This window comes from Tenacibaculum sp. M1.3A, from assembly GCF_057732375.1.
Genome location: NZ_JBYJEF010000003.1, coordinates 346,029 through 403,699, shown reverse-complemented (window position 1 = coordinate 403,699; position 57,671 = coordinate 346,029). Strand labels below are relative to the sequence as shown.

Annotated in this window: 58 protein-coding genes and 2 tRNA genes (2 of these 60 cut by a window edge); 31 read left to right on the top strand and 29 right to left on the bottom strand. The window is 29.7% G+C overall.

The features are described from left to right. The 3 genes from AC28QF_RS07285 to AC28QF_RS07275 form a co-directional block, all read right to left on the bottom strand. Positions 1-86 carry the 5' end (the start) of a DUF547 domain-containing protein gene (locus tag AC28QF_RS07285; RefSeq protein WP_488200946.1) on the bottom strand. The gene continues 622 nt to the left of window position 1, outside the view, so 86 of the gene's 708 nt are visible here — the first part of the coding sequence; it begins with the start codon at positions 84-86; its stop codon lies beyond the left edge, outside the window. Between the two features lie 241 nt (positions 87-327). Then, positions 328-411, bottom strand: a tRNA-Leu gene (locus AC28QF_RS07280). A 52-nt stretch (positions 412-463) separates the two neighbouring features. Further along, a tRNA-Gly gene (locus AC28QF_RS07275) sits at positions 464-535 on the bottom strand. A 216-nt stretch (positions 536-751) separates the two neighbouring features. Here AC28QF_RS07275 and cyoE point away from each other — a divergent pair. The 10 genes from cyoE to tsaB all read left to right on the top strand — a co-directional run bounded on the left by cyoE (position 752) and on the right by tsaB (position 8,053). Then, complete coding sequence (cyoE, locus tag AC28QF_RS07270) at positions 752-1,609, top strand: heme o synthase (protein WP_488201233.1); 858 nt, start codon at positions 752-754, stop codon at positions 1,607-1,609. After that, positions 1,609-2,193, top strand: coding sequence for a cytochrome c oxidase subunit 3 (locus tag AC28QF_RS07265; RefSeq protein WP_488200947.1), 585 nt, complete (start codon positions 1,609-1,611; stop codon positions 2,191-2,193). Before cyoE ends, AC28QF_RS07265 begins: the two co-directional genes overlap by 1 nt. A 56-nt stretch (positions 2,194-2,249) precedes the next feature. Continuing rightward, positions 2,250-3,233 carry a cytochrome c oxidase subunit 3 gene (locus tag AC28QF_RS07260; protein WP_488200948.1) on the top strand — a complete coding sequence of 328 codons (984 nt, stop codon included), beginning with the start codon at positions 2,250-2,252 and terminating at the stop codon, positions 3,231-3,233. Between the two features lie 19 nt (positions 3,234-3,252). Beyond that, positions 3,253-3,591: a cytochrome C oxidase subunit IV family protein gene (locus AC28QF_RS07255; protein WP_488200949.1), complete on the top strand. Its 339-nt coding sequence runs from the start codon at positions 3,253-3,255 to the stop codon at positions 3,589-3,591. A gap of 66 nt (positions 3,592-3,657) precedes the next feature. Further along, on the top strand, positions 3,658-4,338 hold the full coding sequence (locus tag AC28QF_RS07250; RefSeq protein WP_488200950.1) for a hypothetical protein: 681 nt from the start codon (positions 3,658-3,660) through the stop codon (positions 4,336-4,338). Further along, positions 4,325-4,972 (top strand): SCO family protein, encoded by a 648-nt coding sequence (locus AC28QF_RS07245; RefSeq protein ID WP_488200951.1) that lies wholly within the window; start codon positions 4,325-4,327, stop codon positions 4,970-4,972. Before AC28QF_RS07250 ends, AC28QF_RS07245 begins: the two co-directional genes overlap by 14 nt. Before the next feature lies 1 nt (position 4,973). Continuing rightward, a complete protein-coding gene (locus AC28QF_RS07240; RefSeq protein WP_488200952.1) occupies positions 4,974-5,495 on the top strand; it encodes a DUF420 domain-containing protein in 522 nt (173 codons plus the stop codon). Further along, positions 5,488-5,712, top strand: coding sequence for a hypothetical protein (locus AC28QF_RS07235; RefSeq protein WP_488200953.1), 225 nt, complete (start codon positions 5,488-5,490; stop codon positions 5,710-5,712). Before AC28QF_RS07240 ends, AC28QF_RS07235 begins: the two co-directional genes overlap by 8 nt. A 204-nt stretch (positions 5,713-5,916) precedes the next feature. After that, entirely contained in the window at positions 5,917-7,284 is a 1,368-nt protein-coding gene (locus tag AC28QF_RS07230) for a TolC family protein (RefSeq protein WP_488200954.1), read from the top strand. Positions 7,285-7,375: 91 nt separating this feature from the next. Continuing rightward, positions 7,376-8,053: a tRNA (adenosine(37)-N6)-threonylcarbamoyltransferase complex dimerization subunit type 1 TsaB gene (gene tsaB, locus AC28QF_RS07225; RefSeq protein ID WP_488200955.1), complete on the top strand. Its 678-nt coding sequence runs from the start codon at positions 7,376-7,378 to the stop codon at positions 8,051-8,053. Here tsaB and AC28QF_RS07220 read toward each other — a convergent pair. From AC28QF_RS07220 to AC28QF_RS07210, 3 genes are all read right to left on the bottom strand, one after another. After that, positions 8,050-8,856, bottom strand: coding sequence for a mechanosensitive ion channel family protein (locus AC28QF_RS07220; RefSeq protein WP_488200956.1), 807 nt, complete (start codon positions 8,854-8,856; stop codon positions 8,050-8,052). The two genes, tsaB and AC28QF_RS07220, sit on opposite strands and share 4 nt — an antisense overlap. 63 nt (positions 8,857-8,919) lie before the next feature. Continuing rightward, positions 8,920-9,273, bottom strand: coding sequence for a DUF1304 domain-containing protein (locus AC28QF_RS07215; RefSeq protein WP_488200957.1), 354 nt, complete (start codon positions 9,271-9,273; stop codon positions 8,920-8,922). 123 nt (positions 9,274-9,396) lie between these two features. Continuing rightward, positions 9,397-9,597 carry a dodecin family protein gene (locus tag AC28QF_RS07210; RefSeq protein ID WP_028887387.1) on the bottom strand — a complete coding sequence of 67 codons (201 nt, stop codon included), beginning with the start codon at positions 9,595-9,597 and terminating at the stop codon, positions 9,397-9,399. Between the two features lie 167 nt (positions 9,598-9,764). On the opposite strand from AC28QF_RS07210, the gene AC28QF_RS07205 reads away from it, so the two are divergent. Continuing rightward, positions 9,765-10,112: a toxin-antitoxin system YwqK family antitoxin gene (locus tag AC28QF_RS07205; protein WP_488200958.1), complete on the top strand. Its 348-nt coding sequence runs from the start codon at positions 9,765-9,767 to the stop codon at positions 10,110-10,112. Positions 10,113-10,165: 53 nt separating this feature from the next. Here AC28QF_RS07205 and AC28QF_RS07200 read toward each other — a convergent pair whose 3' ends face one another. Both AC28QF_RS07200 and purN read right to left on the bottom strand, forming a co-directional pair. After that, on the bottom strand, positions 10,166-10,804 hold the full coding sequence (locus AC28QF_RS07200; protein ID WP_488200959.1) for a ribonuclease H1 domain-containing protein: 639 nt from the start codon (positions 10,802-10,804) through the stop codon (positions 10,166-10,168). Further along, entirely contained in the window at positions 10,797-11,366 is a 570-nt protein-coding gene (gene purN / locus AC28QF_RS07195; RefSeq protein ID WP_488200960.1) for a phosphoribosylglycinamide formyltransferase, read from the bottom strand. The genes AC28QF_RS07200 and purN overlap by 8 nt, the downstream gene beginning before the upstream one ends. A 178-nt stretch (positions 11,367-11,544) precedes the next feature. On the opposite strand from purN, the gene AC28QF_RS07190 reads away from it, so the two are divergent. The 5 genes from AC28QF_RS07190 to pyk all read left to right on the top strand — a co-directional run bounded on the left by AC28QF_RS07190 (position 11,545) and on the right by pyk (position 15,769). Next, positions 11,545-11,781, top strand: coding sequence for an acyl carrier protein (locus AC28QF_RS07190; RefSeq protein ID WP_068702406.1), 237 nt, complete (start codon positions 11,545-11,547; stop codon positions 11,779-11,781). A 7-nt stretch (positions 11,782-11,788) separates the two neighbouring features. Then, complete coding sequence (gene fabF, locus AC28QF_RS07185; RefSeq protein ID WP_488200961.1) at positions 11,789-13,039, top strand: beta-ketoacyl-ACP synthase II; 1,251 nt, start codon at positions 11,789-11,791, stop codon at positions 13,037-13,039. Between the two features lie 6 nt (positions 13,040-13,045). Further along, positions 13,046-13,783: a ribonuclease III gene (gene rnc / locus AC28QF_RS07180; RefSeq protein ID WP_488200962.1), complete on the top strand. Its 738-nt coding sequence runs from the start codon at positions 13,046-13,048 to the stop codon at positions 13,781-13,783. 84 nt (positions 13,784-13,867) lie between these two features. Then, complete coding sequence (locus tag AC28QF_RS07175) at positions 13,868-14,338, top strand: IPExxxVDY family protein (RefSeq protein ID WP_488200963.1); 471 nt, start codon at positions 13,868-13,870, stop codon at positions 14,336-14,338. A 3-nt stretch (positions 14,339-14,341) separates the two neighbouring features. Then, positions 14,342-15,769, top strand: a complete 1,428-nt coding sequence (gene pyk / locus AC28QF_RS07170) for a pyruvate kinase (protein WP_488200964.1) — start codon at positions 14,342-14,344, stop codon at positions 15,767-15,769. Between the two features lie 57 nt (positions 15,770-15,826). Here pyk and AC28QF_RS07165 read toward each other — a convergent pair whose 3' ends face one another. Continuing rightward, positions 15,827-18,127 (bottom strand): M20/M25/M40 family metallo-hydrolase, encoded by a 2,301-nt coding sequence (locus AC28QF_RS07165; RefSeq protein ID WP_488200965.1) that lies wholly within the window; start codon positions 18,125-18,127, stop codon positions 15,827-15,829. Between the two features lie 248 nt (positions 18,128-18,375). Here AC28QF_RS07165 and AC28QF_RS07160 point away from each other — a divergent pair, with 248 nt between their 5' ends. The 7 genes from AC28QF_RS07160 to AC28QF_RS07130 are packed head-to-tail and all read left to right on the top strand — an operon-like array spanning position 18,376 to position 25,615. Further along, positions 18,376-19,470 carry a DegT/DnrJ/EryC1/StrS family aminotransferase gene (locus AC28QF_RS07160; RefSeq protein WP_488201234.1) on the top strand — a complete coding sequence of 365 codons (1,095 nt, stop codon included), beginning with the start codon at positions 18,376-18,378 and terminating at the stop codon, positions 19,468-19,470. Between the two features lie 3 nt (positions 19,471-19,473). After that, positions 19,474-20,910: a lipopolysaccharide biosynthesis protein gene (locus AC28QF_RS07155; protein ID WP_488200966.1), complete on the top strand. Its 1,437-nt coding sequence runs from the start codon at positions 19,474-19,476 to the stop codon at positions 20,908-20,910. A gap of 16 nt (positions 20,911-20,926) precedes the next feature. Then, on the top strand, positions 20,927-21,667 hold the full coding sequence (locus tag AC28QF_RS07150) for a WbqC family protein (RefSeq protein ID WP_488200967.1): 741 nt from the start codon (positions 20,927-20,929) through the stop codon (positions 21,665-21,667). A 6-nt stretch (positions 21,668-21,673) separates the two neighbouring features. Next, positions 21,674-22,888, top strand: coding sequence for a hypothetical protein (locus AC28QF_RS07145; protein ID WP_488200968.1), 1,215 nt, complete (start codon positions 21,674-21,676; stop codon positions 22,886-22,888). Positions 22,889-22,893: 5 nt separating this feature from the next. Then, positions 22,894-23,787 carry a phytanoyl-CoA dioxygenase family protein gene (locus AC28QF_RS07140; protein ID WP_488200969.1) on the top strand — a complete coding sequence of 298 codons (894 nt, stop codon included), beginning with the start codon at positions 22,894-22,896 and terminating at the stop codon, positions 23,785-23,787. 2 nt (positions 23,788-23,789) lie between these two features. Then, positions 23,790-24,845 carry a glycosyltransferase gene (locus AC28QF_RS07135; protein ID WP_488200970.1) on the top strand — a complete coding sequence of 352 codons (1,056 nt, stop codon included), beginning with the start codon at positions 23,790-23,792 and terminating at the stop codon, positions 24,843-24,845. Further along, positions 24,809-25,615, top strand: coding sequence for a TauD/TfdA family dioxygenase (locus tag AC28QF_RS07130; RefSeq protein WP_488200971.1), 807 nt, complete (start codon positions 24,809-24,811; stop codon positions 25,613-25,615). Before AC28QF_RS07135 ends, AC28QF_RS07130 begins: the two co-directional genes overlap by 37 nt. Here AC28QF_RS07130 and AC28QF_RS07125 read toward each other — a convergent pair. Then, positions 25,612-25,962: a hypothetical protein gene (locus AC28QF_RS07125; RefSeq protein ID WP_488200972.1), complete on the bottom strand. Its 351-nt coding sequence runs from the start codon at positions 25,960-25,962 to the stop codon at positions 25,612-25,614. The two genes, AC28QF_RS07130 and AC28QF_RS07125, sit on opposite strands and share 4 nt — an antisense overlap. Further along, entirely contained in the window at positions 25,952-26,494 is a 543-nt protein-coding gene (locus AC28QF_RS07120) for a GNAT family N-acetyltransferase (protein WP_488200973.1), read from the bottom strand. The genes AC28QF_RS07125 and AC28QF_RS07120 overlap by 11 nt, the downstream gene beginning before the upstream one ends. A gap of 161 nt (positions 26,495-26,655) precedes the next feature. Between AC28QF_RS07120 and AC28QF_RS07115 the strand changes: the two genes are divergently transcribed. The 3 genes from AC28QF_RS07115 (at position 26,656) to AC28QF_RS07105 (ending at position 30,786) form a co-directional block, all read left to right on the top strand. After that, positions 26,656-26,991 (top strand): single-stranded DNA-binding protein, encoded by a 336-nt coding sequence (locus AC28QF_RS07115; RefSeq protein ID WP_488200974.1) that lies wholly within the window; start codon positions 26,656-26,658, stop codon positions 26,989-26,991. Positions 26,992-27,115: 124 nt separating this feature from the next. Then, positions 27,116-27,913, top strand: a complete 798-nt coding sequence (locus AC28QF_RS07110; RefSeq protein ID WP_488200975.1) for an energy transducer TonB — start codon at positions 27,116-27,118, stop codon at positions 27,911-27,913. 29 nt (positions 27,914-27,942) lie between these two features. After that, the gene (locus AC28QF_RS07105; RefSeq protein WP_488200976.1) at positions 27,943-30,786 is read left to right on the top strand and encodes a TonB-dependent receptor; all 2,844 of its coding nucleotides are present in this window, start codon (positions 27,943-27,945) and stop codon (positions 30,784-30,786) included. 115 nt (positions 30,787-30,901) lie between these two features. On the opposite strand, the gene AC28QF_RS07100 is transcribed toward AC28QF_RS07105, so the two are convergent. From AC28QF_RS07100 to metG, 3 genes are all read right to left on the bottom strand, one after another. Beyond that, complete coding sequence (locus AC28QF_RS07100; RefSeq protein ID WP_488200977.1) at positions 30,902-33,034, bottom strand: Tex family protein; 2,133 nt, start codon at positions 33,032-33,034, stop codon at positions 30,902-30,904. Between the two features lie 4 nt (positions 33,035-33,038). Further along, the gene (locus AC28QF_RS07095) at positions 33,039-34,619 is read right to left on the bottom strand and encodes a hypothetical protein (protein WP_488200978.1); all 1,581 of its coding nucleotides are present in this window, start codon (positions 34,617-34,619) and stop codon (positions 33,039-33,041) included. Positions 34,620-34,687: 68 nt separating this feature from the next. Continuing rightward, entirely contained in the window at positions 34,688-36,823 is a 2,136-nt protein-coding gene (metG, locus tag AC28QF_RS07090) for a methionine--tRNA ligase (protein WP_488200979.1), read from the bottom strand. A 191-nt stretch (positions 36,824-37,014) separates the two neighbouring features. Here metG and AC28QF_RS07085 point away from each other — a divergent pair, with 191 nt between their 5' ends. Further along, the gene (locus AC28QF_RS07085) at positions 37,015-37,929 is read left to right on the top strand and encodes a S66 peptidase family protein (RefSeq protein ID WP_488200980.1); all 915 of its coding nucleotides are present in this window, start codon (positions 37,015-37,017) and stop codon (positions 37,927-37,929) included. Continuing rightward, a complete protein-coding gene (locus tag AC28QF_RS07080; RefSeq protein WP_488200981.1) occupies positions 37,929-38,288 on the top strand; it encodes a YraN family protein in 360 nt (119 codons plus the stop codon). Before AC28QF_RS07085 ends, AC28QF_RS07080 begins: the two co-directional genes overlap by 1 nt. A gap of 56 nt (positions 38,289-38,344) precedes the next feature. On the opposite strand, the gene AC28QF_RS07075 is transcribed toward AC28QF_RS07080, so the two are convergent. After that, positions 38,345-39,718: a redoxin family protein gene (locus AC28QF_RS07075; RefSeq protein WP_488200982.1), complete on the bottom strand. Its 1,374-nt coding sequence runs from the start codon at positions 39,716-39,718 to the stop codon at positions 38,345-38,347. 125 nt (positions 39,719-39,843) lie between these two features. Here AC28QF_RS07075 and AC28QF_RS07070 point away from each other — a divergent pair, with 125 nt between their 5' ends. Then, complete coding sequence (locus tag AC28QF_RS07070; protein ID WP_488200983.1) at positions 39,844-40,638, top strand: SDR family oxidoreductase; 795 nt, start codon at positions 39,844-39,846, stop codon at positions 40,636-40,638. A 93-nt stretch (positions 40,639-40,731) separates the two neighbouring features. Here AC28QF_RS07070 and AC28QF_RS07065 read toward each other — a convergent pair whose 3' ends face one another. After that, positions 40,732-41,088 carry a hypothetical protein gene (locus AC28QF_RS07065; RefSeq protein WP_488200984.1) on the bottom strand — a complete coding sequence of 119 codons (357 nt, stop codon included), beginning with the start codon at positions 41,086-41,088 and terminating at the stop codon, positions 40,732-40,734. A 114-nt stretch (positions 41,089-41,202) separates the two neighbouring features. Here AC28QF_RS07065 and AC28QF_RS07060 point away from each other — a divergent pair, with 114 nt between their 5' ends. Further along, on the top strand, positions 41,203-41,736 hold the full coding sequence (locus AC28QF_RS07060; protein WP_488201235.1) for a CvpA family protein: 534 nt from the start codon (positions 41,203-41,205) through the stop codon (positions 41,734-41,736). A 53-nt stretch (positions 41,737-41,789) separates the two neighbouring features. On the opposite strand, the gene AC28QF_RS07055 is transcribed toward AC28QF_RS07060, so the two are convergent. The 13 genes from AC28QF_RS07055 to AC28QF_RS06995 all read right to left on the bottom strand — a co-directional run bounded on the left by AC28QF_RS07055 (position 41,790) and on the right by AC28QF_RS06995 (position 56,187). Then, positions 41,790-42,419 carry a carbonic anhydrase family protein gene (locus tag AC28QF_RS07055; protein ID WP_488200985.1) on the bottom strand — a complete coding sequence of 210 codons (630 nt, stop codon included), beginning with the start codon at positions 42,417-42,419 and terminating at the stop codon, positions 41,790-41,792. A 4-nt stretch (positions 42,420-42,423) separates the two neighbouring features. After that, positions 42,424-44,292 carry a SulP family inorganic anion transporter gene (locus tag AC28QF_RS07050; RefSeq protein WP_488200986.1) on the bottom strand — a complete coding sequence of 623 codons (1,869 nt, stop codon included), beginning with the start codon at positions 44,290-44,292 and terminating at the stop codon, positions 42,424-42,426. A 73-nt stretch (positions 44,293-44,365) separates the two neighbouring features. Beyond that, the gene (locus AC28QF_RS07045) at positions 44,366-45,133 is read right to left on the bottom strand and encodes a universal stress protein (RefSeq protein ID WP_488200987.1); all 768 of its coding nucleotides are present in this window, start codon (positions 45,131-45,133) and stop codon (positions 44,366-44,368) included. Between the two features lie 10 nt (positions 45,134-45,143). Further along, positions 45,144-46,727 carry a SulP family inorganic anion transporter gene (locus tag AC28QF_RS07040; protein ID WP_488200988.1) on the bottom strand — a complete coding sequence of 528 codons (1,584 nt, stop codon included), beginning with the start codon at positions 46,725-46,727 and terminating at the stop codon, positions 45,144-45,146. 72 nt (positions 46,728-46,799) lie between these two features. Beyond that, on the bottom strand, positions 46,800-47,096 hold the full coding sequence (locus tag AC28QF_RS07035; protein ID WP_488200989.1) for a hypothetical protein: 297 nt from the start codon (positions 47,094-47,096) through the stop codon (positions 46,800-46,802). A gap of 66 nt (positions 47,097-47,162) precedes the next feature. Beyond that, positions 47,163-47,924 (bottom strand): tetratricopeptide repeat protein, encoded by a 762-nt coding sequence (locus AC28QF_RS07030; RefSeq protein WP_488200990.1) that lies wholly within the window; start codon positions 47,922-47,924, stop codon positions 47,163-47,165. After that, complete coding sequence (locus tag AC28QF_RS07025) at positions 47,924-49,684, bottom strand: BatD family protein (protein WP_488200991.1); 1,761 nt, start codon at positions 49,682-49,684, stop codon at positions 47,924-47,926. Before AC28QF_RS07025 ends, AC28QF_RS07030 begins: the two co-directional genes overlap by 1 nt. A 49-nt stretch (positions 49,685-49,733) precedes the next feature. Further along, entirely contained in the window at positions 49,734-50,546 is an 813-nt protein-coding gene (locus AC28QF_RS07020) for a tetratricopeptide repeat protein (protein WP_488200992.1), read from the bottom strand. Between the two features lie 17 nt (positions 50,547-50,563). Continuing rightward, a complete protein-coding gene (locus AC28QF_RS07015) occupies positions 50,564-51,604 on the bottom strand; it encodes a vWA domain-containing protein (RefSeq protein ID WP_488200993.1) in 1,041 nt (346 codons plus the stop codon). A 3-nt stretch (positions 51,605-51,607) separates the two neighbouring features. Then, the gene (locus AC28QF_RS07010) at positions 51,608-52,612 is read right to left on the bottom strand and encodes a vWA domain-containing protein (protein ID WP_488200994.1); all 1,005 of its coding nucleotides are present in this window, start codon (positions 52,610-52,612) and stop codon (positions 51,608-51,610) included. After that, positions 52,602-54,227 (bottom strand): hypothetical protein, encoded by a 1,626-nt coding sequence (locus AC28QF_RS07005; protein ID WP_488200995.1) that lies wholly within the window; start codon positions 54,225-54,227, stop codon positions 52,602-52,604. The genes AC28QF_RS07010 and AC28QF_RS07005 overlap by 11 nt, the downstream gene beginning before the upstream one ends. Before the next feature lie 30 nt (positions 54,228-54,257). Next, positions 54,258-55,121 (bottom strand): DUF58 domain-containing protein, encoded by an 864-nt coding sequence (locus AC28QF_RS07000; RefSeq protein WP_488200996.1) that lies wholly within the window; start codon positions 55,119-55,121, stop codon positions 54,258-54,260. A gap of 76 nt (positions 55,122-55,197) precedes the next feature. Next, on the bottom strand, positions 55,198-56,187 hold the full coding sequence (locus AC28QF_RS06995; protein WP_483704436.1) for an AAA family ATPase: 990 nt from the start codon (positions 56,185-56,187) through the stop codon (positions 55,198-55,200). Between the two features lie 208 nt (positions 56,188-56,395). Between AC28QF_RS06995 and AC28QF_RS06990 the strand changes: the two genes are divergently transcribed. Beyond that, positions 56,396-57,671, top strand: the 5' portion of a protein-coding gene (locus AC28QF_RS06990) for a TonB-dependent receptor (RefSeq protein WP_488200997.1). The gene runs 1,322 nt beyond the window's last position; only the first 1,276 of its 2,598 coding nucleotides appear in the window; its start codon is at positions 56,396-56,398; its stop codon lies beyond the right edge, outside the window.

Sequence of the window (57,671 nt, the reverse complement as noted above, 5' to 3'; positions counted from 1 at the left end):
TTTTTTAGTAAAGTATTAAAAACACTTGTTTGACCAAATGAGTTTATAAAAAAAGTTAAGCTTAGTAATAAAAATATTTTACGCATAATTTTTTGTTTTAATCTAATAATATAGACGTTGAGATGCCTAATTAATTACAAATTATATGCCGTTTTAAATAAAAACAATTTGCATATATGTAATCGGTTAGTTTTAAGAGTTTTAATGTAAGGATAATACTCGAGTTAATCTTTAAAACGGTACAAAAATTAGAGGAATGTTATGTGAAGAGATAGGAGGGAAGTTTGTAAAATAAAAAAACCTTAACAAATAAATGTTAAGGTTTAGTACTGAAGGCGGGACTTGAACCCGCACGACCCAAGGGTCATTGGATTTTAAGTCCAACGTGTCTACCAATTCCACCACTTCAGCGTGATTTGATTGTAATACAATCAAACTTGGTATATTTTTAAGAAAGTCTCAGAGCGAAAGACGGGATTTGAACCCGCGACCCCCACCTTGGCAAGGTGATGCTCTACCCCTGAGCTACTTTCGCGTAGTCAAAAATTATTTTAAAGAACGTTGCATTGCTTTCAATGCGGGTGCAAATATAACACCTTTTTTTAAATAGCAAAATATTTTTTTATTTTTTTTATATTTCGATTACTATTTTTTTTTATGGTCATTAAGGAAGAAAGAAATATCTTTGCAAAAAATAAAACTAGAAGTGGATTCTATCTCACCAGTACATATTAAACCCTCTTTAAAATCAATGTTTAACGATTTTAAACAATTAACCAAGGTTGGTTTATCTATAAGCGTTGTTTTTACATCAGTTACAGGTTATTTGTTGGGAGCAGAAACAATTGATTATACCATAGTTTTATTATTATCATTAGGAGGATACTTAATGGTAGGTGCATCTAATGCATTTAACCAAGTTATAGAGAAAGATATTGATTCGTTAATGCAGCGTACTAAAAACCGCCCTTTGCCGGCAGGTAGAATGAGCGTAACGGTAGCGTTAACAATTGCAATTGTTTTTACGATTGCAGGTATTGGTATATTATATGTAATAGATCCTAAATGTGCTTTGTTTGGTGCAATTTCTATTTTTTTATACACAAGTGCTTATACGCCTTTAAAGGCTGTAACACCTTTAGCTGTTTTTGTAGGTGCCATTCCAGGAGCCATACCTTTTATGTTAGGATGGGTTGCTGCAACAGGCGAGTTTGGTGTTGAAGCTGGTTTTTTATTCTTGATTCAGTTTTTTTGGCAATTCCCACATTTTTGGGCAATAGGTTGGTTACAGTTTGAAGAATATAATAAAGCAGGCCTTCATATGCTTCCTATGAATAAAAAAGACAAAGGAGCTATTGTGCAAATAATTTTTTATACCTGTATTATGATTTTAATGTCGGTTGCTCCGGTTTTAAAAGTAACAGGTAGTTTTTATATTTATCCATTAACCGCTGTAATCGTATTATTGCTAGGTGTGTTAATGTTGTATTACGCTTTTAAATTATACAAATCAGAAGAAAATACAGATGCTAGAAAATTAATGCTAGCCAGTGTTTTTTATATTACAATCGTACCCATAATTTATGTGGTAGATAAATTTTTACACTAATGAGTAAACAAACGTTACAAGAAGAATTAAAAGCAGGTAAGAGAAAATCAGCAAAACCAATGTTATGGGTTTCGATGATTAGTATGGTAATGTTTTTTGCAGGATTAACAAGTGCTTATGTTATAAGTATGAAGCGTGATGATTGGGTTAGTTTCGATCTACCCCAAGCATTTTACATTAGTACTGTTTTGATTGTTTTAAGCAGTATTACCTTAATTTTCTCTCAAAAATTTTTAAAGAAAGATAATTTAAAAGCTTCATTAGGGCTTTTATTAAGCACTTTAATATTGGGTTTAGGGTTTGTATGGTATCAATATATAGGTTTTAATGAATTAAAATCTGTAGGGTTATATTTTACCGGACCAGAGAGTACTGTGTCTACATCTTTTATATTAGGAATAACATTTATGCATGTTTTACACTTGTTAGCAGGTGTAATTGTGTTGTTGGTGGTTATTTATAATCATTTTAAAAAGAAATATTCAGCATCGGATATGCTTGGGTTTGAGCTAGGTGGAATCTTTTGGCATTTCGTAGATGTTTTATGGATTTATCTATTTTTCTTTTTCTATTTCATAAGATGATGAAAAATGCGTAATTTTGACGCACTGTTTTAACAAAAATTAACAAAAAGAGATTTATGGAAGCAAATAATGCTGTAAATTCTGATAACAAAGAAACTTGGAGCGGAGGTGGTGAAAAACCATTTGGCGCTAGTTATGGTAAAATGATGATGTGGTTTTTCATCGTTTCTGATGCATTAACTTTTTCAGGTTTTTTAGCAGCGTATGGTTTAACACGTTTTAAATTTATTGATTCATGGCCAATTGCCGATGAAGTGTTCACTCACTTTCCGGGGTTACATGGTGTGCATGCGCCAATGTATTATGTTGCGCTAATGACATTTATTTTAATTATATCATCGGTAACAATGGTATTAGCTGTTGATGCTGGTCATCAAATGAAAAAGAAGAAAGTAGCTTGGTATATGTTTGCTACCATTATTTTCGGAATTATTTTCGTTGGATCTCAGGCATGGGAATGGAAAAATTTTATTAACGGTTCTTATGGAGCGGTTAAAACTTCTAATAATCATATTTTACAGTTTGTAAAAGATGGTCATCAAATCGCTTTAGCTGATTTTGTTCATGCTGAAAGAAAAGATGATAGAGTAGAGCACACTCGTAAAAACGGATTGTGGTTTGAAAAAGAAGAAACAATTTCTCAGTATTCAGTAGCACAGGTTCAAGAAGCTTTTAAAGCAGATCCATCTTTGCTAATTAGAACAGAACAATTAAATCCTGAAACCAAGCAAAAGATAATTTTATCTAGAGCAGAAAGTTTAGCGAAATTAGCTTTAGCAAATCAAGTTGTTGAAGGAGCAAACTTAGAGGTAAATGAATATGGTAATCCAATCTTTGCAGATTTCTTTTTCTTTATTACAGGTTTTCATGGTTTTCACGTATTATCAGGAATCATCATTAATATCATTATCTTCTTTAACGTAGTACTAGGTACTTATGAGCGTAGAGGGCATTATGAAATGGTAGAAAAAGTAGGTTTATATTGGCACTTTGTAGATTTAGTTTGGGTATTTGTATTTACCTTTTTCTACTTAGTATAATTTAAAAGCGATATTAAAAATGGGTCACGCACACGAATCAAATAAAAAAAGAATTTGGATTGTTTTAGCAATCTTAACAATTATAACGACTGTAGAAGTAGCTTTTGGTATTATTAAACCAGATGCAATGCATTTACACGGATGGGGAACGAGTTGGTTAAACTGGTTTTTTATCATCTTAACACTAGTAAAAGCATACTATATTGCTTGGGCATTTATGCACTTAGAGGGTGAGAAGAAATGGTTTAGAAGAGCAATTGTTTGGGTATTAGTCTTTTTAGTTTCTTATCTATTATTTATAGTTTTAATAGAAGGAGGTTATTTGCATAAAACATTGGCACCATTAGTAAAATGGTAATCAAATAATATTTTTAAAAAAAGGTGGTTTTAACCACCTTTTTTTGACTTTAATTAGAACTGATATATGGGTAAAACTAAAAAATTTATTGTCTTGTTTGCACTATTTATAGTGCCATTGTTATTCTATGTATTACTACAATTAGGAACACATAATTTTGGGAAATTACCAATAGTATCTAAAGATGTTATCGATATTTCTTTAATTGATAAAAGCATTTCTTTTGATAAAAGGGTTACCGTAGTTACTTTTTTAGGAAACGATATCGACTTAGTAAAAGGGGAGGTTTATAATTTAAAGGAAAAAATTTATAATAAATTTTCTAATTACGTAAGTTTTCAAATGATTTCTTTAGTTGATGAAAGTCAAAAAGAAGCTGTAAAAGATTTAAAAAAAATGTTAAGTGTTAATGCCGATTTAACTCGATGGAACTTTGTATTTGCTTCTTCAGAAGAGATGCAAGCGTTGCATGAAAGTTTTAAAACTAAAAGTGCTTTAGATGAAAGTTTTCATTCACCAAAAGCTTATATTATAGATAAAGAGCTAAATCTAAGAAGAGGTAAATCGACAATTAATAGTTTAGAAGATAAAAATTTATTCGGATATACGATGAAATCTGTAGCTGAACTTAAAAACGATATGATTGACGATATCAGTGTTGTTTTAGTAGAATACAAATTAGCATTGAAGAAGAATAATAGTAGTGACGACCGAAGAAAAAATAGCATTTCAAATGAAAAAAAATAAGTACTCATACGTAGGTATTTCTTTTATTATTTTATTGTTTGGTATTTATGCCGTACCAAAGATTATAAAACATTTTCAAACGGCTGATTTACATAAATTCAATAAGGTTCCTGCTTTTGAATTTATAAATCAAGATGGTAAAACAATTACAAATAAGAATTTTGAAGATAAGGTTTTTGTTGTCGAGTTTTTCTTTGCTACTTGCCCAACAATTTGCCCTTTAATGAATGCTGAAATGGTTACCATTCAGAATGAATTTATGGGAAACCCTAATTTTGGAATTGCATCTTTTTCTATCACTCCAGAAATTGATACTTCAAATCAATTAAAAATCTACGCGCTTAAAAACGGAATTAACCATAAAAATTGGCATTTACTAACAGGAAAATCAGAAGATATTGTTTATGATTTATCTAATGAAGGCTTTAAGTTATTTGCAGGTAAAGGAGAGGTTTCTCATGGTGGATTTGAACATTCTGGATTATTTGCATTGGTTGATAAAAACGGATATATCCGTTCGCGTTACGACGAACACGGAAATCCGATTATGTATTACAGAGCATTAGATGAACACGGCTTTGGAAATCAAATTACAGAATTGAAACAAGATATTAAATTATTATTGAAGGAATAAAATGAATACTGAAGAAAAAAAATATAAAAAATTAATAACTATTGTTTCAATTGTAATTCCGTTGGCTGTTGCAGCTTTATTCGGAATTAAAATTCCAAACGTTGAGCCGTTGTCATTTTTGCCTCCAATATATGCGAGTGTAAACGGATTAACAGCAGTATTATTAATAGCATCAGTTATAGCAATAAAAAAAGGAAATAAAAAGTTACACGAACAATTAAATACCACAGCAATTATTTGTTCAGCATTGTTTTTAGTGATGTATGTAGCGTATCATATGACTTCAGATTCTACGAATTTTGGAGGTGAAGGAGCAATAAAATATATTTACTTTTTTATTTTAATAACGCACATAGTATTATCTATCGTAGTAATTCCTTTTGTTTTAGTAACATTTATGAGAGCACGTTTAGGAAATTTCCCTGAGCATAAAAAAATAGCAAAAATTACATTTCCGTTATGGCTGTATGTTGCTGTAACAGGTGTAATTGTATATTTAATGATATCTCCATATTATGTATAAAAAACTGTTGTTATTTATTTTGTTAATTGTTTCTGCTAATATATCTGCGCAATGTGCCATGTGTAAAGCAGTTGTGGAAGGAGGTAGTAAAGATATTGCTGAAGGAGTTAATAACGGAATTACCTATTTAATGGTTTTTCCTTACATTTTAGTCGGCACTTTAGCGTACTTCATTTATAGGTATAATAAAAAAACAAAAAATAAACCTTTAAACTAAGAGTTTTTTGTAACAAATTATGTTTTTGGTCGTCATATAAAAAAAACAAAAAGTAATTGTTCGGTTTTGTGGCTTTTAATGTTCATAATCAAACAGTTAAAAAACACTTCAATTTGTGTAATCACCTGTTAAACAAGTGGTTATATTTTGTTTCTTTTTTGGAACATAAATTGACTAACTTTAATGAACAAAAAAATATTCGTCTTGAAAACAAAATTTGTATTAGTAGCAGCTTTATTTACAACGTTAGCTGGTTTTTCTCAAAAACAATGGACACTTAAAGAGTGTGTTACTCACGCACTAGAAAACAATATTACCATAAAGCAGAATAAGCTTAATATTGATATTGCAGAAACAGATGTTGAAATTACAAAAGGAAATTTTTTACCAAACTTAAACTTTAGCAATTCTAATGGTAGCACTTTTGGATTATCTTCAGGTGCTAATGGAGTTAATACAAGTCAAGATAGGTTTTCAACAAGTTTTAATTTAAATGCTGGAGGAAACATATTTAATGGTTTTAGAAATTTGAATAGTAAAAAACAGGCATTGTTTAGTGTTGAAGGAAATAAGTTGGATTTAGCTAAAATCGAAAACGATATTTCATTAAATATTGTAAACACTTATTTGAATGTATTATTTGCAAAAGAAAATCTATCAGTTGCTATAACTCAATCTGAAATAAGTAAAAAGCAAATTGACAGAGCGAAAGCTCAGTTTGAGGCAGGTGCAGTTCCAAAAGGTGACCTGTTAAATGTACAGTCTACTGCAGCTAATGATATTCAAAATGTTGTTGTACAGGAGAATACGTTAAATTTAGCGTTATTAAGTTTAGCGCAAACACTTCAAGTTTCAGTAGAAAATTTTGATGTAGCAACTATTGATATTGATTCTCCTTCATCAGTTTTGTTATATAACAATGCGAAAGAAGTATATAATAAAGCATTAACCAACAGGCCGGAAATAAACAGAGCTAAGTTAAATGTAGAGAATGCTGATCTAGGAATAAAATTAGCAAAAGGAGCATATTTACCTTCGTTATCATATTCTGTTGGAGCAAGCACTTCTTATTTTACTACATTTGGACAGCCAGATATAATTTCTCAAAGAGATGCTACAACAGGTAATATAATTTCTATTCCTAATGGTTTCGGGAAACAGTTAGATAGTAATTTAAGTTATAGCGTAGGCTTATCTTTAAACATCCCAATATTTAATCGTTTTCAAACTAGTAATAGAGTAGCGAAATCTGTGATTAATAAAGAGCAAACTGAGTTTGCATTAGAAAGTAGAAAATTACAATTACAACAAGAAATAGAAAAATCATTTTTAGATGCAAAAGCAGCAGCTAAAACATATGAAGCTGCTAACATTTCTTTAGAAGCGCAAAAAGAAGCTTTCAAAAACGCACAAGTAAGTTATGATTATGGTTCTATGACACAATTTGATTACGATCAGGTTCGTAATCGTTTAGTAAATGCAGAAGGAGCAATGATTAGATCTAAATACGATTATGTGTTTAAAACCAAAGTATTAAAGTTTTACTTCGGAGAAGATATTTTATTAGATTAAAAAAACAAGTTATATTTTAATAAAACTCATCGCTTTTTAGCTGATGAGTTTTTTGTTTTTTAAGACTATCTTTGCTTAAAATTTTTACAACGTGGCATTGATACTTAACATAGAAACTGCAACTAAAAACTGTTCGGTTAGTTTGGCTAAAAACGGAAAAGTTTTAGCTATTAGAGAATTAAATGATGGTAATTATTCTCATGCAGAAAAATTACACCCTTTTATTCAAGATCTTTTAAAAGAAGCTAACGTAACAACAAGTAATCTTGATGCAGTAGCAGTTAGTAAAGGTCCTGGGTCTTATACAGGGCTTCGCATTGGGGTTTCTGCAGCAAAAGGAATGTGCTTTGCTATTGATAAGCCATTAATATCTATAGAAACTTTAAAATCACTTGCGCATAGTATCGCTATTGAAGAAGGGTTGATAGTGTCAATGTTAGATGCTCGTCGAATGGAAGTATATTCTGCTGTTTATAATTCGGCATACGAACAGCAACGAGAAATTAAAGCAGAAATAATTAATGAAGATTCTTTTAAAGAAGAATTATCAAAAGGAAAAGTTTATTTTTTAGGTGATGGGGCAACTAAATGTAAAGATGTAATTATTCATGATAACGCTGTTTTTGTAGAATATAAATTTCCATCAGCAAAAGAAATGGCAGTATTGAGTTATAATAAGTACAAAAAAAACGACATCGAAGATGTCGCTTATTTTGAACCTTTTTACTTAAAAGATTTTATAGCTATTCCTGAAAAAAAGAAAGTTTAACCTTGCTTTTGAATTTCAACAGTATGTGGATAAGGAATCTCTATTCCAGCTTCGTCTAATGCAAGTTTTACACTTTCGATAGTTTCAAAGTGCACTTCCCAGTAATCTTCAGTTTTTACCCAAGGTCTAACCGCAAAGTTTACAGAGCTGTCTGCTAGCTCAGATACTTTTGCTGTTGGCGCAGGGTCTTTTAATACTTTTGGATTAGAAGTTAAAACTTTCAAGAAAACTTCTTTGGTTTTTTTAATATCTGCATCGTAAGAAACGCCAAAAGTTAAATCTACTCTTAAGTTTCCTTCCGCAGTGTAATTAATAATGTTTCCGTTAGATAATGATCCATTAGGAATAATTGCTAATTTATTACCAGGAGTATTTACATGAGTTTTAAATATTTGTATTTCTTTTACGACACCTGTTATTCCTTGAGCTTCTATTAAATCACCAATTTTAAACGGCTTAAACATCATAATTAAAGCACCACCAGCAAAATTAGCAAGTGATCCTTGTAATGCTAAACCAACGGCTAAACCAGCGGCTCCTAAAATAGCAGCAAATGATGTAGTTGCAACTCCTAATTGAGATATAACGGTAACAAACAATAATGCTTTAAGCGACCAGCTAACTAAATCACCTAGAAACTTCTGAAGCGTAAGGTCGACATTTTGTTTGGTCATCACTTTTTTAGAAAGCTTAACCATCATTTTAATCATAAACAAACCAATAACTAAAATAGCAATAGCCGTTATAAGTTTTGGAGTGTATTCTATTAATAAAACTTGAAGTTCATCTAAATATTCTTTCATGTATGTAAATTAAAAATTAATATAAAATTTATAATGAGACAATTTCTTTTATTTGACTGCAATTTACAGCATCAACAAGACAATACCAATTAAAGCAGGTACAGATTGAATAATAAAAATTTTAGGTTTTCTTGTAGAATAAGAACCATAAAGGCCTGCTATAAAAACACAAGTTAAAAAGAAAATGGCGACATCTGTTTTTTGTGAGCATATAGCCCAAATTAAACCAGCAGCTAAAAAACCATTATACAAACCCTGATTTGCTGCGAGTACTTTTGTTTCTTCAGCAAATTCTTTACTTTTTAAACCAAATGTTTTAATTCCTTTTGGCTTTGTCCATAGTACCATTTCTAATATTAGTATGTAAATGTGAATTAGTGCAACTAATCCAATGAAAAAAGGCAGTAGTATATTCATAAATGATTAAAGATTAAAATTGGTTTAATACTGGTTTTTAGCTATTTTATAATAGGAATTTAAAAATAAAAAAGCGGCTTTGTTTTTGCAAAACCGCTTTAATAGTAGTTAATTATGATGTAATTACTTTACCTCAAAAGTAATCTTTAAGTTTACTCTAAATTCGGTAACTTCATCTTCATTTACAACAGCACTCTGTGATTGTACAAATACAGATTTAATGTTTTTTACAGATTTAGAAGCTTGCTTTACTGCTTTTTTTGTAGCGTCTTCCCAACTTTTTTCAGAATTAGATAATACCTCAATAACTTTCATAATAGCCATAATATTTTTTTTAATGATTAATACATTGTAAATATAATAATATTTAAATCAATCTATTAACAATATTTAAACAGTTGCAATGTTAAATTAATGTTATCTAAATGTTTGGAATATGTAAATATTTTTTATATATTTGGATTATAAGTGTTAATTATAAAAATTTAGATATGAAAAAATTAATAATAGCAGCTTGTATTTTATCAGTATCATTATTACAAGCTCAAGATACAGAACCAAAATTTGAAAAGTCAGGTGACTTAGTAAAAGCAACTTATTTTTATAAAGATGGTAAGGTAAAAGAGCAAGGGTTTTTTAAAGATAAAAAATTATCAGGAACTTGGACGTCTTTTGATGCCAGTGGAAATAAAAAAACAATTGCACACTACAATGCCGGTAAAAAAGTAGGGAAGTGGTTTATGTGGAAAGAAGATGGTTTAAAAGAAATTGATTACTCAAATAATGTTATAGCGAGTGTTCAAACTTGGAGAGAAGAAACAAAAATGGCTGTTAAATAGTATTAAATAGTTTATTGATTTATATAAATAACCGAGTTTTTTACTCGGTTATTTTATTTTCTACCAAAATCAGCAGGAATCTCTCCCCAAGCCTTCGTTTCCCATTTTAATATTGGGTTTGTAAAGGTGTTTTCTTTAAGCCATTTTTCGGCACGTTTTATTAAATCTAAAATTTCTTTATTACTGGCGTCAAAAGTTACGTTAGTTCTACATTGTTTTTTTTTAACCCAACTCATTGCTGTTCTAGAATCTGAATAAATAGGATAGTTATCCATTTTTTTATTCTTTAAAAGCGCAATTCCGTGCACCAAAGCCAAAAACTCACCAATATTATTGGTTCCTTTTTTATAAGGTCCCATTTTAAATATTTCTTTTTTACTTTTTGTTAAAACTCCTCGATATTCCATTACTCCAGGATTCCCAGCACAAGCAGCATCTACAGAAATACTTTCTAAATTAGGAATTCCGCATTTTGCTTTTTCTTCCGCAGATAAAACTACTTTTTTAGTGTCTTTACCTATGTAGTCATTATAACTTTTTGTGAAAGCAGTTTCAGCAGCGTTTTTGTCTACGAAAGCTTTGTATTGAGCGTTTTCAAAACCTGTAATTTGTTTTTTACAAACATCCCAAGAGGTGAAAACGCCTGTTTTTTTACCTCTCCAAACAACGTAATATTTCTTCTTTTTAGACATTTTTTAAAATTATATTTTCTATAACTTTAGGAAAATGCTCTTGTTCTAATAGGTTAATTTTACTTGCAATATCAGCAGCAGTATCGGTATTTGTAAGTGCAGTTTTTGCTTGAGAAACAATAGCACCTTCGTCATAATTCTCGTTTACATAGTGAATTGTAATACCTGTTTCTGTTTCATTGTTTTCTTTTACAGCTTTATGAACATTCATGCCATACATTCCTTTTCCACCGTATTTTGGTAATAATGCAGGGTGAATATTAATTATTTTATTAGGAAAAGCAGCAACTATCTTAGCAGGTATGCGCCATAAAAAACCAGCAAGTATAATTATGTCAGCTTCAACATGTAAAAAATTTAAAACAGTATCTTCTTTTTCAAAATTTTCTTTATCAAATAAAGTGACATCTATATTTAAACGTTCACATCTTTCAAAAACCTTGGCATGTTCATTGTTAGACAACACGTGAGTAACAGTAGCAATATTAGAATTTTGAAAGTGTTTTATAATATTTTCGGCATTAGAACCAGAACCAGAAGCAAAAATTACGATACGTTTCATGATAAATAGAAGTATTTTGTTACTACAAAAAAAAGAATAATTATTAACAACGGTGGTGTTTGTAGCAAAATATTCAATATTTTTTTTATATTAGACCACACATTTTTGAGCAAAAGTTAGAATTAATAGTTAAGATTCGTACTTTTGCCTCGATTTTAAATTTTAAAACAAACAAATTATGTCAGACATAGCATCAAGAGTAAAAGCGATTATCGTAGATAAATTAGGAGTAGACGATAATGAAGTAACAAACGAAGCAAGCTTCACAAATGATTTAGGAGCAGATTCTTTAGATACTGTTGAATTAATCATGGAATTCGAAAAAGAATTTGATATCCAAATTCCAGACGATCAAGCAGAAAACATTGGTACAGTAGGTCAAGCAGTAAGCTATATCGAAGAAGCTAAAAAATAATATTTATATGCAATTAAAACGAGTTGTAGTAACTGGACTTGGCGCATTAACGCCAATAGGAAACAATATAGAAGAGTATTGGGAGAGCTTAGTTAACGGAGTTAGCGGAGCTGCGCCTATAACGTATTTCGATGCTGCCAAGTTCAAAACTCGTTTTGCATGTGAGTTAAAAAACTTTGACGCGACAAATTTCATCAATAGAAAAGATGCGCGTAAAATGGATAGGTTTACGCAATATGCTATGGTAGCTTCTGATGAAGCAATAGTAGATTCAAAACTAAACCTAGACGAAGTTAACAAGTTTAGAGTAGGTGTAATTTGGGGAGCTGGTATTGGAGGTTTAGAAACTTTTCAAAATGAAGCTATGGAGTTTGGTGCTGGAGACGGTACACCAAGATTTAACCCATTTTTTATTCCTAAAATGATTGCTGATATCGCACCGGGTCATATTTCTATTAAAAATGGATTTATGGGGCCTAATTATACAACGGTATCTGCATGTGCATCGTCAGCAAATGCAATGATTGATGCATTAAATTACATAAGACTCGGACACTGTGATGTTATTGTAACAGGTGGTAGTGAAGCTGCTATTACATACGCAGGTGTTGGAGGTTTTAATGCAATGCACGCACTTTCTACAAATAATGAAAACTATAAATCAGCCTCAAAACCTTTTGATGGCGAACGTGATGGTTTTGTTTTAGGAGAAGGAGCAGGAGCGCTTGTATTAGAAGAGTACGAACATGCTATGGCACGTGGAGCAAAAATTTATGCAGAAGTTATTGGTGGAGGAATGTCATCTGACGCTTACCATATGACAGCACCACATCCTGATGGAATTGGTGTAATCGCTGTAATGAAAAACTGTCTTGAAAATGCAGGTTTAAAACCAGAAGATGTAGACCATATTAATACACATGGTACTTCTACACCCTTAGGAGATGTTGCTGAATTAAAAGCGATATCTGAAGTTTTTGGTGAACACGCTAAAAACATTAACATTAACTCAACAAAATCTATGACAGGGCACTTACTTGGTGCTGCTGGAGCCGTAGAGTCGATTGCTTCTATATTAGCGATGGAACACGGAATTATTCCTCCAACAATTAATCATGTGAATGTTGATGAAAATATCAATCCAGATTTAAACTTAACGTTAAACAAGCCTCAAAAGAGAGAGGTTAAAGTAGCAATGAGTAACACGTTTGGTTTTGGTGGTCATAATGCTTGTGTAGTATTTAGAAAATTAGATTAATTTCTTATGAACTTTCTTCGTAGAATAGTTAAGCCACAAAATAAAGAGGATGAAAATTTTTACTACGAATTAAAAGAACTGCTCAATTTTAAGCCAATAACACTTTCTCATTACAAGAAAGCATTTACACATAGGTCATTAAAATTAGTAGACGAAAAAGGATATCCTATTAATTACGAACGATTAGAATTTTTAGGCGATGCTATTTTAGGATCGGTAATGGCTTCTTATCTTTATAAAAAAGTTCCGGAAGGAGATGAAGGGTATTTAACTCAAATGCGATCTAAAGTTGTAAGTAGAGCACATTTAAATACTTTAGGTAAAGATTTAGAATTACTTCGTTTTGTAAAAAGTAACATTCCGCCAGCTAATATTAGTAATAATATTTACGGTAATATATTTGAGGCACTAATTGGTGCTATTTATTTAGATAGAGGGTATAATTATTGTAATCAATTTATTTACGATCAAGTAGTATTGCCTTATGTAGATATTGAAAGGTTAGAAGGTAAAATATCTAGCTATAAAGGATTTGTTATTGAATGGTGCCAAAAGAATAAGAAAAAGTATAAATTCGAATCATACGAAGATTCTGGAAACCAAAGTAAAAGACATTTCAGTGTACGCGTTAGTATTGATGGAAACATTATAGGTAAAGGAAGAGCTACCTCTAAAAAGAAAGCCGAAGAAATTGCTGCAAAAAGAGTATATTTTGCAATGCAAAGTCAAATGGAAAATTCTTAACATTAGCGCGAAAACGTTTTCGTTAATTTCACACTATATTTTAGATACATTCAGTAATTTAGCCAAAAGCAAATAGTTGTTTTTATGGCTACTTATACATTGAATATTAACGAGTTTTGTACAAGTGATTATGCATTAATAGGCATTCATACGGTACTTAATGAGTATAAATTAGCGTATTTACTAAATAAATATTTACATACAAGTTTTAGTAAAGCGAATTATGATTTAGATTTCACTCAAAAAAATAGGCAATCTTTTTATTCGGTATATGAATATACAAATATAGAGTTTGATTACGATTGGTTTTTAATCGCCAATGTTTATAAGTCAACCCAAAAAACAACAGCAACAAGTCTTTTTTCTGAGAGCGACTCAATAACGCACCTTGTTCCTGAGAAAAAAAAAGTTGATTTCTTTTTAAAAATAGAAGGAGATTTTGATTTAGCATATATTGTGAAAACAATTGATATGATAAATAAAATACCACAAATTATTACTTCTTATAAAGTAGAAGTAGAATCCCTAAAGTCGAAAGATTTTTTAATATTTTAAACGATGCCACACAACAAAAAAACAAAAATTGTAGCAACCCTAGGACCTGCAACAAATACAAAAGAAATTTTAGCTGAAATGGCAGCCTCTGGAGTAAATGTTTTTAGAGTTAATTTTTCTCATGCCGATTACGATGATGTAAAAGAACGTATTCGACAAATACGAGAAATTAATGATGAGAGAGGTTATAATGTGGCTATTTTAGCAGACTTACAAGGGCCTAAGCTTAGAGTAGGAATAATGAATGATGGAATAGAATTAAAAGCAGGAGATACTTTTACTTTTACAACAGAAGAGTGTATAGGGACCAAAGAAAAAGCTTTTATGACCTATCAGCGTTTTCCGAAAGATGTAAAAGCAGGAGAGCAAATTTTAGTAGACGATGGTAAATTATTATTCGAAGTAGTTTCTACAGATAAAAATACAGAGGTAATTACCAAGGTTATTGTAGGTGGTGCTTTAAAATCTAAAAAAGGAGTTAATTTACCAAATACCAATATATCATTACCAGCATTAACAGAAAAAGATAAAAAAGATGCTGTTTTTGCTTTAGAGCAAGAAGTTGATTGGATTGCATTATCATTTGTTAGAAACCCTGAGGATTTAAGAATGTTACGCGATTTAATTAAGCAGAAATCAAGATACAGAGTTCCAGTAATTGCAAAAATTGAAAAACCAGAAGCTGTTGAAAACATAGATGCTTTAATTCCGTATTGTGATGGATTAATGGTAGCTCGTGGAGATTTAGGTGTAGAAGTGCCTATGCAAGATGTGCCGTTAATTCAAAAAATGTTGGTAAGAAGAGCTAAGCAAGCAAGAATTCCTGTAATTATTGCAACGCAAATGATGGAAACGATGATTGAAAACGCGGTGCCAACAAGAGCAGAGGTAAATGATGTTGCAAATTCAATTATGGATGGAGCAGATGCCGTAATGCTTTCTGGAGAAACATCTGTAGGAAAATACCCAATACGTGTTATTAAAAAGATGACAGAAATTATTGGAAGTGTTGAGTTTTCTGATTTAATTAAAGTGCCACAAGAAGCACCACATATTCGTACAAAAAGATTTATTACAAAATCGGTTTGTCATCATGCGGCTTTAATGGCTGATGATATTAATGCAGCAGCAATTACTACCTTAACAAATAGTGGATATACCGCTTTTCAGGTTTCTGCTTGGAGACCAAAATCACACGTATTAGCCTTTTCTTCAGAGAAAAGAATATTAGGTAAGTTAAACCTTTTGTGGGGTGTTAGAGCTTATTATTACGATCGTGAATTAAGTACTGACGATACTTTGGAAGATATTAATGAAATATGTAAAGAAAAAGGGTTTGTAAAAACTGGTGATTTTATGATTAACTTATCATCTATGCCTGTAAAAGCAAAAGGAATGGTAAACACTTTGCGCGTTTCTCATATAGATTAGTAGATTATTAAATCTATAAAAAAGCGCTTAACTAATTTTAGTTGAGCGCTTTTTGTTTTAAAACGTTAATTTTTTAGAAACAATAATAGCATCATTTATTATAAATGGCATTGGCATCATAATTTCGCTTCGCGGCTTTAAATTCATTTTTTTATTAGATAACAAATCGTATGATATTTCATTTAATGTTATGTTAGGTTTTACGTTTTTATCAATTGTAAAAGACATTGTAACATTTTTATCTGAATTTGCCATTTGATAAATTAAAAGAGTGCCTTGATCAGCAATAAACTCTTTTCCATTATCATAAAAAGCACCATTTACTTCCAAGTTTTTTATACCAATAGTCTCATTGTTGTTAAACTCGTATCTATTTATTTTTCTAGTAGGCGTTATCGTAAAACTTAATTTTCTTTCATTACCAACAACAACATCTTCGTTTATGGTAATAATAGAAGTGCTAAAGTTTTTGTTTGCTGTTTTTTTATGAAAACTAAAGTTGGTATTGTATTTGCTTTTACCTTTTATAGAAGGCAAGCTTCCTTCTGTAAAATCATCTTTAAAAACTTGTTTTGTAAATCCATCTAAGGTTTTGTTATAAGTAGCCCAATAAGAAGTATCGGTATCAGAGTTTTGTATAAAAACAATACTGTTGGGTTTTTTATTATCAATTGAAAACCCGCTGTTAAAAGTTGCTAGTCCGAAGAGAAAAATAGTTGCTAATCCTGTAATTTTTTGCCAGTTGTTTTTCTTTTTTTGTTGATGAAAAACAGGTAAAATAAATCCGAATATTAATACCAATAAAAAAGCAGATACAAATAGTATTTTTAAACCTAAAGCAACAGGAAATAACTGTAACATCGGTGCAATTATATATGTTGTAGGTATTGCTATAATGGCAAATAAGGTAGCACTTGTTCTGTTGCTAACATTTAAGAAAATTAAAATAGCTAACATTAATAAAGAAGTATAAATAGGAATGATAAAAAATCCTGCGCCTGGTAAATATTGTGTTATTAAATAATTTAAAACAAGCCCGATGAAAATCGGAGCGATAAATAAATCGGTAGTTTTAGCTTGTTTACAGGTGTTATATATTTTAAACAAAATCCAACTATTTAAACATACAAATGCCATTATATATTGATATCCGTTATAGGTAAAACCATGTAACATATCGACATATTCGGGATGTATCATTAAAATTAATAACCATAATCCGTGTGATAAACCAATACATAGAATTAATGCTATGGTATAGGGAATAAAACCTTTTAATAACCCGTTAATAGTTATTTTTTCTTTTTTTAATCCGAAGAAAATTAAAGCTATAAAAATTAATAAAGCGAATATAAACATTGGTAAAACCCAAGAAAACGGATACGTTAAAAGTTTTGTAAAAGGAAAATTTACATATATGTAATCTTCATCACTATTGGTATTTGTTAAATCAGAATTCGAAAAGTAATTTAAGGATGTTGTAAAGTATTCTGCTTGATGCTGTAATGTTTCTCTATCGAGTCTTTCGTATGAATCTTGTGCGGTATGATAATCGAAATGATCATCAATAAAGGCAAAATTAAAGCCGTTTATGTTTCCGTTTTCTCTAAAAACTGTTAAATCGGTATCGTTTGGTAATTTTTTATAGATGCTGTACATTAAAGAATTTGCAGCTGGATAATTGGGGTTAGAGTTTAAAAATTCGGTTAATATTTTTTTATTCTTACCGTTTGTTTCCATCAGCATATAACTAGCACCACCACTTCCTCTGGCTTCAAAATTTAAAACCAATCCAATATTTTTTGCAAGAGAATGGTTTTCTACAAAAGCCTGAGCACCGAGTAATCCTAATTCTTCAGCATCAGAAAAAAGAATAATAATATCATTTTTAGGTTGCTTGTTTTTAGCTAAAAAAGCCCGAAGCCCTTCTAAAATTGTTACAACTCCAGATCCAGCATCGCTGGCACCTATAGAAGAATGTGGATTTGAATCGTAATGTGTTAAAAGTAACAACGATTTTCCGTTTTCGGTACCTTTAATTTTGCTAATAATATTTTGGGGAGTTGTACTTGCTCTCCACTTTTTATTAATTACTGTTTTTTGCTGAATTTCAGTTTTTAACCCTAATTTATGAAGTTCGTTTACAATATAATCTTGTACTACTTTGTGTTCGGGAGAACCTGTGTGATGTGTTTTTTGAGATATGTTTTTTAAATGATAAAGAGCGTTGGTTGTCGAGAAATCGGTTGTTTTTAATTCTTCATCTGCAGTTGTAATTATAGGTGATATGTCACTATAACTCCAATAAACGGTTAGAAGTAAAATTATAACAGCAAGAAAATTATTTGATGATTTCATAGTGAGTTTTATGTTCAATAAAAATAAGCAATTTATTTGTTAAGTAAAGTATCGCGGATGAGTGGTGCATGAAATTTATGAAAATATATATAAGGGTGATTAATCAGTTACGAACTTAATTTTTTATTATGTTATTTTAAAATTAGTTAACAAATAAAAAGCAATAAGATTAAAATGATACATAAATGTAATGTGTTTTTTATTTAAGTAAATGCTATATTTGTATCAATTATAAAATATAAGATTTTCTGATCCCTATAAACAGCCCCTTTCTTCCGCCTGAAAATGAATATAACAGGATTGTATCACTGATTTGGAAAAAAAAGAGATTAACAAATAATGGACCTTTAGTTTTAAAATTGGAAAAGGATCTAAGTGATTTTTTAAAACTCAAAGATGTTTTATTTGTTAATAATGGAACAACAGCATTACAATTAGCAATAAAGTCTTTAAATTTAAAAGGCGAAGTAATAACTACACCATTTTCTTTTGTAGCAACAACATCTACAATTGTTTGGGGAAATTGTACTCCAATATTTGTGGATATAGATAAAGATACTTTAAATATAGATCCTCATAAAATTGAAGCATCAATTACGAATAAAACTACTGCTATTTTAGCTACTCATGTTTTTGGTTCGCCATGTGATGTATATGCTATCGCCGAAATAGCTAAAAAACACAATTTAAAAGTAATTTATGACGGTGCACATGCATTTGATGTGAATGTAAAAGGTAGTTCAATTTTTAATTTTGGAGATATAAGTATTTGTAGTACACATGCAACTAAAACTTTCCATACTATCGAAGGAGGTTTTTTGGTAACAAAAAATGACTTATTGTTTCAAAAACTTAAGTCAATGAGAAATTTTGGATTTAAAGATGAAACTACTTTTTCTAATTTAGGAATAAATGCTAAAAATTCTGAGTTCCATGCAGGTATGGGAGTTGTAAATTTAAAGTATCAAGAAAAAATCAGAAATAAAAGAAAGCTGTTGTCTGAACTGTATGATGAGTTACTAAAAGGAGAGGAATTTATAAAGCAAAAGAGAATTAAAAATACGAGTAAAAATTATTCATATTACCCAATTATTTTTAAGGATGAAATTACTTTATTAAATAGTATTAAGGAGTTAAATGTTAATGAAATTTATCCTAGAAGATATTTTTACCCATCTCTTTCTAAATCATTAAATTATGTAGGTAAAGAAAGGGATTTACCAGTAGTTAATAGTGTGGCAAAAAGGGTTCTTTGTCTTCCTCTTTTTTATGATTTAAAAACTGAAGATGTTATTGTTGTTTGTGATATTTTAAAAAAAGTGGTTTCAAAAATAACTAAGTAGAAAATGTACTTAAAAGAAATAAAAAAAAGTCTAATTTGGGCTTTTATAGATGTTGTTTTTTTAAGAGGTTTTTCTTTTTTTGTAATATTAGTATTAGCACGATTACTTACTCCTGAAGATTTTGGTTTAATAGGAGTTCTCTCTATTTTTATTAGCATTGGATCTGCAATTACTGAAGGAGGAATGGGGAATTCTATTATTAGGGATAATAAAGCAGATAAAACAGATTATACATCTGTTTTTTTTGGAAATTTACTACTTAGCTTTTTTATATACCCATTATTATATTTATTAGCACCGTATTTGGCTAATTATTTCGAGAATACATTACTTACAAGCTTAATAAGGGTTTATAGTTTAAGTTTAATATTATCTGCTTTTTTTAGTATTCAGCAAAGTGTACTAATAAAGCAAATGAATTTAAAAAAAATTACATTAAATAATCTTTTAGCAACAATATTAGGTTCTATTATTGGCTTATTTTTAGCATATTTAGGCTATGGAATTTGGAGTTTAGTTTGGATGCAATTAAGTACTTTATTAATTAAATCTATTGTTTATTGGAGTAATTCTGATTGGCAGATAGAGATGAAAATATCGTATAAAAAATTAAAGAAACATTTCCTGTTTGGGTATAAACTAATGATCTCATCTCTTTTAGATTCTATAATGAAAGAAGTATATTCATTTTTAATAGGAAAGAGGTTTTCAATAAATACTTTAGGTTTTTATAGCCAAGCTAAAATATTAAGAAATTACCCTGTTAATTTAATATCTTCTATGATATCGAAAGTAACATATCCATTGTTATCAAAAATGCAAGACGATAAAGAAAAAACAGCAAAAACTTATAAGTCAATACTAAGATGCGTTTTCTTTATTATTTGTCCAATTATGTTTTGTTTAATGGTAATTGCGAAACCATTATTTATAGTTTTACTTTCAGATAAGTGGTTACCTGCAGTTCCTTATTTTCAAATTTTAGTTCTTTCTGGAATGTTAATTCCTATACATTCATTTAATATAAATATTTTCAAGGTATATGATAGAACAGATTTATTTTTAAAATTAGAGATTGTGAAGATTTTCATGGTAATTATTTCAATATTTTGTGGAATTTTATTTGGAATTTATGGCTTATTAATAGCAATTGTAATTACATCTTTTTTAGGTCTTTTTGTTAACACATTTTATAGTGGTAGATTAATTAATTATAAAACATTTGATCAATTAAAAGACATGTTGCCAATAATTTTAATAGGTCTTGTTGTTAGTTTCTTAAGTTTTTTTTTAATGATTTTACTTAAAGATTTTCATAATTTGTTATTAATTATTATTATTATATTGTTTTTTAGTATAATGTATTTTGTTTTATCATTTTTTCTAAACAAAAAGTATTTTTTTGAAATAAGACAACTATTTTTAAATTTATTAAAATAATTAAAGAAAGTAAATAATGAAATTAGGTGTAATGCAATCCTACTTTTTCCCATACATAGGTTATTTTCAGTTAATACAAGCTGTAGATGTTTTTGTTTTATATGAAAATGTTTCGTTTAGAAAAAAGTCTTGGATAACGAGAAATAGAATTTTAGATAAAGGAAAAAAAACACCTTTTTATATAAATGTACCAGTAAAAGGAAAAAGTTCGAATAAATTAATTAATGAAATAGAAATTAATGAAGATGGTAAGTGGAAAAAAAAATTATTAAACCTTATTTATTTTAATTACAAAAAGGCATTATATTTTAATGAAACCTATCCTTTTTTAGAAGAAATAATAAATACTTTAGATAGTAATTTACATTCCTATAATTCAAAAATAATTGTAAATGTCTGTAATTTATTAAAAATTGAAACAAAAATTGAATTTGATAATATTAAGAATAAAGATGTTGAGATTGACTTATTAATACAAGATAAAATAAATAAAGAAAATGTAAAATCTGAAAGAATTATAAAACTTTGTAATAAATACAATTGTAATTCTTATATAAACCCAATAGGAGGAACAGAACTTTATGACAAAGCATATTTTGAGAATAAAGGGATAGAACTATTATTTGTAGAAACTCAAAAGCATTTTTTTAAACAGTTTGGAGAGTCTTTTTTTCAGGGATTGTCAATAATTGATGTTTTGATGCATAATGGAGTTGAAAAAACTAAAAAATTAATTAGAGAATACAAATTGCTGTAATTTAGAATGAATATACAAGAATCTGTAGAAACTTTTGTAAAGGAAAGAAAAGAGTATTACAAACAATGGGTATTTGAAGAACCTATTATTATAAGCAAAAGCCATAATGATAAGCTTATTAAGGTTCAAAAAATAATGTATAAACTTATAAACGAATTTGTAAGTTGTTATAAAAAATATAAACATTTAATGCCTGTAAGTGAAAAAACAGAGAAAATAATAGAAATATTTAATAGAAAAAAATATAATGTAGGTACTTATAGAACCGATTTTGTTTATGATAAAAATAACCAAGTAAAGTTGATAGAAATTACTTGTAGATTTGCTTTAAATGGAGTTTTTTTATCCGGATTAATGAATAGATTATCATTAGATTACCACCAAAGAGAAATGAAATTTCTGGAAATTCAAAATTTATATGAACCCATTAATAATCATTTAGAAAGGTATTTAAAAGACATAGAGTCTGTATATATCTTAAAAGGAAAAGACTTAAAAAATGAATCTAAAATTTATAAAGATATTTTTACACGAATGAATTATAAAGCTATAGATATTAGCTATAAAGAAGTGGGAAATTTTATAGATTCTATGCAAAATAGTTTAATAATTAGTGAGTTGTCTTTTGATGAAATAACATCATTTTCTATACAAACTTTAGAAAAATTAATGCCTCTTAATATTATTAATGATTTTAGAACTATTTTTTTAATTCACGATAAAAGATTTTTTTCTGTATTAGGAAAAAAAGAGCTTCAAGAAACTGTTTTAACAAAAGAAGAAATTATTTTATTTAAAGATTTTCACATACCGACTTATACCTCTTTAGAAAATATTGAAGTATGGGAAAAAGCAAAAAATGAAAAAGATAAATGGATTTTAAAGCATAGAGCATTAGGCAAAAGTCAAAAAATTTATGCAGGTATAGTTACAGAAGATAAAGAATGGAAAAATCTTTTCTCTGAAGCAGAAAAGAAAGATATGGTATTGCAAGAATGGATACCTCAAAAAAAAATTAAAGGCGAAATAAAAGGAGAGAAATTTGAAGATTTTGTAACAGGTACTCTTTTATATTTTGATGATAATTATTTTGGAATGGGAGATTTTAGAACCTCATCTCACCCAGTTACAAATAAAGTAGATCACAGAAAAGCTTGTTCTTTAATAAGAGCAAATAATACGGGATTAGATTTAGCAACAATAAAAAATTACATAAATTAATAATTATGAGCTTTAAATTTAATTTAAGTGACTTGTCTGAACATCAAAAAAGTATGTTACCAACACAAAATGATATTCTTTTTTATGAACAAAACGGTTGGTATATTAGTAATAAAATAATACCAGACATATTATTGGATAATGCTATAAAAGGAGCAAATGATTTCTATCAAGGAAAAATAGATTTTAATTTTAAAAGTAATAATGGAATTGCAAATGATCAAATAGATATTTGTTCTGCTATAAGAAATAATGAATTTGTTACACTTCAAAAAAAAGAGCTACAAACTTTAGGTTTTTATCCTATGATAGGTGCAATTGCCTCAGCTTTGGCAAGAACAACCGAAGTTCGTTTATTTGCAGATTCTTTAGTAAATAAATTACCCGAAAAACCTAATAGTAGAGGTGTTGTTGGTTGGCATTCAGATAAGGCTTATTGGCCAACCTGTACATCAAACAAAATGCTTACAGCATGGATACCTTTACAAGACTGCAATGAAAATATGGGGGCATTAACTTATATTTCAAAAAGTCACCTCTGGAAAGATGAAAAAGAACTTAAATCATTTTATTCTTTTCATGACCAAAATTTATTTAAGTTTGAGAATTATTTAAAAAATAAGAAACCTAATTATTTAAAAAAAATGATGACCTTAAAAAAAGGACATGTTAGTTTTCATAATAGTCATACAATACATTGTAGTTTTCCTAATACAAGTAATAAAAATAGAATGGCTTTAGCTATTCATTTACAAGATAAAGAAAATAGGTATCAAGAAGTTTATAATGACAAAGGTGAATTAATTGTTATTGGTTATGATAAAATATGTAGCAAAGACAAACTAGGGAAACCAAACTATAGAGATTCAGATTTATTTCCAATAATTTTTAGTGTATAAAAATGAATTTCAAAGAGTTTAAAAATAAATATTTAAAAGTAGCTGTAGAAGAGTATTCTAATAACAGAAAAGATAAAAAGCCTATTGTTACGGTAAAAGTAGTTACTTATAATCATGTAAACTTTATTGCTCAGTGTCTAGATTCTATTTTAATGCAGGTTACAAATTTTGATTTCGAAATTTTAATTGCAGAAGATGATTCTAATGATGGCACTAGAGAAATATGTAAAAAGTATGCAGATAAATACCCGAATAAAATAAAGCTATTATTAAACTCTAGAAAGAATAATATTTTAATAGATGGTAGAGCAACAGGTACATTTAATAATACATATGCTAACTATTGTATAAAATCTAAATACATATCTATTATTGAAGGAGATGATTATTGGACAGACAAGTTATCTTTACAAAAGAGGGTTAAATTTTTAGAAAATAATGAAGATTATGTGTTATGTTTTCATAATGCAAAGATTTATAACCAAAGACAGGATAAGTTTAAAAAAGAATATCTAGTGCGGTTTAAAGAGTCAGTAAGTATAGAGAAAGAAGAAATATTAAATACATATGTACCTACTTTAACTTTATTATATAGAAATAATAAAGTTAAACTTTTTGAAGAAAACATGATAAATATTATTACGGGAGATTTTATTTTAAGAGGTAAATTAGCAAATTTTGGTAAAGCCAGATATATTCATGAAATAAAACCGTCAATATATAGAGTTCATAAAGGAGGAATATTTAGTGGTAGTAATTTTAAAGACAACAAGAAAGCAATATTTGCGGCTAAATTTTACTTGTTAAAGTTTTATGAAGAAAGAAATTGGGATTTAGGTCCTATTAACCAAAGTTTAGCAGAAATGTTTATCTCTTATTTTTTTAAAGAAATAAGAAATAATAAAATAATAAAAAGTAACTATTTTTTTCAAAGCCTAGCTTATTCAAAAAAAAGTAATATTTCTTTTTTTAAAATATGTAAAAATGTTTTTTATAATAAAAAAAGTGTAAAAGCCTTAATATGGAAATTACGATACAACAAAACATGGAAACTTTAGATTATAAGGATTATAAAAAAAATGATAGTGAATTATTTAAAACTATTTTAGTAGCCTTAAATTCAACAGGTTTTGTTATCATTAAAAATTTTAATGATTCAGAGAATATAGAAATAATTAAAAAAAATTTTTTAGAAATTTCTAGACAAATAGGAACACCTATAGGTCATGATGTAAATAATAAATTAATTTGGGATATAAAATCGAATACAACATCAAAAAATTTCATAAAAACATATTCTGAACATTCTCATGAAGCCGAATTACATACAGATAGTCAGTATAGCGAATATCCTGAAGATTATTTTAGTTTATTGACTTTAAAAAAAGCAAATTGTGGTGGAGGTATTTCTAGTATTTTAAAATTGAAAGACATTTTAAATGATTTAAGAGTATTAAAAAGAGGTAAAGAACTTGAGAAAATATTAAGAGAGACAGAATTCCCTTTTGTTGTACCTAATGTGTTTAAGAAAAAAGAATCTAATAAGCATGAATTTAATTTTGGGCCAATTCTAAGAACTAATGAAATTAGGTTTAGAATTGATACTTTTGAAAAAGCAATACATTATGATAATAGTTTATGTACAAAAGAACAGATTATAGCCTATACCGAATTGAAAAAGATAATTTTAAATAATTCAAAAATAATTAATTTTTGCCTTGAAGAGGGAGATTTAATCTTTATAAATAATAAAACAGCATTGCATGGAAGAAGTTTATTTACAGATGAGAAAAGGCACCTTTTAAGAATTAGGTTAAATAAGAATTAATCTTGCCTAACTAATAAATAGATTTCATTTTCTAATTCTAAATAACCTTGGTCATACACATAAAAATAAGTATTATTTGTTTTAGTAATATATAATGATGTAATAAATTTAAAGTTGAAACCCTTATCAAACAGCTTGCGTCTGCTAATTTTTGTTTTACCTGAAATATTTAAATCTGTAAGAATTTTATAGTTTTTACGTAAGCGATTATTGGTGTTTCTAATAAGGTTTTTACTGTCTTTATTTACTTTGTTATTGTAGGAGTTTCGGCAATAATCTGAGCAGAACTTTTTATCAATTCTCCCAATTACTTTTTCGTTGCATTCTAAACATTTTTTACTTTCCATAGTTTGCTTTTTTAAGTTCGTACCAGTTTACTTTTACTTCTTTGTAATTAAATTGATTTACAAATTGCAATCCGATTTTGTTTAAAATTTTATTTGAACCAATATTATTAGTGTCTGCAGCACCGTAAATAATATCATAATTCATTTTTTTAAATCCGAATTCTAAAGAAGCAAAAGCAGTTTCAGAAGCATACCCTTTTCCCCAAAAACGCGGAATAAAACGATAACCGATATCCACAAAATCTTGATAACCGTTTAACGCTTCTTTTGTACCTGTATTCAATTTTAAGCCAGACCAACCAATAAACTCTCCAGTTTCTTTTTTAATACAAGCAAATCGCCCGATGCCTAATTCTTTATATTGTTGATGAATAAACTGAATATTCTCTTCGGCTTGTAAAATTGTATTTATGGGTTTTTTGCCTAAATATTCATGTACTTTTTCATCAGAATCTAATTCGAACATTCCGTTAATATCTGTTTTTCGAATTTCTCTTAAAATTAATCGATCAGTTTCTAAATGAAATCTCATGAGCTAAGTATTTGATATACAAAGGTATTAAATTTAATTAAACATTTACATTCATTTACAAACGAAAACAAATTATTACTAACCGTTTTTAATTAGCACGGTGTTTCATCTTTGCAATGTCAAAACGAATTGACAAATAATAATCATTTAAAACTTATCTTATGAATACGTTAAGAAACAAAGTGCAGTTAATAGGAAACTTAGGTAATGACCCAGAAATTATTACTTTAGAAAGCGGGAAAAAAGTAGCAAAACTATCAATAGCAACTAATGAAACTTATAAAAACGCTGCAGGAGAAAAAATCACTGATACACAATGGCACAACTTAGTTGCTTGGAATAAAACAGCAGAGATTGTAGAAAAGTATTTAACCAAAGGAAGAGAAATAATGGTTGAAGGTAAACTAACATCAAGATCTTATGAAACTTCAGCAGGCGAAAAACGTTATGTAACCGAAGTTGTGGTAATAGAACTTTTAATGTTAGGAGGTAAATAGGTTTTTTAAAACAGACTTACTTTTTAAGTAGTTAATTATCAGTAGTTTATTTTGTTTTTTATGAATTTATTTATATGTACATTTGCACCCCCTTAATAAATGAATTAACATTACATATAAAAAAATGAAAAAACAATTTTCCCTTATAGTGTTTATGTTCACTATTTTAAACTTCTATGGGCAAAAAGAGGTCTGTTTAACCCCAGATGAATCTTCTATAGATATGAATAGTATATCTGTAACAAAATGTTCTATTGAGCCTGTTAAAGATTCAAATAAAAAGAAAAATAGGCAGATAAAAGTTAAAATATCAGCAAACAGACGATTTTTAAAGAAAAGAAAGGTTGTAAAAGTAGCACAAATTGTAAAGCCAGTAAAATTACTAGAAAATGAAGCAATGGCTAATGTTCCTGTTGAGCCAACTGAAATAATAGAAACTGATAAAATAGCGGTAAATGTTTCAGAAAGTATCAATAAGAATAATGGTCAAAAAGATATTTATACTCTGAAAAAAAGTATTAATAGCTTAAAAGAGAAGTTATCGAAGGAAGAGGTTATGAAAGCGTCAAAACTTTATTACGTAGATAATATTCCTACATTTAAAGGATGCTTAAATGCTAAAAAAAGTGAGGAGTTAGATTGCTTTAATGCAGAGATGATTAAACATATTAACAAGTATTTTGTTTATCCTAGTGAAGCAATTAGAAGCCAAATACAAGGAGAGGTTTGGGTTCGTTTTATAATCGACAAAAACGGTTATGTAAGAAACGTAAAAGCTATTGGTCCTAATAACGGTGAGATATTAAACGAAGAAGCAAAAAGAGTTGTGTTTGAATTACCTAATTTCAAACCAGCAAAAAACAATGGAAAAACAGTATCTGTTAAATATGGTTTTCCTATAAACTTTTCATTAGAAGAATAATTTTTCAAAACTTTATAATAATTTAAAAAATGTTAAAAAAACAATTAATGATTATTGTTTTTACTTTATGCATTGCAACAATGTATTCACAAGTAAAAATAAAAGGAATAGTATATGATGAGTATTTAGAGCCATTTTACGGTGCCGAAATTGTAGTAGGTAATAAAGGTACAACATCAGATGAAGAGGGTGTGTTTACAATTTTATTAGATGGTAAGTTTCCTCAAACAATAAATGTTTCTGCCTTTGGTTATAGAACAGAGACTATTGTGGTTACATCAGAAAATAGTGTTAATGTAGTTCTTAAAGAAAATCTTTTATTAGATCAAGTAGTTATATCTGCGTCAAGAGTACCAGAGAGAATTATAGAATCTCCGGTTACAATTGAACGATTAGGTTTAACAGATATAAAAAAGAGCAGTTCAAATTCTTTTTATGATGGTTTAGCCAATTTAAAAGGAGTAGATGCTAGAGAAATTAGTTATGGATACAAATCTGTAAACACAAGAGGTTTCGCAGATTTTGGTAACTCAAGATTCGTGCAATTAGTTGATGGTATGGATACCGCAGCACCTGCTTTAAACTTTAGTGCAGGGAACTTATCAGGTATTTCAGAGCTAGATATTAAAAGTGTAGAGGTATTACCAGGAGCATCTTCAGCATTATATGGTGCAAATGCTTATAATGGTATTATGCTAATGAGTACGAAGAACCCTTTTGATTATTCAGGAATAAGTTTCTTATTAAAAAGTGGAACTACTAATCAGAAAGCAGCAGGAAACAATCCTTTTTATGACGCTACAGTGCGTATGGCTTACAAGTTTAGTGACGCCTTTGCTGCTAAGGTAAATTTCTCATACTACGAGGCTGAAGAATGGCATGCTACAGATTCTAGAAATAAGAAGATAGATAGTGGCGAACTATTTGATGGAAGTCCAGATGAGATTGGAAGTTTAGATTATGATGGTGTAAATACATACGGAGATGAAGATTTTGCAGATTTATCTCGTTCAACATTAATATTGGTAGATTTTGGTTATTTACCTTTTAACGCATTAGATCCAAATGCTGAAAACACAGGTAGATTTCCTGTAGGAACGCAGATAAGCAGAAAAGGGTATACCGAAAGAGAGTTACTAAGAGATTATAAATCTAAGAATTTGAAGTTCTCAACATCTTTACATTACCGTCCTTTTAAAGATGAATCATTAGAGGTTATTTTAGCAACAAGATTGGCTAAGGGAGATAATATGTTTCAAGGAGTATCATCAAGATTCGCACAACGTAATTATTATATAGGTCAATCTAAGTTAGAAGTAAAAGGAGATAACTTTTTTGTTAGAGGGTATTACACTCGTAATGATGCCGGAGATACTTATGATTTAACAAGAACAGCTCAAGCATTAAATAGATTTGCAGATTTTAATCTGCCTGTTTTACCTCCTTCATCTTTTTTCCCTTCTGGGTATAATTTCTCGTGGGGAGATTTTTATGCGATAAATTTATTTCAAGGAGGTTCATTAGCATCAGCTAGAGAATTTGCAGACCAATATAGATTAAATCCAGGTACACAAGAATTTAATGATAGTTTTGATTTAATTACTTCAACATTGGTAACAGAAGGAGGAAGTAAGATTTATGACAGAAGTTATTATTCTCACTTAGATGGTAATTACAACCTTAAAAGTTTATTAGATGACTGGGCTGACGTTCAAGTAGGAGGGTCTTATAGAAATTACAATCCAGATTCTAAAGGAACTATTTTTAATGATGCTGTAGAAGAAATTAGTATTGAAGAATATGGTTTTTACACGCAAATTCAAAAGAAATTTTTAGATGATAAATTAAAGTTTACAGGGTCTATTCGTTATGATAAATCTGAAAATTTTAAAGCCAATTATTCACCAAGAGTTGCGCTTAATTATGCATTAGGAGAAAGTAATGATCAAATTGTAAGAGCTTCTTTTCAGACGGGATTTAGAAATCCAACAATTCAAGAACAGTACATGTTTGCTCCTTCAGCAAGAAAAACTACTGTTGGTTCTGTTTCTGATAATTTAAGAAGAATAGATGGAACTACAACAGCTGTAACGGGAGATGATTTAATTAATAACGCGTTATTAACAAGATCTATTTATGACAGAGACTATATTAATGAGACAGGAAATTTTTTAGTTAAATCTGAGTATGAAGAAATAGTAGCAGAACAAGTTAAAACTTTTGAGTTAGGTTATAGAGGGCTTTTAAATGTTGCAGGATCAAATTTATATTTAGATTTTAATACTTATTATAGTTTTCATAACGATTTTGTGTTTTATCAGGATTTAACAGTTCCTAATGTAGGTAAAGTTATAGCAACAGCACAATTAGATGCTGATGCAACTACTGCAATATTTGATAATCCAAATGTAAGTGAGTTTAATTTAATTACAAATGCTAAATCAGAAGTACATTCATACGGTTTAGGTTTAGGCGTACAAACAAAAATGTTTAAAAATTATAGTTTAGGTTTCAACTATAATTTTGCACATTATGAAATGAAAGAAGATTTAGATTATGGGTTATTTGAGCCAAATTTTAATACACCTAAGCACACTGTAAAAGCTCAATTTGGAAATGAGAAGCTTTTTAAAAATTTTGGATTTAATGTAAATGCAAGATGGCAAGACGAATTTAGATGGGTTTCAACTTTTGTAAAAGGTCAAGTAGATGCTAGAACAGCTATAGATGCACAATTAAATTATAGAATACCATCAATAAAATCTAAATTTAAAATAGGTGGAACTAACTTGTTTGGTAAAGAATACTTTGTTGCTCCAGGAACAGGACAAATTGGTAAACTATATTATTTTTCATGGATAATTAATAACTAAGGCAACAAGAAAGTAATATTTTAGATGAATAAGCTCAGCGTTAATTTTAACGCTGAGCTTATTTTTTTATAATTAATTGAGTTGTTAATGTTATTTAGAGAGGTAAAATAGTTTTTTAAGAATGGTTATAACTCATAGAAAGCTGAATTCTTTTTCTTTGCACATCCACTTCTAGCACTTTTACTTCTACATGTTGTTGCAAGCTTACATGCTCACTAACATCTTTAACAAACGTATTAGAAAGGTTAGAAACATGTACTAAGCCACTTTCTTTAACGCCAATATCTACAAAACAACCAAAGTTTGTAATGTTGTTTACGATTCCCGGCAGTATCATTCCAGATCTTACATCATCGATGGTTTTAATATGTTCGTTAAAACTAAAAGCTTTTGCTTTTTCTCGCGGATCTAGTCCGGGTTTTTCCAATTCTTTTACAATATCTTGTAACGTAGGCAAACCAAAAGAATCAGTAATATAGTGTTGTAGCTTTAGTTGTTTTAAAGCGGTTGTGTTGCCTATTAAATCTGATAACTTACAACCAGCATCTTTTGCCATTTGTTTTATTAATGCATAGCTTTCTGGGTGTACGGCAGAATTATCTAAAGGATTATCGCTATTCTTAATACGTAAAAATCCGGCAGATTGCTCAAATGCTTTTCCGCCTAAGCGTGGCACTTTTTTAATAGCAATTCTATTTTTAAATGCGCCATTCTCGTTTCGATAATTCACAATGTTTTCTGCTAATTTCGGACCAATACCAGAAACATAACTTAGTAACGAAGCACTTGCTGTATTTATATTTACACCTACTTTATTAACGCAATGCTCAACAACGGTATCTAACGATTTATTTAATTTCGATTGCTCTACATCGTGTTGATATTGCCCAACTCCGATAGATTTTGCATCAATTTTAACCAATTCAGCTAAAGGATCTGCTAATCTTCGTCCAATAGAAATAGCGCCACGAACGGTAACATCATAGTCAGGAAATTCATCTCTTGCAATTTTAGAGGCTGAATAAATAGAGGCTCCGGCTTCACTTATCACAAAAACATCAACATTATTTTTAAACGAAATACTTTTTATTAACTGTTCGGTTTCTCTTGATGCAGTTCCGTTACCAATAGCAATTGCTTCAATTTGATGTTTGTCAACTAATGAATTAATCTTGTTTTTGGCTTCAGTAGATTGATGTTGAGGTGCATGCGGATAAATATTTTCATTGTGTAATAAATCACCTTGTTTATTTAAGCAAACCACTTTACAACCCGATCTAAAACCAGGGTCGATTGCCAAAATTCGTTTTTCACCTAAAGGAGAACCTAATAACAATTGTTGTAAATTTTTTGCGAATACGGTTATGGCGTTTTCATCTGCTTTATCCTTTGCAAGCGTCATTGCTTCGTTGGTTAAAGAAGGTAATAGTAATCGCTTATAAGCATCAGCAACTGCTAATTCGATTTGAGTAGCACACTCGTTTTGAGAGTTGATAACTCTATCTTCAATTTTTTGAAGGGTTCTTTCATTATCGATAGCGATTTTTACACGGATAAACCCTTCTTTTTCGGCACGAAGAATAGCTAATAATCGGTGAGACGGAATGCGATTTAGATTTTCTTCCCAATCAAAATAATCTTTGAATTTTTGCGCTTTCTCGTCGGCTATTTTAGTTTTTATAATCTTTGTAGAAATAGTAGCATAACGCTCTAATTGATGACGGATATTATTACGAACATCAGTACGTTCATTTATCCATTCAGCAATAATATGACGAGTTCCTTCTAGTACTTTGTCTTCCGAATCAACTTCATCGTTTATATATTTCGAGACGGTAAAACTTAAATCATTTACGCGCTGACTCATAATCATCTTCGCCAACGGCTCTAATCCGTTTTTACGCGCAGTTTCGGCTTTGGTTTTACGTTTCTTTTTATACGGAAGATAGATGTCTTCTAATGTAGTAAGATCATCTGTTTTTTCGATTTTAGCTTTTAACTCATTGGTTAAAACATCTTGTTCTTCCAGCGCTTTAAGAATTGTAGCTTTTCTTTTTTCTAAAGCTTCAAATTGTTCTTTTAGCTGTACTATTTGTCCGATTTCAACTTCATCTAAATCCCCTGTTTTTTCTTTTCGGTAACGCGCAATAAACGGAATGGTACAATCTTCATTTAACAACTCAATAGTATTTTGAATCGATTTTTGAGAAATAGTTGTACGAGAAATTATATAATTGAGGAGTTGCATAGCGTTAATTGAATTTGTAATAAATATATTTTTTTTCTAATTGTAAATAAGCTCCCAAAATGATACTGTTGTTTATCTTAAATAAATTAATAGCTTTTGGTATCCTTATGTTTTCAGTGTTATTTTGATAAATATCTTCGACGTTATCATCTTTGTTATTTTTTATAAAATTAGCGATTTTATCGTATGTGTTATCTTTTATTTTTCCTTTTATATGGTTGAAGTTTTCATCAAATAAACAATTAATTTTGATAGATTTTGTAGTCAAATAATTAAAAAAGGAATTAGAGGTTGGTGAAGAAAAACCCTGAGTACTTAATAAGTTGGGAGAAAAACCAATTATTCCAAGACTAATAAACATAATAGTAGTAGAACTAGCTTTTGTTGTTAATTTTTCACTTCCAATTGTAACCTCATACAGGTTATTGTTTTTAACGACTCCAATTCCTATATTGCTTTCTGATATTTTTCGTAAAAATTTATTTGTTTCCTCAAAACTTCGATGTTTATTAAAACCACCTCCATCTTGAATTATAAGTGAGTTTTTAAAGCTAATCGGTTGATTTTTTATTGCTTCAAATTGTTTTATCTTATTTTTATCCTTTAAGCTATAAATAGAATAGATTAACCTGTTTTTTGTGGCTCCAACTAAAAAAATATTATCTTTATATATAAATGAGTTTGATCTTTTATACATGTTTTTTTCATTAAATAAAGGTTTCTTAATTCTTTCAAATATATAAGAGCCTTTATCTAAGTTTAAAGTTAAAATTTGCGTGTAAAACCTATTCTTATCTAAGGTAATAATAATATCATTATTTGTAATATATAGTTTATTGTATCTAGATGCCAATGCTATTGATGTAGGTGAAACTTGATTTTTTTCAATAACATAAGAAAGACCTTTGTCAACTACTCTGTTTGTATAAGGACTTTCATTAACCTTAGTAAGTTCGTATTCTATATTTTTTATTTCCCTATGATTAGGTTTTTTATAATCAGCTAATAATTTGCTTAAGGAAATTTCTTTCTGATTATTTATTAAGAATTTTTCTTTTCCAACATTAAAATTTGTAGTAGTTGTCTCATCATTAATAAAATAATTTTTTGAGATAATATTCGATGTTTTTTTTTCTAAAAAAAGCAAATGGCTAATATTTTCTTTGTTAACACTTTGAAGGAATAGTAAATTTTTAGTGTTTAATTTATTTTCACTAAAAGAAACTTTATTTAGGTTAAAGTTGAATTTAACTATAGCAAATTTACTTTTTTCTTTATTAGCTAAAATTAGCTTATAAATATTATTGCTATCATATATTTTACCAACTACATTATTATACTTTCTATATAGTTCATTTATAAGTAATTGGTTTTTAACAATAAGTTTTTCATCTAATAAATAAGCATGAATTTTCTTAGTTTCAAACAAGAAAGTACAAGTGTTTTTAGTGTAATTGTTATACACAGAAAGTGATTTTTGAATAAGCTTAGAATTTTCTAATTTTGCGTTAAAACTTCCAATTTGTTCTTGAGAATTAACATAAGTTAAACTCATCATAATTAAAATAATGATGATTTTTTTCATAGCTGCGTAAAATAAAAAACCTCGCAATAATTTGCGAGGTTACGAATATACTAAAATGTTGTTTTTATCTAAGAAATAAATTCACCGTTAGTTACCTTTTCAGAAGGTTGTACAAAGGCTAATTTGCCATCAGGAGTATCGGTCATTAAAATCATTCCTTGACTTTCGATGCCTTTTAATTTACGTGGCGCTAAATTACAAACCACACTAACTTGTTGTCCAATAATATCGGCAGGTTTAAAGCTTTCTGCAATACCAGAAACGATGGTTCTTATATCTAAACCAACATCAACTGTAAGCTTTAAAAGCTTTTTAGTTTTAGCTACTTTTTCAGCTTCGATAATTGTACCAACACGAATGTCTATTTTTGTGAAATCATCAAATTCAATGGTTTCCTTTTGAGGCTCTAAAACTCTGTTTTCAGCTTCATTTGCTTTTTTTGTAGCTTCTAATTTATCTAATTGTAGTTGAATTTCAGCATCTTCAATTTTAGCGAATAATAATTCAGCTTCATTTATTTGATGATTATCAGCAATTAAAATGTTTTTTTCAGAAATATCCTCCCAAGTTAATTCGTCATTGCGAGTCAAGTTTTTTCTGCTTGATGTGGCAACCTCATTATCAGAAGAGATAACTTCGTCGGAAAACTCCTCGTTATGACTTATGTTTAAGATGTTTTTTAGTTTCGTAGAAGTAAAAGGTAAGAAAGGTTCAGATAAAACAGCTAACCCTGTAGCAATTTGTAATGCTACATTCATAATTGTTTTAGTACGTTCTTCATCAACCTTAATCATTTTCCAAGGCTCTTCATCAGCTAAGTATTTATTACCTAAACGAGCTAAATTCATTAACTCTTGAGAAGCTTCTCTAAAACGATAACGCTCAATAGATTTTGCAATTACATTAGGAAACTCTTTTAAGCTAGCTAAAGTATCTTCATCAACTTCAGAAAGGTCACCAGCAGCTGGTACTTTTCCACCGTAATATTTATTCGTTAAAACAACTACTCGGTTTATAAAATTACCGAAGATAGCTACTAACTCATTATTATTTTTTGCTTGAAAATCTTTCCAAGTAAAATCGTTGTCTTTACTTTCAGGTGCGTTTGCAGTTAAAGTATAACGCAATACATCTTGTTGATTAGGAAAGTCTTCTAAATATTCATGTAACCAAACTGCCCAGTTTTTAGAAGTTGATAATTTGTTTCCTTCTAAATTTAAAAACTCGTTTGCTGGTACATTTTCTGGTAAAATATAATCGCCATGTGCTTTTAACATCGATGGAAAAATAAGACAATGAAATACAATATTATCTTTACCTATAAAGTGCACTAATTTTGTGTCATCTTTTTTCCAATAATCTTCCCAGTTTTTACCTTCACGAGCTGCCCATTCTTTGGTAGAAGATATATAACCAATCGGTGCATCAAACCAAACATATAATACTTTTCCGTCTGCTCCTTCAATAGGTACAGGAATTCCCCAGTCTAAATCACGAGTTACAGCTCTAGGACGTAATCCGTCATCAATCCAAGACTTACATTGTCCTAAAACGTTTGGTTTCCAATCGTGTTTATGACCTTCAATAATCCATTTACGTAAAAAATCTTCGTGTTTATCTAAAGGTAAAAACCAGTGTTTTGTTTCTTTTAAAGAAGGAACATTTCCTGTAATTGCTGATTTCGGATTGATTAGATCTGTTGCATTATGACTTGTACCACATTTTTCACATTGATCACCGTAGCTTTCTTCGTTTCCGCATTTGGGGCAAGTACCTACAACAAAACGATCTGCTAAATATTGATTTGCTTCTGCGTCGTATAACTGCTCTGTAACTTCTTCGATAAACTCACCATCATTGTACATTTTTATAAAAAAATCAGAGGCCGTTTTATGATGGATTTCAGATGATGTACGAGAATAGTTGTCAAATGAAATTCCGAAATCAACAAAAGATTTTTTGATGATTCTGTGGTATTTATCAATAATATTTTGCGGAGTAACACCTTCTTTTTTTGCGCGCATTGGTATCGCTACACCGTGTTCATCAGAACCACAAATGTAAATTACATCTTTACCTTTTTGACGTAAAAAACGTGTGTAAATATCTCCAGGAACATACACACCTGCTAAATGACCAATATGAATTGGTCCGTTTGTATAAGGTAATGCTGCTGTAATTGTATATCTTTTTGGTGTACTCATTTTCTTCTGCTAAAATTAAAGTGCAAAAGTACGAAAAAGCAATTTTTTAAACTGTTATAAAATGGGTACATTTGATAGATTAGACTTTATATATTAATAGCATAAAAAAATAAGACACTATTTTGAAGAGAAGTGTACTAGTATTATCTTTTTTCTTAACAGCTTTAATAGCTTTTTCGCAAACAAAAACTATGAAATTAATAACGCCGCCTTCTTTACAAAAAGGAGATACAATTGCAATTGTAGCACCTGCAGGAATATTAAAAAACAGAAAGCATGTTATAGATAAAGCAAAACAATTAGCGGAAAGTTGGGGTTTAGAAGTTGTGTACGGAAAGCATTTGTTTAACCAAGCGCATCATTTTGCGGGAACTGATGAAGAGCGTTGTGAAGATTTTCAAAATGCTTTAGATAATCCGAATATAAAAGCAATTTGGGCGGCTCGCGGTGGTTATGGTTCTGTTCGAATATTAGATAAATTAGATTTTACGAAGTTTAAAGAAAAACCGAAATGGGTAATTGGGTATTCTGATATTACTGCGTTTCATAACCATATTCATAATGTGGGTGTAGAAACGATTCACGGAATTATGGGAACAAGCATGCAAGATGCACCTGAAGTAATAGCAAAAAGTATTGAATCGCTTAAAAGAGCATTGTTTGGTGAAGAATTGGCGTATGAAATTCCGTTTTCGAAATACAATCGACTAGGAAACGTAAAAGGAGAATTAGTTGGAGGAAATATTGCCATTTTAGCATCTATGCTAGGTTCTGAAAGTCAGATTTCAACAGAAGATAAAATTTTATTTATTGAAGAAATAGGAGAATATAAATATTCGATAGATCGTATGCTGCAGAGCTTAAAGCGTGCAGGATATTTTAGGAAAGTAAAAGGAATCATTGTTGGTGATATGACTAAGGTTAAGAAAAATACTACGGCTTGGGGAACTTCAATAGAGCAATTAATTTTAGAGGTGATTCCAAATGATGTACCAATAATATTCAGTTTTCCTGCGGGTCACGAACCTGATAACAGAGCCTTAATTATGGGAAGAAATATTACGCTAAACATTAAAGAAAAAACAGCAACGGTAAATTTTAATTAGTGGCACAACACAACGATCTTGGTAAAAAAGGGGAGGAGTTAGCAATTAATTATTTGCAGGATAATGGCTATGCTATTATTGAAAAAAACTACCGATTTAAAAAAGCTGAGGTTGATATTATTGCACAAAAAGAAGCTGTTTTAGTAGCGATAGAAGTTAAAACACGATCGAGTACTTATTTCGGAAATCCGCAAGATTTTGTAAATCCGAAGAAAATAAAATTATTAGTTATGGCAATAGATAATTATGTAATCGAAAAAGATTTAGATGTAGAGGTTCGGTTTGATATTATTGCTGTATTAAAAAGTAAAGATACTTATAAGATACAGCATATAGAAGATGCTTTCTTATATTTTTAAAAACAAAAAAGCCCAACAGTTTAATTGTTGGGCTTTTTTGTTTATTTTAAGTATTATTACTTATTGAAATAATTTTTCACATCATCTAACAGGTTAGGCATTGCAATTATTTTCTTGTTGGCATTTAATATAAAGTAAGAAGGTGTACCTAATAAATTATATTTTTGAACTGTTTCATTATCAAACTTATACTCAGGATGCGTTCCTATTGCGTTATGAGAATGTGGTAGTTTTTTAACAAATTCTGTCCAATCTGCTTCATCATTTTCAATTCCGAATGTAATCACTGAAACGTTTTCATGATTTTCATTCATGTATTTGTCTAATTCAGGAACTTCATCAACACAATGAGGACAACCAGTACTCCAAAATACTAATAAATATTTTTCACCATCATTTAAAGTAGATAATTTCATTTCTTTATCACCTTCTTTCCAAGAAAAATCAGGCGCAATTCTACCAACGGTAGCACTTAATAATTTCACTTTTTCTTTTTTGAATGCATCATCAAACTGATCGGCAGGTAAAACATCATAATACTTTTCAAACATCCAATCTACAGCTTCACCATTACGTTTATCGGTTAAAGAAGTGATTAAAAACTCTGTTACCGCTTTTCTTAATCTACCAGTAGGAACTTCATCCATAACTTTAAGAATAGATCGTCGTAATAACTTTCTTTGTATTTGTAAATCTTCAGATGAATTTAGGTAAAAAACAAAATCAGAAATACGATCAACTAAAAAAGAAGAATTATAAAGAGCATCACTTTTAAAATCGATGTATTTAAAAAAGTTCTCGTTTGTAGAAGTTAAATATTCTTCCATATTATCAAACGGATTAGACTCATTGTATCTTTGAGAAGCTTTAATAAAATGATTTACCAACATACCTTCCGATTTATTCTCGTACATGTCTTGCAAGTCTTCAAGCTCATCCAATGCTTTTTTGTAAGCTTTTTTAGCGTCTTTGTTTTCTTCAGTTATAAAAGTAGCTTGGTTTAAATCAATTTTATTTTGAATCTCTGCGTAAGCTAGTGAGTATTCATTTAATAATTTATTTTCTCTAGAAGCTGTAAATACAACAGATTGATCTGGATATTTAGGGTTAAATATAAACTCTACATTTTCTTTATTAAAGTAAAAATCTACAAAACCTGCACCTTTATTTCTATAAGTAGCTCTATATGCTCCAGGTTTAGCATCGTCCTTTAAGTCGAATTGAAACCTACCTAATACCTGATTTTCACCACCAACAGCGATAGTATCAAATTTTATAGTTGTATTTGCAACGAATTTTTGCTTAGCTCCTTCTATTTTATAAAGAATAACCCAGTCGGTTTTCTCAGGCGGAGTTAAGGTTCCTTTAACTGTATATTGAGCGTTAGCTATAGAAGTGGCAAGTATTAGTAAAGCCAGTAATTTTTTCATCATTATAATTTAAAGGTTTGTAAATAAGATTTAAAACTAATCATTTGTTAACTTCTTTCCAAGAAGTGTACCAATTTTATTTTTTCTTGCTTATTTTTAGAGAAGTTTATTTATAAAATAGAAATATGCAGCTTAAAAATAAAGTGTTTTGGATTACCGGAGCTTCATCGGGCATTGGTAAATCACTAGCAATAGAATTATCTAACTACGATGTAAATTTAATTTTATCATCAAGAAATAAAAATGCTTTAGAGGAGGTTAAAAGTAAGTGTAAAAATACATCGAAAGTAAAAATAGTTACGCTTGACTTAGAAAAGTACGAAAATATGAATCCGAAAGTTAATGAGGCAATGTTATGTTTTGGAGCGGTTGATGTTTTGGTAAACAATGGAGGTTTAAGTCAGCGTTCATTAGTTATAAACACTGATATTTCTGTTGATAAACGCTTAATGGATGTTAATTATTTAGGAACCGTTGGTTTAACAAAAGCATTATTACCTCATTTTATTAAAAATAAATCTGGCCATTTTGTGGTAACTACTAGTATTGTTGGTAAAATAGGTACTCCGTTACGATCAACATATGCAGCAACAAAACACGCGTTGCATGGTTTTTTTGATAGTTTGCGTGCCGAGCTTTATAACGATAATATTTTGGTAACTTTAGTTTGTCCGGGTTTTGTAACTACCAACGTTTCTAAGAATGCATTGACAGGAGATGGAACTCCGCAAAATAAAATGGACAGCGCAACTGCAAACGGAATAGATCCTGATCGTTTTGCTAAACTAATGCTAAAAGCAATAAAAAATAAACGTGAAGAAGTATATATCGGCGGAGCAAAAGAACGTTTAGCAGTGTATGTAAAACGATTTTTCCCCAAAATTTTATCAAAAATGATCCGAAAATTAAGTGTTACTTAAATATAAGATATTACCAAGAAAATGAAGTAATCTTTTTAATTGAGAGAAAGATTACTTCGTTATTCATTCCTCGTAATGACGAGCTTATAAAAACTACTTAAAAAAATCAATCAATTCAAAATAATTGATAATAGCTTCTTTTATTAAAACAGATTGTTCGCCAGGTTTTAAACTTGGTAATTCTGTTAACGTTTTATAATGTGGCCAACCGTCTTCATCAAAGAAATCAAATTCATAGTATCCATAAGGCTCTAAAAGTTTACAAATAGCAATGTGCATTAGATTTACTTTTTCGTCTTTTTTAAACTTACGTTGCCCTTGCCCTAACTCTTGTACGCCAATTAAATAAATAACAGCATCTACATTTAACTGGTCACCGTCGGCAAATTGATCTGATAAATTTTTTATCAGAAAAGCCCATTTTTCCTTTAAGTTAACTTCTTTCTCCATCTGTTTTTTTTGAGTAAGCAAAGATACAAATGAGTTGTGTATATTTGGTGCACAATATGCACACATAATTGTTTTATGAGTGTATTTTACTTAAAAAGTTATTATTTTACATTTATGAATACGTTTGATATTATTATTGCAGCTTTACTTCTTTTTGGTTTTATACGAGGATTGATGAAAGGTTTGTTTGTTGAGGTTGCTTCTTTAGTCGCTCTGGTAGCTGGAGTTTATGGTGCAATACACTTTTCGTATTTTATTGCCGATTGGTTAAAAGACAGCGTTTCTTGGGATGAGAAATATATTTCATTAGCAGCCTTTGCAGCAACATTTATTATTATAATAATAACGGTTTCTATGTTTGGTAAAGTATTAACTAAAATAGCTGATTTTGCTTCATTAGGAATTATTAATAAAATTTTAGGTGGTGTTTTTGGCGCTTTAAAAATCGGATTAATTTTAAGTGTTGTTTTTATTTTCTTCGGAAAAATGAATGATACGATTCCGTTTGTAAACAAGGAAAATTTAGAAGAGTCTATATTATATACTCCCGTTAAAAAGATAGCACCAACAATTTTCCCGTCAATAATTAAAGATGATGGAGAAGTAACAATTCCAGAGATTGAAGAAACTTTAGAAGTTGAGATATAAAAAAATCCGAAGTTATTAACTTCGGATTTTTTAGTTTTATAAAATAGATAGTATTACAACATGGTAACTTTACCTGTGTGTAAAGAGTATACACCACCAACGATGGTAATTTCTCCGTTATCTTCCATTTCTTGTAAAATTTTACTCTTTTCGCGGATACGCTCAATAGTTAATTTTACATTGTTCTCAACAGTTTTAGCAACAAACGCACTGTTAGTTGAGTTTGCTTCTCCGTCAACTTGTTCTGCAGCTAATTTAGCAGCAGGAGCAATATTATCTAACATTGCAGTAATATTACCAAGCTCTACACCGTCGCAAGCAGCTTTAACAGCACCACAACTTTCATGACCTAAAACAAATACCAATTTACTTCCTGCAACTGCACAAGAGTATTCCATTGAACCTAAAATATCAACATTTTCGAAGTTTCCTGCCACACGAGCAACAAAAACATCACCAATTGTTTGGTCGAAAACTAATTCTACTGGCACACGTGAATCTATACAAGACAAAATTACTGCTTTTGGGAATTGTCCATCTATAGTTTGTTTTACCAATTCTGTTACGTTCGTTGCAGTTAAGTTATTTGCAACATAACGCTCATTTCCTTCAAGTAAGTTTTGTAAAACTCCTTTAGGTGTTAATGCACTTTGTACATTTTTGGTTATCGCGGTATTTCTCATTTTTTTATTTTTTAAATTCGTCTTTTACGTTTTGTTTTATCCATAGAACACAAGTGTTAAAGTTCTTAAAGATGTGTTCTTTCGGAATAAAATCTGGAATGATACCTATTCGTTCCATCATATATCTTGGTTGTTTTAATAGATTTACAAACAAGACTTCAATATTTTTTTTCTTTAAATCCTGCAGCATATCTTCCATCGCATATAAACCAGATTGATCCATATATTGCATTCTACCTAAACGCATAATTACTGTAGATGCCGTTTCTGGTATTTGCTGAGAAAGTGCCTGAAAATCGCTTGTAGACCCAAAAAATAAAGGTCCTTTTATATGCTTTATAAAAATTTCTTGTTTTAATTCTTGAGGAAAACTAACTTCATCGGGCCAAGCTTCTTCGTCTAGTGATTTTACATCAGAACGATCGGCAGTTAAATCTCCAATTTTTTTCATAAACATTAAAGAAGCAATTACTAAACCAATACCTACGGCGTATACTAAATTCCAAAAAGTAGATAGCAGCATAACTACCAACATAATAATAACTTCAGAACTTATTTTGAAAGGCCCAATTTTAGTGTCGCGTGGTAAGTTAGGTATTGCTTTTAAACCTTTATAATCCATAACACCAATACCAACAGTAATTAAAATACCTGCTAATACTGCTGCAGGTATTTTAGATGCAATAGGTCCTAGTCCTAATAAAATAACTAATAACATAAGTCCAGCTACCATACCAGATAATTTGGTTTTACCACCAGAGTTAATGTTTACCACAGTACGAATTGTTGCTCCTGCACCAGGAATACCTCCAAAAATAGCCCCAATACTGTTTCCAATACCTTGACCAATTAATTCCTTATTTGGTTTATGCTTCGTTTTTGTCATATTATCAGCAACTACCGACGTTAATAAAGAGTCAATTGCTCCTAATAACGATAAGGTTAATGCAGTAAAAATATAAGGAGTAATACTAGAAAAACTAAAGTTGGTGAAAATATCCATATTCGGCATAGGAAACCCTCCTGGAATTTCTTGAATTGCACGATAAGGCAATGAGAAACCAATGGCAATACCTGTCATAACCACTAAAGCAACTAATGTGCTAGGCACTGCGGTAGTAATACGTTTAAATCCGTAGATAATAAATATAGTTCCTAATGCTAATATTAATTCAAGCCAACTAATATTTTTTAAAGCTCTTGGCAGTACTTTAAAAGTTCCTAAAACACCAGAAGATTCTTTACCTGCTAATGTTTCGCTCTCTTTTAAAATGTCTGCTTGTGTTATTTTTTTAGCCCTAGAAACTGTTTCTTCGAAGTTTTCTAACACTAATATTTTTTCTCCAGCTTCATCTTTTAAAATGTTTTCTAAAATTAATTCTTCGGCAAGTGGTTTAAATTGTTCTACAAATTGACTGTCTTCTTTTGCATAATAACCTACAGCAGGTAAAATTTGTGTAACTAATATAATCACACCAATAGCAGTCATAAATCCTGACACCACAGGGTAGGGAATATACCGTATATATTTACCTAAACCTAAAACCCCCAAGGCAACCTGAAATAAACCGGCCAATAAGAATATGGTTAAAATAGCGGGTAATGCTTTTGATACATCACCTTCATTTGCAGCTATAATACCTGCAATAACTACCATACTTACAGCAGTCATAGGAGCTGTTGGGCCAGATATTTGTGTATCTGTACCGCCAAAAAGCGCAGCAAAGAATGAAATAAATATGGCACCATATAAACCTGCACTAGGCCCTAAACCAGAACTAACACCAAAAGCTAATGCTAATGGAAGCGCTACAATTCCGGCTGTGATACCACCAAATAAATCTCCTTTAAAATTTGAGAATAATTTCTTCATTCGTTTTTATTGATTAAAAATGCACTAGACAAGATAATGAATCTATTTTACATTTTTTCAATAGATTTTTATTTTAATTTGTAAATAATAATGAACAATCTGTGTTGTTTACAAAACGGCCAAAATTGATATCTTTTTGATTTCTATTCACTAACAATAAATCAATATTGTTTTTGCTTACGTAATCACCAATATTTTTAAGTTCAGAATCTTCTTTGTCAAAAACAAATTCAACCATTTTTTTACCAGTTATCATTTTGTTTAAAACTGATTTTTTATTTGATGTCTGAAAAGATTTTAAAGGCTTTTTAGTATGTGATATTAGCTTTTTAGTAAATCTATCTGCACTTTGATTTACGTTATTAAGCAAACCTAAAGAAAGTTCAGAACTTGTTTCTAATATGTTTTTGTTATCAGTAACAATTACGGTTCCTTTGTGTTTTTTTAAAAGAAAATTAAGCGTGTTATCTCCTAAAAAAGATAATAGATTAGATTTTCTTTTTCCTAAAATAACAATATCAGGTCTAGTTTCTGTAAGATGATTACTAATTTCATCTTTTAAGTTTCCAAAAGATATTTTGTGCTTAATGTTAACTTCCTTGTCTTTAGAAAGTTCTTTTTTTATTCTTTTGATTTTGTTATCAGCTTTAATAAAATTTTCATTAATAGTTCTCATGGCTGAAAGTTGACTTTCTTTTTCAACAAGATCAGTAGGTTTTTTTACGCAAAGAATATCTATTTCACCTTCTACTATTTTTGCTATATTCATACTAGTTTTTAGTATGGTTTCAGAAGATTTACCTATATCTGATAAAATTAAAATTTTATATTGATTTTCCATTCAGATATTTTTAAGCAACCTTTTTAGGTCTAAGGTTAAAGAACTCTATGTAACTAGGTGGGTTTTCTACAATACCTCTTTCAGAAACTAAACGAATATCAATATTTCGCTCTTTTGCTTTAAATGCAAAATCTTCTAATATTTCAATAATATCGTTATCTAGATATCTGGTTTTTCTAACATCTAATTCTAAATGAGTTTCTCTTGGTAAACTATCTAATTCTTTTAAAATAGCCCCTTTATTAAAGAATGTTACTTCTTCTGCAAGTGTCATTTTAATACTATGTTTACCATTACTTTTATCTTCAATGTGTAAAAAGTGAGAGTTTTGGAAACTTTTAATTAAGATTACGACAATACCAACAGCTAAACCTAAACCAATACCTATTAATAAATCTGCGAAAACAATACCAATAACTGTTACAAAAAATGGAATCCATTGTTTCCAGCCCAATTGAACCATTTCTTTAAATACGGATGGTTTTGCCAATTTATAACCAACAATTAGTAAGATTGCGGCCAATACAGATAAAGGAATTTTATTTAACAAAGTCGGGATTAGTATTACAGAAATCAATAATAAAAATCCATGTATTATAGCAGATAATTTCGTTCTTCCACCAGATTGAATATTTGCAGAACTTCTTACAATAACTTGTGTAATTGGTAAACCACCAATTAAACCAGAAATAACATTTCCTGTTCCTTGTGCTAATAACTCTCTATTTGTTGGGGTTACATTTTTATGTGGATCTAACTTGTCTGTAGCTTCGACACATAAAAGTGTTTCTAAACTTGCAACCAAAGCAATTGTAAATGCCGTTACCCAAACTTGTGGATTTGTAATAGCACCAAAATTAGGAAAACTAAACTGACCTAAAAATGAATCGAAACTATCAGGTACAGGAACGCTTACTAAATGCTCTGAATTGACACCGTATTTAGAATTTTCTCCAGTTACATAAAAATACACAATACCAGCAACAACTGCTACTAATGGTCCTTGAATGATGTTGAAAATCTTCCCTTTTTTAGAAAGAATATTACTCCAAAGTAATAAAATTCCCAAACCAATAAAACCAATAATAGTAGGTCCTAAAGTAATATTATCTGTAATATTTAAAATCGCTGAAAATGTGTTTTCCCCTGAAGCTTCTATAAAACTGTCTGCACCTTCTGCTTCTGCATCATATCCAAAGAAATGTGGAATTTGCTTTAAAATAATAATAATTCCAATTCCTGTTAACATTCCTTTAATTACTGAAGATGGAAAGTAATAACCAATAATTCCTGCTTTTAAAAGGCCAAAAACGATTTGAATTATTCCCCCTAAAACTACGGCAACTAAAAAATTTTCATAACCACCTAAAGTTCCTATTGCTGTTAATACAATTGCAGCTAAACCAGCTGCGGGACCACTTACGCCAATTTTAGAACCACTTAATCCTCCAACTATAATACCACCAATAATACCTGCAATTAAGCCAGAAAAAAGAGGTGCACCACTTGCTAATGCAATACCTAAACATAAAGGTAGCGCTACGAAAAATACGACTACACTTGCTGGTAAGTCATTTTTAATATATTTAAACATATATAAATAATTTGTCTCTAAGTTTTAAGCTTAGAGTTTTGTTTTTAATGATTTTTTTGTTTTACTTAGAAATTATAAAACAAACTTTGGTGGAGGTGTAGTGATTCTTAAATACTGAGATATGTAATTTTTTGAGTAAAAAATTACATGTTTTCTTTTTTGGAGTTTTCTAAAAAACACATTTAAATTAGAGTTCGAGTATACTTTTAACTCTTTAGAAGTTTCTTTAGCATTATTTTCTTCCTCTTCCTCGTTTATATCAAGAAAGATGGTAATGTCTTGGTTTTTATCAATTAAAGTTATAATTGTAGGTGCAGCAATCATACTCATAAATAAAATAGAGAAAAAAAGTGCGATTTTTAACTTCAATTAAAAGGTTTTATTATTAAAGAGGCAAATCTAAGAAAGTTTTTTTATAATTTTGTTAAATTATAATTAAAAAGAGCTCAACAGTTTTAGGTCTTTTTTAATAACCCATCCTGTTTTTCCATCTACTAGTTTAATTTTGTTCCATTCATCAACGGTATCTAGTATTTTTACTTTAGTGCCTTCATGTAATATAAATATTTCATCAGCATCTTTTATAGGTTCATTTTTAACATTAACTTCTTCTGAAAAAACAATTGCCACTACTGTTTTTGTTGAGTTATCGTATTGTGAGTAGGTGATAATAAAAACAGTAATCAATAATATAAAAGATAAAATACTAGTTGTAAAATAGAACCTTTTCTTGTTAGGTAGATATGAAAAGTAATAAAGTATATATAATAAAGAAGCTAATAATGAAGATAAAATTAACACTATAGCCCAAGTATTAAAAGTGATTTTTTGTAAGAAATTTTCATTTATTCTTTGAAAAATAGATTTAGGTAACTCTTCAATTCTGTCTAGAGTTAATTTATTAGCTATAAACAAATTGTTCTTAGCGTCTATGTTCGAGGGGTTTAGGGTAATTGCTTTTTCGTAATTGTAAATAGAGGGAGCTACTTTATTTAATTTGTAATAGGCATTACCTAAATTATAATACAATTCAGATGATACCTTTTTAGAAGCTTCTATTTTTTCATATAATTTAATAGCTTCCTGGTATTTTCCGTCTTTATATAGCGTATTTGCAGTTACAAACAATTCATTAGCGTTTTGTGCTAATACAATGGTTGATATAAACAACGATATTAATACAATAACCTGTCTCATTATAATTGTCTGTCTAATTGTGTTATTACTTCTTTTGCCTTTTCGTATTCTTGCTCCATTTGTAGGTTTGTAATTGGCGTATACCTAGCAAAATCACAATCGTTTAGAACCTCTATAAAACTATTTATAGTTGTATCATCTACTTTTTTATCTTGTAGTAAGAAGGTGATTTTTTCACTGCTAATATCTGAGGTTTCTATGCCTAATTTAGCTTTTAAATAATTATGTAATGCTCTTTCTAAAGCTTCATAAAATGCTTCTTTATTTCCTAATTCTTTTTGTGCTTCTGATAAATACTTTTTAGCCAATCTATCTGCTTTTCGTTTTTTATTTCCAACAACATCACCATCTCGTTCTTCTTTTTTCTGATTGATAAAAATAGCAACAGGAATCGAAATTATTGGTAAGAATAATAATATGTAAAATAAGATAGAATTAAAAAAGGTGGTTTTTTTTATAGGCTCAAAACTTGTAGTAGTTTGTATGTACTTAAAATCATCTCCAGTAATTTTTACATCTTGCTTTATAACAATGTCAGACTGGTTTTTTGGTAATGGTTTACCCTCTAATACATCAACATATAAATCATCTGTAACTATGGTTTTATACGTTTTTTCCTTCGGATCAAAATAAGAAAAGCTCGTTTTCGGTATCTTGTATTTTCCTTTAAATTCAGGTACAACTGTGTATGTATCACTAACAGATCCGATTATTCCACTAGAAGTAACGCTAATCTTTTCTTTTCTTTCTGGCTGATAAATTTCAAGTTCTTCAGGTGTTTCTACTTTAGGAAGCTCAAATAGTTTTAAGTTCCCTTTTCCGTTAACTTCTACTTTTATTAACGAAGATTCGTTTGCTTTTAAAGAGCCTTTGTTTAGAGAAACATCAAAAGAAAAATCACCAACTGCGCCGGTAAAATCCTCAGGTTTATTGGTAAGAGGTAAGGCTTTCGCGCGAACTACTTTCTTAGCAGATGAAAACTCTCTTCTAACTTGTTTTGTAATTACATTTCCAAAAAAATCTGCACGGCCTGTAGGTAAGGCAACAATAATATCCATTTTCATAGGGTCTATTGTTAGTTTTCCGTTTTTGGTTGGTATTAATAAAGCTTTATGAAGTACAGCGTATCGATAACGTTCACCATTATACATTCCTGTTTTTACAGGTGTTCCGTTTCTTTTTATTTCTTGATTCCAAAAGCCATTATATTGTGGGGCTTCTGTAATTGCATTGTCATAAATACCTACATTATCACTAAAATAAAGGCGATATTCAACATAAACACTTTCACCAACATAAGGTTGCGACTTAGAAAGTTCTGCAACTAAATGAATGTTTTGTTGTGCTATATAATTTGGGTCGTTAGGGTTTTTAGGAACATCAACAGCACTTAAAACAATAACTTTTACGGTGTTCGATTTTATAGTTTTCCCACCAATTTCTATAGATGCTGGTGGAATATTAAATTCACCTTTTTGTTTTGGCTGAATAATATAGGTGTATGATTTAGAGAAGGTAACTTTTCCGTTTATCCAAGATTGACTAACAGATTGACTTGGCCCTCCAACTATTTTGAAGTTTTTAAAGTTAGGCGCTTTAAAATTATCCGCTCCTTGTTTATTGGTCGAAAACTCAACACGTAAACGTTGGTTAACACCTAGTTTGTTTTTACTAACAGTTGCTTTTAATGCAGACTCTTGCGCATTAATAGTTAAGGTTATAAAAAGGAGTAATAATGATGTATATATTTTCAACTTCATATTCATTTTAAAAAAACATTAAAAAGAGTTAAGTGCAAAAAAGATAAGATTACCAATCTTTTTCTTGCTTTACCTTTTTTCCTTTCGATTTTTTAACATTCATTTTCTTTTGCGTCTTCTTCTCCTCGTTATTCAAACTTTCTAACAATTGCTTCATTTGCTCAGGAGACATTTGTGCTTGTTTAGGCTGCGGTTTTTGATCTTTCTTTTCAAGCTTTTTTTGATCTTGTTTGTCTTTATTCTCCTGATCTTTTTTATCGTCCTTCTTATCCTTATCGTCGCCTTTTTTATCTTTATTCTGATCCTTCTTGTCTTTGTCGTCGCCTTTTTTATCTTTATTCTGATCCTTCTTGTCTTTGTCGTCTTTTTTATCCTTGTCCTTATCTTTTTTGTCTTGTTCCTGTTGCTTTTTTAAATCTTTTTGAGCAACGGCCAAGTTATAACGAGTTTCATCGTCATTCGGATTTCTTCTTAAGGCATTTTTATAAGCATCTACAGCTTGCTGATATTGTTTTTGCTCCATTTGTGCATTTCCAATATTATGATATGCTTCTGCTTTATCAAACTTATCTTTCGATGTTTTTGCTGTTACTTCAAATTGCGCAACTGCTTCTTTATATTTTTTTTCTTGATACAACGTATTTCCGAAATTGTAGCTCGCCTTATCATAGGTGCTGTTTTTTCCTAGAGCTTTTCGATATGAAATTGCGGCATCACTAAATTTTTGTTTGTTATATAACTTATTACCTTCACGCAATAAACTTCTGGCTTCACGCTGCAGTTTTAAGGTGTCTAGCTGTGCTGATACATTTATAGTAATCAACATTAAAAATAATAATAGTATGTTTTGTAGTTGTTTCATTTCTTATAAAATAAGTTCTATGAACCTTCTTCGTTAAATAAATCTGCTTCTTTAACCCATTTAGTTTTCTTCTCGAAAAAGAACAAATCAATAATTAAAAATAGCAATCCGATTGCTAAAAACCACTGAAATTGATCTTTGTAATCAGAAAATTGTTTTGTTTCAAACTCACTTTTCTGAGCGTTTGCAATAATGTTTTCAATAATATCAACAGGGTTATCTGTTCTATTACCGTCAATATATTTTCCTTCGGATGCTTCCGCGATATCTTGTAAAACAGTTGTTGTTCTTTTGGTAATTACGGTTTCTCCTTTTCTATCTTTTTTATAACCAATAAGTGCGCCATTTAATTTTATAGGTATAGGGCCTCCTTTTTCGGTACCAACACCAATGGTGTATACTTTTACGCCTTCGTTAGAAATATTTTGAGCAACTTGCTTTGTTTCCTCTTGATGATCTTCACCATCAGAAATGATAATTAAAAAACGATTGGTTTGCTCGTCATTATTATAATAGGTTTTAGCTAAGTTTAAAGCTTCGTTTATGGCTGTTCCTTGGCTCGAAACCATATCTGGATTCGCATTTTGCAAAAACATTTTAGCCGCAGCATGATCGGTTGTAATTGGTAATAACGGATACGCATTACCTGCATAAATTATAATTCCGACTCTGTCGCTTCCTAATTTATCAATAATTTTAGAAATAATTTGTTTTGATTTCTCTAATCTATTTGGCGCAATATCTTCAGCCAACATACTTTTAGAAACATCTAATGCAAAAACAACATCAACACCTTCTCTTTTTACTGTTTTTAACTTGGTTCCCATTTTAGGGTTTACCAATGAAATAATTAAAAATGAGAGTCCGATTAATAAGAAAATCAACTTTACAACCGATTTAAATGTAGATGAATTCGGAGCAATTTTTGCTAATAACTTTGCGCTTGCAAATTTTTTCTGAGTGCGTTTTTTCCACCATAAAACCAACAAGAAAATAACAATTATTACTGGAATAATTGCAAACAGATAAAAATATATTGGTTCTTCTATACGATACATTGTTTATATAAAGCTTTTAAATAAAGTGTTTTTTAATGTGAATTCTAGTAATAAAAAGATACCAGCTAAAAATACTAGTAATCTGTATTTTTCAGTATAATTATAGTATTTAAATTCTTCTATTTTTGTTTTTTCAAGCTTGTCAATTTCATCATAAATAGCTTTTAGTTTAGTGTTGTCTGTAGCTCTAAAATATTTACCGTCCGTTTCTTTAGCTATATGTTTTAATAAATCTTCATCTATTTCAACTTGTTGTTTTCTAAAAGAAATTTTACCTGTTCTAGGATCTTTCGCCCAAGGAAAATCCGCCATTCCATTAGTACCAATACCGATAGTATATACCTTAATATCGTTTCCTTTTGCTAGTTCGGTTGCTGTTTTTGGATCTACAAAACCTGTATTGTTTACACCATCTGTTAAAAGAATAATAACTTTACTTTTCGCTTTGCTTTTCTTTAATCTATTTACTGCAGATCCTAATCCCATACCAATAGCAGTTCCGCCTTCTAATTGCCCCCATTTAATTTCAGAAATGGTTCTTTTAATGATAGATTTGTCGCTTGTAATTGGTGTTTGAGTAAAACTCTCACCAGCATAAACTACAATACCGATTCGGTCATTTGGTCTGCGATTTACAAAATCAACTGCCACTTTTTTAAGTGCTTCTAGTCGATTTGGCTTTAAATCTTTAGCTAGCATACTTGCCGATACATCAATTGCCATAACAATATCAATACCTTTATTTGTTTTTGTTTTTTTACTTACCGCTACGTTTCTTGGCCTTGCTAAAGCAATAATCAAACATGTTAAAGCAGCTAATCGTAATAGGTACAATAAAGGCTTTAATTTAGATAAAATAGAGCCTTGTACTTTAAAACCTTTAACGCTAGATATTGTTAATTGTGCACTATCTTTTTTTCTAGAATAGTAATTCCAGAAAGCTAATAGCGGAATTAATATCAGCAACCATAAAAATTCGGGATTATGAAATTCAAAATTATTCCACATTTTTTTCACTTATTTTAATTGATTTAGAAACTCTATTTGAAATTTTATCACCATAAGAATCTCCTTCTTTGTGAGCAATAATTAACAGGTACATATTGTTATTGTTAACAAAAGTAAAAGCTTCATATATTTTGTTAATAGAGTTTTCAGTGAAAGTTCCCGTAATTTTAGAGCCATGTATACTTTCATAGTCGTAAGATTGTACATCATATAAAACATTTGAAATGTTTGGCTGCTGTTGCATTTGAGCTATTGCACTATTTATTGCTCCATTTAAATCTGCTTTAATTTCTGGTATGTATTCGGTAGACATTACAATAATTTGTAAGCTGTTTACAATACTTGTATAGCCTAATATTTCTATAGAATTTACATATTTTTCAACTTCTTCTGGTAATTCTGGCGTTTTTTCTTTTGTTAACTCAACCGGAGTTTGAATAGAAAAAATAGAATTACTACCAACCGAATATGTTTTCCAATCTTTGTTGTAAAGCATTTTTGTGGTTGAAGTGTCTAAAATTTTTGAAACAGAATTAAAAGTTTTTCTCCCAACTGTAATTCCATAATAACCAAAAATTATAAAAGCAACGATAAAAGAAGAGATAAAAACATATTTTTTTGATAAGCTTTTTTTAGTTTTGTTCAGGTTACTCCTAGAACTGTCTTTCTTTGGTTGCGGCGATTGATCTTTTTCTACGGTTATTAAATTAGTTCTATATTCAACTATTTTTGGTTGAATTTTAGAAATAATTTGTTCGGCAGTTTTTCTATCAAACTCTATGTCATTGGCTAAAGGTTTATTTTTAGCGAATTTTACCAAGTCTGCATTTTTTAATAATTTATTAAGGCCAATTATGGTCTCATTATCGATATTTAAGTTTTTAGCATCATTTTGTAAATAGACTAAATCAATAATTTCATTGGTTGTTATCTCTTGAGTTGAAATTTCAATATCCCTTTCTATATAACCTCTTACAATTTCGGTTAACTCACTATAGTATTTCTTAATTTTATTGTTTTGCCACAATAGTTTTTTATCTAACTCTTGCAGTTTTTCAATCGCCTCTTCATAAGGAGGTAATAACGGAACAATAATTTCTTCTTCTGCTTCTTTTTTCTTTTTGATAACAAAGAAATAAAGTAGTAACCCTATTACAATAAGAATAGCAAGTGCCCACCAGAAATAATTTTTAAAATCATCAAATTGATACGCTTCTCCTTTTATTCCTTTTATAGGAAATTTTTTAATTTTAGTGGTGTCAATAGCTACCGTTGCTACATTAATTAATAAACTATCTGTTAAATAAGGTTGGTTTTTAATGAAAACCTGTTGCTGCGGAATGTAAAAAGCACCACTATCAAAACCTGTTAAAATATATTTTTGAATCAGTTTATTTTTAACAGTATCTATTTTTAAAGTATCAATTACCTCTAATCCTTTTAAATTATTTAATTTAGGGAGGATAACGTTTTCAGTTTCATCTACCGAAATTTTGTATTGAAATTGCTCTCCAATTCTAATATTGGTGGTGTCAATTTCAACCTTTATTTTGTTAGATTGTGAAAATCCAACGCCATAAATAAGTAAGAATATGTAGAGTAATTTAGTCTTCATTTTTATCTTGTCGATTAAAATAGGTAGTTTTTATTTTCGTTTAAAATAACCTAATAATTTTGTTACATAACTTTCATCTACGCGCGTATTTATAGTTCCTGAACCACTTTTCTTAAAAGTAGTTTCGAAATAATCAGTCAATCTTAAAGCATTTGCTTTGTATTGATTTCTTACAGATGACGAACTTGTGTTTACTAGATGGGTATTTCCTGTTTCAGCATCAACCATTGGAACCATTCCTAAATTAGGAATCTCCTCATCATGTTTGTCATACACTCTAATACCAGTAACATCGTGTTTGTTACCAACTAGTTTTAGTGTGCGCTCGTAATTATCATCCATAAAATCAGAAAGTATAAAAACAATGGCTTTTTTCTTCATTATATTTGATAAGAATTTTAAAGCCTCACTAATATCTGTTTGCTTGCTTTTAGGTTTAAATTCGATTAATTCTCGAATAATACGCAATACATGACTTTTACCCTTTTTAGGAGGGATATAAAGTTCTACTTGATCAGAAAACAAGATCAATCCGACTTTATCATTATTTTGTGTGGCTGAAAAAGCTAGTGTTGCAGCAATCTCGGTAACGGTATCTTTTTTAAATTGATTAGAAGTACCAAAAGATTCTGAGCCAGAAATATCTACCACTAACATCATGGTAAGTTCACGTTCTTCTTCAAAAACTTTTATATAAGGTTCGTTATAACGCGCAGTTACATTCCAATCAATCGCTCTAATATCATCTCCGTATTGATATTGGCGTACTTCAGAAAAAGTCATACCACGACCTTTAAAGGTTGAGTGGTATTCTCCTCCAAAAATATGATTAGACAAACGACGTGTCTTAATTTCTATTTTACGAACTTTTTTTAGTAATTCTTTTGTATCCATTTCTTTTCAATTGTCAGTTAACAGGTTTCATAATCAACAATATTTTTAATGCTGATTGTTGTTTCTTGATAATTGATTATGGTACTTGTACTTCGTTAATTATTGAGTTTATAATATCTAAAGAAGTAATGTTCTCAGCTTCTGCTTCGTAAGTAATTCCAATTCTGTGACGTAAAACATCGTTTACAATTGCACGAACATCTTCTGGTATTACATAACCTCTACGTTTAATAAAAGCATAACATTTTGCTGCTTTTGCTAAGTTGATACTCCCACGAGGAGATGCTCCAAAACTAATTAAAGGTTTTAATTTTTCTAAATTATAACGTTCAGGATAACGAGTAGCAAATACGATGTCTAGAATATATTTTTCTATTTTCTCGTCCATATATACTTCGTTAACAACTTCACGAGCTTTTATAATCTGATCTACAGAAATAACCGGATTTACTTTTTCGAATTTTCCGCTTAGATTCGCACGCATAATCATTTGTTCATCTTCTAACTTCGGATAATCAATCACTGTTTTTAACATAAAACGGTCAACCTGAGCCTCAGGAAGTGGATACGTTCCTTCTTGTTCAACAGGGTTTTGAGTTGCCATTACTAAAAAAGGTTCTTGTAACTTAAAAGTTTCATCACCAATAGTAATCTGACGTTCTTGCATTGCTTCTAATAAAGCAGATTGAACTTTAGCAGGCGCACGGTTAATTTCATCGGCTAATACAAAATTAGCGAAGATTGGACCTTTTTTAATCATGAAATCGTTTTCTTTCATGTTGTAAATCATGGTTCCAACAATATCTGCAGGTAATAAATCTGGCGTAAACTGAACACGACTAAAACTAGCTTGTACCGCTTTAGATAATGTGTTAATAGCAAGAGTTTTTGCTAAACCAGGTACACCTTCTAGTAAAATGTGTCCGTTACCAAGAAGTCCTATAAGTAATCGTTCAATCATGTATTTCTGACCAACGATAACTTTACTCATTTCATTTGTTAATAAATCAACAAAAGCACTTTCTCTTTCTATCTTTTCATTAATAGCTCTTACATCTACATCCATAGTAATTAAAGTATATTATAATTTTGTGAAACAAAACTACAATAATAAGAAAATAAGAGCTGTTAAAGTTAGGTTAAAGCAAAAAGGGAAGTTATTTAAAATAATGTTAATTTATTTGATAAGTGTTTTTAGTTTTTAAATTGCTGTAATTGTGGTTTTTAGAAAATAATTAGTATTATTGTTACAACTAACTTATAAAATTTAAACTATGAATTTAAAATTAAAATTATTTGTTGCGAGTTTTTTTATAGGAATTATGGCTATAAATGCTCAGCAAGTTAAAGGTAAAGTTATTGATATAAGTGGCTCTCCACTCCCCTTTGTAAATGTTTTAGAGAAAAATACTGTTAAAGGAATGAGCACGAATGAACAAGGTGAGTTTGTGTTAAATGTAAATAAAACACCAGTTACTTTAGTGTTTTCTTCAGTAGGATTTTCTACATTAGAAAAAACAGTATACAAAGGAGAATATCTTACAATAACTCTAAAAGAGGATAGTGTTTTAGATGAAATAATATTAACAGGTAACAGATCAAAACCTAGAACTATTTTAGATTCAGCTGTACCTATTGATAATGTAAGTGTTAGAGAGTTGCAGGCTACAGGTCAAACGAGTATTGATCAAATGTTAACGTATGCAATACCATCTTATAATGCAAGTAGTCAGACAGTTTCTGATGGGACAGCTCATTTTGACCCAGCAGATTTAAGAGGTTTAGGGCCAAGTAGAACCTTAGTTTTGGTTAACGGGAAACGTAAAAATCAAAGTGCTTTAGTATATGTAAATGACACTCCAGGGAAGGGAGAAGTTGGGGTGGATATGAAAAGTATACCTACAGCTGCAATAGAAAGAGTTGAGGTTTTACGTGACGGAGCATCTGCACAATATGGTTCTGATGCGATTGCAGGTGTTATCAATATTATTTTAAAGAAAGATATTGATTTTACTCAAGTAAATATTAGCGCTGGGGTAACAAAAGAAGGAGATGGTTTTAATGCAGGAGCTGATGTAAACCATACTTTTACATTTGGTGATGGTGGTTTTGTAAACTCAACACTTGGTTTTAGTTATCAAGAAAAAACAAACAGAGCAGGTGAACCAGGTAAAGATGATTTATTTGGAGTAGATAACCAATGGACTAGAGATAATCCAGCTTTAGGAATGACTATAGGACAACCAGAAATGAAAAAAGGAGATTTATTCGTAAATGCAGAATATCCTTTAAGTGAAAATACAAAGTTATATGCTTTTGGAGGGTTTAATATCAGGCAAGGTACAAGTTTTGCTCTTTATAGACCACCATATTGGATTACGGATGATTTTGGATTATTAACTCCTCCTGGAGAAACATATAACGGTTTTCAGCCAACTTTCGAAACTGATATTAAAGATGTATTATTCACTGCAGGAAGTAAGTTTAAGTTAGGTGGATTTAATGCTGATTTAAGTGCTGGTTATGGTAGAAATTCTGTTGGTTATACGA

Coding starts and splice junctions, on each gene's coding strand:
- cyoE (WP_488201233.1), top strand. CDS start 752: ATGTTTAACGATTTTAAACAATTAACCAAGGTTGGTTTATCTATAAGC.
- AC28QF_RS07265 (WP_488200947.1), top strand. CDS start 1,609: ATGAGTAAACAAACGTTACAAGAAGAATTAAAAGCAGGTAAGAGAAAA.
- AC28QF_RS07260 (WP_488200948.1), top strand. CDS start 2,250: ATGGAAGCAAATAATGCTGTAAATTCTGATAACAAAGAAACTTGGAGC.
- AC28QF_RS07255 (WP_488200949.1), top strand. CDS start 3,253: ATGGGTCACGCACACGAATCAAATAAAAAAAGAATTTGGATTGTTTTA.
- AC28QF_RS07250 (WP_488200950.1), top strand. CDS start 3,658: ATGGGTAAAACTAAAAAATTTATTGTCTTGTTTGCACTATTTATAGTG.
- AC28QF_RS07245 (WP_488200951.1), top strand. CDS start 4,325: ATGAAAAAAAATAAGTACTCATACGTAGGTATTTCTTTTATTATTTTA.
- AC28QF_RS07240 (WP_488200952.1), top strand. CDS start 4,974: ATGAATACTGAAGAAAAAAAATATAAAAAATTAATAACTATTGTTTCA.
- AC28QF_RS07235 (WP_488200953.1), top strand. CDS start 5,488: ATGTATAAAAAACTGTTGTTATTTATTTTGTTAATTGTTTCTGCTAAT.
- AC28QF_RS07220 (WP_488200956.1), bottom strand. CDS start 8,856: ATGAAAGAATATTTAGATGAACTTCAAGTTTTATTAATAGAATACACT.
- AC28QF_RS07215 (WP_488200957.1), bottom strand. CDS start 9,273: ATGAATATACTACTGCCTTTTTTCATTGGATTAGTTGCACTAATTCAC.
- AC28QF_RS07210 (WP_028887387.1), bottom strand. CDS start 9,597: ATGGCTATTATGAAAGTTATTGAGGTATTATCTAATTCTGAAAAAAGT.
- AC28QF_RS07205 (WP_488200958.1), top strand. CDS start 9,765: ATGAAAAAATTAATAATAGCAGCTTGTATTTTATCAGTATCATTATTA.
- AC28QF_RS07200 (WP_488200959.1), bottom strand. CDS start 10,804: ATGTCTAAAAAGAAGAAATATTACGTTGTTTGGAGAGGTAAAAAAACA.
- purN (WP_488200960.1), bottom strand. CDS start 11,366: ATGAAACGTATCGTAATTTTTGCTTCTGGTTCTGGTTCTAATGCCGAA.
- AC28QF_RS07190 (WP_068702406.1), top strand. CDS start 11,545: ATGTCAGACATAGCATCAAGAGTAAAAGCGATTATCGTAGATAAATTA.
- fabF (WP_488200961.1), top strand. CDS start 11,789: ATGCAATTAAAACGAGTTGTAGTAACTGGACTTGGCGCATTAACGCCA.
- rnc (WP_488200962.1), top strand. CDS start 13,046: ATGAACTTTCTTCGTAGAATAGTTAAGCCACAAAATAAAGAGGATGAA.
- AC28QF_RS07175 (WP_488200963.1), top strand. CDS start 13,868: ATGGCTACTTATACATTGAATATTAACGAGTTTTGTACAAGTGATTAT.
- pyk (WP_488200964.1), top strand. CDS start 14,342: ATGCCACACAACAAAAAAACAAAAATTGTAGCAACCCTAGGACCTGCA.
- AC28QF_RS07165 (WP_488200965.1), bottom strand. CDS start 18,127: ATGAAATCATCAAATAATTTTCTTGCTGTTATAATTTTACTTCTAACC.
- AC28QF_RS07155 (WP_488200966.1), top strand. CDS start 19,474: ATGTACTTAAAAGAAATAAAAAAAAGTCTAATTTGGGCTTTTATAGAT.
- AC28QF_RS07150 (WP_488200967.1), top strand. CDS start 20,927: ATGAAATTAGGTGTAATGCAATCCTACTTTTTCCCATACATAGGTTAT.
- AC28QF_RS07145 (WP_488200968.1), top strand. CDS start 21,674: ATGAATATACAAGAATCTGTAGAAACTTTTGTAAAGGAAAGAAAAGAG.
- AC28QF_RS07140 (WP_488200969.1), top strand. CDS start 22,894: ATGAGCTTTAAATTTAATTTAAGTGACTTGTCTGAACATCAAAAAAGT.
- AC28QF_RS07135 (WP_488200970.1), top strand. CDS start 23,790: ATGAATTTCAAAGAGTTTAAAAATAAATATTTAAAAGTAGCTGTAGAA.
- AC28QF_RS07130 (WP_488200971.1), top strand. CDS start 24,809: ATGGAAATTACGATACAACAAAACATGGAAACTTTAGATTATAAGGAT.
- AC28QF_RS07125 (WP_488200972.1), bottom strand. CDS start 25,962: ATGGAAAGTAAAAAATGTTTAGAATGCAACGAAAAAGTAATTGGGAGA.
- AC28QF_RS07120 (WP_488200973.1), bottom strand. CDS start 26,494: ATGAGATTTCATTTAGAAACTGATCGATTAATTTTAAGAGAAATTCGA.
- AC28QF_RS07115 (WP_488200974.1), top strand. CDS start 26,656: ATGAATACGTTAAGAAACAAAGTGCAGTTAATAGGAAACTTAGGTAAT.
- AC28QF_RS07110 (WP_488200975.1), top strand. CDS start 27,116: ATGAAAAAACAATTTTCCCTTATAGTGTTTATGTTCACTATTTTAAAC.
- AC28QF_RS07105 (WP_488200976.1), top strand. CDS start 27,943: ATGTTAAAAAAACAATTAATGATTATTGTTTTTACTTTATGCATTGCA.
- AC28QF_RS07100 (WP_488200977.1), bottom strand. CDS start 33,034: ATGCAACTCCTCAATTATATAATTTCTCGTACAACTATTTCTCAAAAA.
- AC28QF_RS07095 (WP_488200978.1), bottom strand. CDS start 34,619: ATGAAAAAAATCATCATTATTTTAATTATGATGAGTTTAACTTATGTT.
- metG (WP_488200979.1), bottom strand. CDS start 36,823: ATGAGTACACCAAAAAGATATACAATTACAGCAGCATTACCTTATACA.
- AC28QF_RS07085 (WP_488200980.1), top strand. CDS start 37,015: ATGAAATTAATAACGCCGCCTTCTTTACAAAAAGGAGATACAATTGCA.
- AC28QF_RS07075 (WP_488200982.1), bottom strand. CDS start 39,718: ATGAAAAAATTACTGGCTTTACTAATACTTGCCACTTCTATAGCTAAC.
- AC28QF_RS07070 (WP_488200983.1), top strand. CDS start 39,844: ATGCAGCTTAAAAATAAAGTGTTTTGGATTACCGGAGCTTCATCGGGC.
- AC28QF_RS07065 (WP_488200984.1), bottom strand. CDS start 41,088: ATGGAGAAAGAAGTTAACTTAAAGGAAAAATGGGCTTTTCTGATAAAA.
- AC28QF_RS07060 (WP_488201235.1), top strand. CDS start 41,203: ATGAATACGTTTGATATTATTATTGCAGCTTTACTTCTTTTTGGTTTT.
- AC28QF_RS07055 (WP_488200985.1), bottom strand. CDS start 42,419: ATGAGAAATACCGCGATAACCAAAAATGTACAAAGTGCATTAACACCT.
- AC28QF_RS07050 (WP_488200986.1), bottom strand. CDS start 44,292: ATGAAGAAATTATTCTCAAATTTTAAAGGAGATTTATTTGGTGGTATC.
- AC28QF_RS07045 (WP_488200987.1), bottom strand. CDS start 45,133: ATGGAAAATCAATATAAAATTTTAATTTTATCAGATATAGGTAAATCT.
- AC28QF_RS07040 (WP_488200988.1), bottom strand. CDS start 46,727: ATGTTTAAATATATTAAAAATGACTTACCAGCAAGTGTAGTCGTATTT.
- AC28QF_RS07030 (WP_488200990.1), bottom strand. CDS start 47,924: ATGAGACAGGTTATTGTATTAATATCGTTGTTTATATCAACCATTGTA.
- AC28QF_RS07025 (WP_488200991.1), bottom strand. CDS start 49,684: ATGAAGTTGAAAATATATACATCATTATTACTCCTTTTTATAACCTTA.
- AC28QF_RS07020 (WP_488200992.1), bottom strand. CDS start 50,546: ATGAAACAACTACAAAACATACTATTATTATTTTTAATGTTGATTACT.
- AC28QF_RS07015 (WP_488200993.1), bottom strand. CDS start 51,604: ATGTATCGTATAGAAGAACCAATATATTTTTATCTGTTTGCAATTATT.
- AC28QF_RS07010 (WP_488200994.1), bottom strand. CDS start 52,612: ATGTGGAATAATTTTGAATTTCATAATCCCGAATTTTTATGGTTGCTG.
- AC28QF_RS07005 (WP_488200995.1), bottom strand. CDS start 54,227: ATGAAGACTAAATTACTCTACATATTCTTACTTATTTATGGCGTTGGA.
- AC28QF_RS07000 (WP_488200996.1), bottom strand. CDS start 55,121: ATGGATACAAAAGAATTACTAAAAAAAGTTCGTAAAATAGAAATTAAG.
- AC28QF_RS06995 (WP_483704436.1), bottom strand. CDS start 56,187: ATGGATGTAGATGTAAGAGCTATTAATGAAAAGATAGAAAGAGAAAGT.